We start from the raw sequence: 57,671 nt of genomic DNA on the forward strand, positions 1-57,671 counted from the left end.
TTTCAAATAGAATTAGCTCCGTCTCTTCAGCCAACTGTTGGTCTTTTGTTGAATTTAACACCTGATCATATTGATCGCCATGGTAGCTTTGAACGCTATGTGCAGGTCAAAGAACGCGTTGTTTCTAGAGCTTCTCGTGCTCTTATTTCAATTGATAGTTTGGTTTGCTGTGCTTTATATCAAAAGCTTTTTGATGAAGGTTATCCAATTGATCCAGTGTCTAAAGAGCATGTTGTTAAAAATGGTTTTTATGTAGAAGGAACAAAACTTTTTGCTATTTATCATGGGCAACATCATATGCTTGCAGATTTGGCAAATATAGCTTCATTACGTGGAAGTCATAATGCAGAAAATGCTCTTATGGCTTTAGCGACTTTGCAGATATTAAAAATTACTACCTTAGATATAGAAGAGCATTTAGCAAGCTATTTAGGGCTTGCGCATCGAATGCAACAGGTGTGTAAAATTGGATCTATTTTGTTTATTAATGATAGTAAGGCTACCAATGCAGAGGCATCTGTTCCTGCACTGACTACTTTTAATAATATTTTTTGGATTGTTGGAGGGCAGGCAAAAGAAGGTGGGATTGATGCTCTTAAAGGATTTTTTTATAAAATTCGTAAAGCATATTTAATTGGTAGTGCAGCGGAAAATTTTGCGCGCATTATCGGTTCTGCTTTTCCTTTTTCGATGAGTTTGACTTTAGAAAATGCAGTCCGCGAAGCGGCTAGTGATGCAGCCCGTGATAGTGATGCAGCCCGTGATATGGAGAAAGAAGCTGTGGTTCTGTTTTCTCCAGCTTGTGCAAGTTATGATCAATTTAAGAATTATGAGGTACGTGGAGAGACTTTTGTTTCTCTTGTTATGCAGTTAAAGAAGCAAGAATTGTAAAAAGTTATTTTATGTTAACCGTCGAGAATCTTTTTGAGTGTAATTTAGATTAAATTGCTCATCAAAGATATTAGGAAAATCACATTATTTCTTTTAGATGTGATTATAAAAGGTAAAGTGAAGATGATGATAACTCGTGCAGATCGAGGCCCAATCTCTAATTGGTGGTGGACAATTGATCGCTCTATCTTTACTGCTTGTTTGATTCTTATGGGAATTGGTATCATGCTATCTTTTGCAGCTAGCCCCTCTGTTGCAAAAAAAATTGGAATTTCTGATAGTTTTTATTTTGTTCGTTGGCATATTATTTTTAGTATTCCTGCATTTGTGATTATGATTACTATTTCTTTTTTTTCGCCTCGTAATATTCGCCGCTTATGTATTTTGTTATTGTTTGCAACGCTTGTACTTATGATTGCAACTTTATTATTTGGTCTTGAGTTAAAAGGGGCACGGCGTTGGATTTCTGTGTTTGGTATTTCTTTACAAGCATCGGAATTTATGAAACCGGCTTTTGTTATTATATCTGCTTGGCTTTTTGCGGAACAGCTACAGCGTAAAAGCGTTCTTATCTGTATATTGGTTATTGCACTATATGTGATTTGTTGTACGCTTCTTATTTTGCAACCAGATATTGGTCAAACACTTTTAATAAGTGCAACATGGGGTGGCTTATTTTTTATTGCAGGTATGCCTCTTATTGTCGTCTTCTTATTTCTTATTTTGGGCATTTTAGGAGGCTTTTTAGCTTATTTTTTTGTTCATCATGTCCGTGAACGTATCAATGGTTTTTTAACAGGGGAAGGTAATACATTTCAGGTTGATGTAGGGCGTGAAGCTATTTTAAATGGTGGATGGTTTGGTAGAGGTCCTGGTGAGGGTACAGTGAAACGTATTATTCCTGATAGCCATACAGATTTTGTATTTTCTGTTGCAGCTGAAGAATATGGTATTATTTTGTGTTTATTGATTACAGCACTTTTTGGTTTTATTGTTATACGTTCTCTTTATATAGCGTTGAACACTCGTGATATCTTCACACGTTTTGGTATTGCTGGTATAGCAATGATAATTGGTTTTCAATCAGCAATTAATATGGCGGTTAATCTTCACCTAATGCCTCCAAAGGGTATGACGCTACCCTTTATTTCTTATGGTGGCTCATCTATGGTAGCAATTGCAATTTCGATAGGTATTTTACTGAGTTTGACACGTCGTTGGCCAGAAGCGCGTATTTCAACTGTTTTATCAACTTTTGTTTCGGATACTGCTGATGACACATAAAAAAGTTATTGTTTTATCTGCTGGTGGTACAGGTGGGCATCTTTTCCCTGCAGAAGCGCTTGCTGTTGAACTGAGAGAGCGTGGATACGATGTTCATTTGATGACAGATAAAAGAGCTAAGCGTTTTGTCCGCCATTTTGATGAGAAACATATTCATGTTATTTCATCGGCAACCTTTGTAAGACGTCATCCTTTTGCACTTATAAAAACATTTTGGTATTTGCTAAAGGGAATGTTTCAATCATGGATGCTTTTTTATAAATTGCAACCTGTTCTTGTCGGTGGGTTTGGTGGTTATCCTACCTTTCCACCACTTTTAGTTGCTACCTTAATAGGATATAAGACATTTATTCATGAGCAAAATGCTGTTATGGGACGTGCTAATAGATTATTGGCGTCTAGAGTCAATGCTATTGCCGGTGGTTTATTATCAGCTAACAGTGTTTATGCTCATAAAACATTCATAACAGGTAATCCTGTTCGTAAGGCTATTCTTCAAGCTGCAAAGATTCCTTATTGTCCTTCTATAGGTGAACAACCATTTCATTTTTTGGTTTTTGGTGGAAGCCAAGGGGCAGCTTTTTTTTCACAAGTTGTTCCTGGAGCAGTTACCTTACTTGATCAAAGTATACGGAAACGTTTACGCATTGTTCAGCAGGTTTATGATGAAACCATAGATCTCATGAAAATTTATCATGATATGGGAGTGCAGGCAGAAGTTGCACGTTTTTTTGATAATATGGCTGAACATATCGCTCAATCCCATTTTATTATGTCACGTGCTGGTGCTTCGACAGTTTGTGAAATAGCTGTGATTGGTCGGCCAGCTTTATTTATTCCATATCCTTACGCTCTAGATCACGATCAAGCAGAGAATGCTGCTAAACTTTCTGAAATAGGAGGAGCACAGATTATAGTAGAGAAAAATTTAGATACGCAAAGACTTGCTTCTCTCTTGACAAAAGTTTGTTGTGAGCCACACTTATTGGAAAAACAAGCACTGTCTGCAAAAAAAGTTGGGCAACCTTATGCAACCGTTATTTTGGCAAATATGGTTGAAGCATTGATTTTAGAACGATCATTATTAGATATTAAAAAGGAGTTATTTGATGAAAATGCCGCTTAATATTGGCCTTATCCACTTTGTAGGAATTGGAGGTATAGGTATGAGCGGAATTGCTGAAGTTCTTCATAATCTTGGTTATAAAGTTCAAGGATCTGATCAAACTTATAACGCAAATGTTGAACGCTTACAGAATAAGGGAATTAATATTTGTATAGGACATCGTGCTGAAAATTTGGGAGCAGCGGAAGTTGTTATTATTTCTACTGCTATTAAGAAAACAAATCCTGAATATATTGCTGCCCAAAAAAGGCATTTACCAGTTGTTAAGCGAGCAGAAATGCTTGCTGAGTTAATGCGTTTTCGTCGGACAATTGCTATTGGTGGTACGCACGGAAAAACAACAACTACGTCAATGGTAGCTGCACTTCTTGATGCAGGTCATTTTGATCCGATAGTCATTAATGGCGGTATTATAAATGCTTACGGGACTAATGCACGTATGGGAGATGGGGATTGGATGGTGGTTGAGGCTGATGAAAGTGATGGGACGTTTTTAAAATTGCCAGCTGATATAGCAGTTGTTACCAATATCGATGTTGAGCATTTAGACCATTATGGCAATTTTAATGCTATACGTGAAGCTTTTCGGCAGTTTGTAGAAAATGTGCCTTTTTATGGTTTTGCCGTTATGTGTATTGACCACCCAGAAGTTCAGACATTAGCTAGTCGTATTCATGATCGTTGGGTGATTACGTATGGCGCAAATCCACAAGCAGATATTCGTTTTCTTAATCTTTCAATGGAGGGTCAAAAAGCGTGTTTCGATATTCTTATTCGATCACGAAAAACAGGTGAAAAAACTGAAATCAACAATTTGATTTTACCGATGTCGGGGAAGCATAATGTTTCTAATGCTACTGCAGCAATTGCTATTGCACATGAACTCGGCATTTCACCTGAAGCTATAAAGAAAGGATTAGCAGAGTTTGGTGGTGTTAAACGGCGTTTTACGAAAACAGGGAATTGGAACGGAGTTGAGATATTTGATGATTATGGGCATCATCCAGTTGAAATAAAAGCAGTTTTGCATGCAGCACGTGAGAGCGCAAAAGGAAATATCATTGCGATTATGCAACCACATCGTTATACGCGCTTGTATCATCTATTTGATGATTTTTCTACTTGTTTTAATGATGCGGATACAGTGATGATTACACCGGTTTATGCAGCTGGTGAAGAGCCAATAGCTGGTTTTGGTTCTAAAGAATTAGTTGAGCATATTCAGATGGCTGGCCACCGTGATGTGCATCTGATTAATAGTTTAGAAGATACTATTTCTATTGTATCTAGGTTAGCTAAATCTGGTGATTATGTGGTTTTTCTGGGTGCTGGTAGCATCACACAATGGGCTTACGCACTGCCCGATCAATTAATGGTACTTGATAACAATGACAAATTTTCGGCCGATTGATGGTGAAGGGCTGTTAAAAAAATTACAGCCGGCGTTACGTGGTATACGAGGCAAATTAATGCCTAATGTCAATATGCGTAAGGTAACATGGTTTCGCACCGGTGGACTCGCTGAGATTTTTTATCAACCTTCTGATGAAGCAGATTTAGTTTTATTTTTTCAGTCTTTGCCTGAAACCATTCCTGTAACGATTGTGGGGATTGGTTCTAATCTTCTGGTCCGTGATGGAGGTATCCCTGGTATTGTTGTTCGTCTTTCCGCAAAAGGTTTTGGGCAGTTGAAGCAAGTGTCATCAAAACGCTTTTTGGTTGGCGCTGCGGTAGCGGGTAAACATTTGGCTGCAGCAGCTTTAGAAGCGGAACTTTCTGGTTTTCATTTTTATCATGGTATTCCTGGTGGTTGTGGAGGAGCATTAAAAATGAATGCTGGAGCTAATGGTATTGAAACTGCTGAGCGTGTTGTTGAAGTTTATGCGCTTGATCGTAAAGGACAACGCCATATATTGAGTGTGAACGATATACATTATTCTTATCGTTGTTGCGATGTTCCTGATGATTTTGTTTTTGTTGCTGCCTTATTGGAAGGGGAGCAAGGGAATAGACATCATATCCGCGCAGCTATGGAGGAAGTTGCTTTGCATCGGCAGAAGGTACAACCTATTCGTGAAAAAACAGGTGGATCCACTTTTCGTAATCCTGTAGGTACATCTGCATGGCGTGTTATTGATGAGGCTGGGTGCCGTGGTTTAAAAATTGGGGGTGCTCAAATGAGTGAGATGCACTGTAATTTTATGATTAATATTGATCAAGCAACAGGTTATGATCTTGAAAAATTAGGAGAAACAGTACGTGCTCGTGTTTTTGCTCATTCAGGACATTTATTACAGTGGGAAATACAGCGTATTGGCCAATTTGAACAAGATCGTATAGTCTCTCTTTTTGATCAGAATAATTGATTTTTTTATAACTAAAAAAATTGAGTCATTTCAAAGAGATAAGAAAAAAATCTATTAAAAATCAATAAATTAACAGAGAAGCTCTTGCATCAAGCCCTTGAGTCTGATTCATTAGAGAGGACGCTAGGTTATTGATTCGCAAAGATAAATCTAGCTTTTTCCTATATATAGTATTTTTATTTTTATATATTCTGTATTTAGTATATGAAGAAGGATAAGTCGTTATGAGAGGTAAGCATATAGCTGTATTGATGGGAGGACTTTCATCAGAACGGTCTGTAAGTTTATCTTCTGGTTCTGCTTGCGCTGATATTCTTGAAGCTCATGGTTATTCTGTAACTCGTGTAGATGTTGATAGTCGTATTGCTTCTGTTCTTGAGAAATTACAACCACATATAGTTTTTAATGCATTACATGGTTCGTTTGGTGAAGATGGACGTATTCAAGGCATTCTTGAATATTTGAAAATTCCTTATACGCATTCTGGAGTGATGGCGTCAGCATTAGCAATGGATAAAGGGCGGGCAAAAATTATTGCTGCTAGTGCTGGTGTTCCTGTTGCTCCTTCTTATGTAATGGATCGTTGTGCAATTGGATCACAACATCCTTTGGAACCACCTTATGTAATTAAACCTGTGCATGAAGGATCGAGCATTGGTGTTATTATTGTGAATGGCGATGAAGCATTTCCACCTCATAATATAGTAAGCTCTGAGCGGATGGATAAAGATGAGGTAATCGTTGAAAAGTATATTCCTGGTCGGGAGCTTACTTGCGCTGTTTTGGGTGATGAAGTTTTAGATGTCTGTGAGATTATACCTGATCAACATTTCCAGTTTTATGATTATGATTCAAAATACAAGTCCGGAGGTTCTATTCACATTTGTCCTGCACAACTTTCATTAAATATTTACCAAAAAGTGCAAAGAATGTCTTTAGCAGCGCATCAAGCGATAGGTTGTCGAGGTGTTAGTCGTTCTGATTTTCGTTTTAATGAAGAAACGGAAGAGCTGATTTGGCTCGAAATTAATACGCAGCCTGGTATGACATCAACCTCTCTTGTGCCAGATATTGCAAAAGCAAGTGGTCGTACTTATAGCGACATTGTTAAATGGATAGTGGAGGACGCGTCATGTATGCGTTAAATGTTGGCGAAATGGGAATTTTAAAGGCGCTATCAACGCCAATTTTCCCACGTTTTTATCGTTGCTTTCTCCGATTTATATTGCAATTTGTATTTTCTGATATTCATGTGCCGCGTTATTTTGGCTCTTTTGCTGTTTTTTCTTTTTTCTTGCTTTCCTTATTTTATGGCATTGTTTCTAGCGGTCATGTGAATAGAATTATAAGGCTTGTGACATTAAATTTTGGTTTTGTGATTACTCATGTTGATATGAGTGGCAATAAAAATATGACAAAACAATATGTTTTGAAGCTTTTAGGGCTTGATGTTCATCCATCAATTATTAGCTTTGATGTTGATAAAGCACGTTCTACTTTAGAACAACAAATTTGGATTCAATCGGTTGATATTCGGAAAATTTATCCTAACCGGATATGTATTTCAATGGTAGAGCGTGAGCCATACGCAATTTGGCAACATGATGGTGTAATGGATGTGATTGATGATACAGGGCGTATTATTTTACCATTTCAGGCGGGTTTAATTCAGAATTTACCACTTGTTGTTGGTCAGGGAGCGCAAAAAGCAGCGAAGTTATTTATTCAGTCGTTGTTACCATATTCGCAATTCCGTGATCGTATTCGTGCTTATGTGCGTGTGGGTGATCGACGTTGGGATATTTTTTTAGAAAATGGGGTGCGTATTATGTTGCCTGAGCAAGGCGCTGTTGAAAGGCTTGTTGCTCTTTTAAAGACAAATACGGCAAAAGATCTTTTTTCTCGCGATGCTTTAAGCATTGATTTACGTCTTTCTGATCGAATAACGATTGCTTTGTCAGATGAAGTGTTAGCACAGCATCGTGCGACGGTAATGGAAGAAGAACGTATTTTAAAGGTATTAAAAGAAAGGAATATATGATGTTTTTGAAATCACATCATGGGAGGGGGCGCAAGACGCGTTTTCTAACAGTTCTTGATGTGGGTTCAAGTAAGGTTGTTTGTCTTATTGCTTGTTTACGTCCTTTGAAATATCCGCAACATTTACACGGTCGTACACATTTTATGGAGGTTTTGGGTTTTGGTGTACAGCGCTCGTGTGGAATTAAATCTGGTGTTGTTATGGATATGCTTGCAGCGGAACAATCAATACGTTTAGCTGTTAATGCTGCAGAGAAAATGGCTGGTTTGGTGGTAGATTCAGTTATTGTAAATTTTTCCTCAAACCGATTAAAAAGTACTTTTGTTAACGGTACAGTACATCTGGGCGGGCGTGAAGTTACTGCGCGTGATATGCGTATGGCCTTGGCAAATGTTTCGCGTAAAGCTTTTGAGGCTGAACGGCATATTATGCATTCCGTTCCGATATCTTATATATTGGATGGAGATAAAGGAATCTCTGATCCCGTTGGAATGATGGGTGAATTGTTTGGGGTGGATGTGCATGTGGTGACAGCAGAAACAGCATCTTTACGTAATTTGGAAGCTTGTATTAATCGTGCTCATTTAAGTGTTGAAGCAATGGTCGCAACACCTTTTGCGAGTGGTCTTGCAGTTTTGATTAATGATGAGGCACGTTTAGGAGCTGCATGTATTGATTTTGGGGCTGGAACAACAACATTTTCAATATTTTCTGAAGGAAAATTTGTTCATGCAGATACACTTTCAATTGGTGGGCACCATATAACTCTTGATGTTGCACGGGGATTGTCTATGTCTATTGAAGAAGCAGAGCGTTTAAAAGTTATGTATGGTTCAACGCTTTCAGAAAGTATTGATGCTCATCATATGATTAATGTCGCTGAAATTGGAAATGAGCGAACTCAATATCCATGTGCAGTTCTTAGTCGTATTATTCGGGCGCGTGTTGAAGAAATATTAGAAATGCTTCGTGATTGTTTGAGTTGTTCTGGGTTTGGTCATATTGTTGGTAAGCGGGTTATTTTAACTGGAGGAGCAAGTCAGTTAATTGGGTTGCCAGAGATGGCGCGTAATATATTAGGAAGAAATGTTCGTATAGGGCGGCCTTTAGGTGTTTCTAGGCTTCCTGCTTCTGCAAAAGGAGCGGCGTTTTCGTCAGCTGTTGGATTGTTAATCTATCCGCAATTAGCGGGTTTCGAAGAAAAAACAATTCATACAACAGTGAGACAATTATCAACTGGCACAGGTGGGTATTTTCAACGTGTCGGTCAGTGGTTGCGTGAGAGTTTTTAGTAGGTCTATTTGGGTATTAATTTTCATCGCTTTGGCTTGCGGTGTTTTATGAGAAGGAAAAAAAACATGACAATTAATCTGCACCGGCCAGATATCGCGGAATTGAAGCCACGTATTACCGTTTTTGGTGTTGGAGGTGGTGGCGGAAATGCCGTGAATAATATGATAAATGCTGGTCTTCAGGGAGTTGACTTTGTTGTTGCTAATACAGATGCACAGGCTTTGGCTATGTCAAAAGCTGAACGTGTGATCCAGCTAGGTGCAGCAGTAACAGAAGGTTTAGGTGCTGGTGCTTTACCAGAAGTTGGTCAAGCTGCTGCAGATGAATGTATCGATGAAATTATCGATCATCTTGCAGATTCTCATATGGTTTTTATTACAGCAGGTATGGGTGGAGGCACGGGAACCGGAGCCGCACCTGTTGTTGCTAATGCGGCACGTGAAAAAGGTATTTTGACTGTTGGTGTTGTGACGAAGCCTTTCCAATTTGAAGGTGCACGTCGAATGAAGACAGCAGAAGCTGGCATAGAAGAATTACAAAAATCGGTTGATACATTAATCGTTATTCCGAATCAAAATCTTTTTCGTATTGCGAACGAAAAAACAACATTTTCTGATGCTTTTGCTATGGCCGACCAAGTTCTTTATTCTGGTGTTGCTTCTATTACAGATTTGATGATTAAAGAAGGATTGATTAACCTTGATTTTGCAGATGTTCGTTCTGTTATGCATGAAATGGGTCGTGCAATGATGGGAACTGGAGAGGCATCTGGTGATGGACGTGCTTTGGCTGCTGCTGAAGCTGCTATTGCAAATCCGTTGTTAGATGACACTTCTATGCGTGGAGCCCGTGGCCTTTTGATTTCCATTACGGGTGGTCGTGATATGACCTTGTTTGAAGTGGATGAGGCGGCTAATCGTATTAGAGAAGAAGTTGATGCTGATGCAAATGTTATCTTTGGTGCTATTGATGATGAGTCACTTGAGGGTGTTATTCGTGTATCGGTGGTTGCTACTGGTATTGATCGTGAGATTAATGATATAATACAACCTTCACATCCTAAATTTCATCGGCCTGTAGCTTCAATGCGTAAAAATGATACTGGAGTAACGCAGACTGCTTCTCAGTCATCATCATCTTTGCGTTCTGAATCAATGGTAGAAGTTATAGAAGCGCTAGAAGTAGAAATGAAACAGCCAATTGAAGAGCCATTTTGTCCAAAAAGTCAATTTTTTGTGCAGACTACAGATACAACATATACTCCACGAACTGTAAACACTGCTCCTTATGGGCAAAATATACATGCAAAGACATCAAGTTCACTACGTATGCAGGCTGGTTGTGTTTCTCAACAGCCTATGGCTAGAGCAGTGGGAATGGAAGCAACAGCACATGTTCTTGATGACAAGGTTGGAGTTGCAGAACAGAAGAAAAAACAAGTGCAAACACAATCTTGTTCAACGCCGGTGCGTATGCCTGAGTTAAAAGATTTTCCGTCTTCTATTCGGAGTCAAAGTACAAATTTTTCTAGTGTCGATCAAGGACCACGTAATCTTTGGCAGCGTTTGAAACAAAGTTTGACGTATCGTGAAGAAATTGAACCAGAAGCTCGGTTAGAGCCTGCTGTCAATTCTTCTTCGCATAAAGATTTTCATATTTCTAGTGCCAATCCTCAGGATCTTTCTCAAGATACTTCTGTTTATATGCCTCGTTACTCTACCGAGTCGCAGCAACCTGCATCGCAGGATCAAAACATTTGTATCAGTGAAGAGGACGAGTTGGAAATACCAGCGTTTTTGCGTCGTCAAGCAAATTAATGTATAGAAAATTGAAAAATGTATAGAAAATTGAAATAAGAGAACTCTATATTTCTATCCATCATACAATGGAAGCTTTATTATAGTAAAATTTATGGAGTTTTTATAGAAAATAATAAATCCATTCATTAAATGGGTTTATTATTTATTGTAGAGATAATTTTTGATAGTCTTATGAAGATTCCAAAAAATTATTAAGAATATTAATGAAGTGGTATTATTAATTGGGACAGAAATATCAATCGACTCTTAAAGATACATTAATATTTGAAGGGCGTGGTGTTCATAGTGGACATTTATCTGTTATGAAGATTGAGCCAGCTGATATTGAATGTGGTATTGTTTTTAAGCGTTATGGCATAGATGGAAAAGAGCAAATATTTCCAGCGCATGCATCGCAAGTTGGAGCAACTGAATTATCAACAGTGCTTGGACATGGAGATATAAGAGTTGAGACAATTGAACATTTGATGGCCGCAATTGCTGCGTATAATCTGGATAATCTCATCATTGAGGTGTCAAGTAATGAAGTTCCTATTTTGGATGGTGCTTCATGGCATTATTGTCAAGGTTTTGAAAAGATAGGTATTGTTCAGCAAACAGCGTTGCGATCTTATTTTGTTATAAAAAAAACAGTGCGTGTTGAAACAGCAAATGGTATGGCTGAGTTTTTGCCATTTGATGGGTGTCGTTTTGATGTTACAATTTCTTTTCCTACTCCTGTTATTGGCAAACAACATTTGAGCTTTGATCTTACTGCACAAGGGTTTAAAAATGATTTGTCTTGTGCGCGCACTTTTGGTTTTGTGAAGGATGTGGAAAAATTATGGACTTCTGGAAAAGGAATAGGCTCTTCTTTAGAAAACTCTCTTATTATTGGTCTTGATGATCAAATTATTAATCCAGCTGGCGCTTATTTTGAAAATGAGTTTGTTCGACACAAAATGCTTGATGCTATTGGTGATACTGCTTTACTTGGTGCGCCTTTTATTGGATTATTCCGTTCTTATTGTAGTGGGCATGCTCTTAATTCAAAATTAGTTAAGGCTGTTTTACAGGACGAATCGTGTTACGAAAAAAGCAATATGTAAGTAGGAAAAAAATAAAATTTACTTTATTTTATATAATTTAAAGGCGGATTATAGATTTAAAGTATATAGATTTTGTTAGTCGTTTTGAAAACGATATGATACAAAATTTAATGAGTATTTTTCTGTAAAATGATATTTTCTGGAGGCTGAGAGATTATGAAAAAACCTGATAAGTATATTGGGAATATAGCGCATAGAAAATTGACCATTGTACGCAAAGTTTTGATTGGGGTTCTTTTAGGAGGAACTTGCTTTTTAGCAGGTTGTTTAGGTAAAGGAAAAAATATCCTTGATCCATCTATGCATGTTTTAAAAATAGATCCACCAGATGTTTTATATAATCAAGCACTTGCTAATCTTGATGTGGGGCGGCTTAGTGAAGCAGCAAAAAAGTTTGCTATTATTGAAAAACAATATGCTTATACTGATTGGGGTCGTAAATCGTTAATAATGGGTGCTTTTACAAATTATCGGTTAGCTAAGTATGATGATGCAATTTCTATGGCACAGCATTATATTTCTCTTTATCCGCTAGCGGATGATTCTGCCTATGCTTACTATATTATTGGTCTCTCTTCTTTCCGTCGGATTCCTGATGTTACACGTGATCAGCAGGATACGAAGCGTGCTATTGCTGCTATGCAGGTTTTGATAGAGCGCTATCCAGAATCAGAGTATGTCAGCGATGCTAAGGCTAAGATACGTTTTGGCCGAGAGCAATTAGCTGGTAAGGAAATGCAGATTGGTCGTTATTATGAAGAAGGTCAGCGATATTTAGCAGCAAGTAGAAGATTTCGTACTGTGATTGAAGAATATCCAGATACAAATCAGATTGAAGAAGCACTTTTCCGATTGACAGAAGTTAATTTTGCTCTTGGTTTAACTGTGGAAGCGCAGACAGCCGCAGCGATTTTGGGGCGAAATTATCCAGAAAGTAAATGGTATAAATTTTCTTATGATTTACTGCAAAAGAATAGTATATCGCCTAAAGAGCACAAATCTTCTTGGATTTCTCGTGCTTTGAGTGGCAATAAGAGCAAGGTGAATTAATTTCATATGTTGGTCCAGCTTTCGATTCATAATATTGTTTTAATCGAAAGACTTGATATTCATTTTACAGAAGGTTTGTCTGTTTTAACTGGGGAGACTGGAACGGGGAAATCTATTTTGCTTGACTCTCTGTCGTTGGCTCTTGGTGGACGTGGAGATTCTTCCCTTGTGCGTCATGGTATGACACAGGGGCAAGTAACGGCTGTTTTTAATGTTCCTGTTTCGCATCCTGTGCGGCGGCTGATATGTGAAAATGGTTTTGATTGTGAAGGTGATATCATTCTACGGCGTGTACAATCGAGTGATGGTCGTAGTCGTGGTTTTCTGAATGATCAAGTGATTAGCATTACATTGATGCGCGATATTGGCCGTATGTTGGTCGAAATTCATGGACAACATGATGATCGTGCATTTGTTGATATTAGTACACATCGTCAATTATTAGATGCTTTTGGTGGTCTTGAAAGTGAAGTAGAAAATTTGCGCGAGTGCTATCGCATATGGCATGCGTTAAAAGAACGTGTGCAACAACAACATGTTAAAGTTGAAAGTGCGGTACGTGAAGTTGATTATCTTCGTGCAAGTGTAGAAGAACTTGATAAGTTTGATTTTAAAGTTGATGAAGAAGATGCTTTGTCTCTTCGTCGGGCTGATATGCTCAAATTAGAAAAGATAGCAACAGATATTAGAGAGGCTGATGATCTCTTAGGAGGTTCAAAATCACCAATCCTTGTTCTTGCTAATTTGGTAAGACGTTTGGAGCGGAAAATTCCTGAAGCGCAGGATTTGATTATACCTATAGTGAAATCTATTGACGATGCATTGCGTGCACTCACAACAGCGCAAGATTGTATTGAAGCTGCAATGCAAGCATTGGATTTTGATACTAACGAGTTAGAACGAATAGAAGAACGTCTTTTTGCACTTCGAGGTTTTTCTCGCAAATATCATGTTTCTGGAGATGAACTTGCTCAGTTGCGCGATAAGATGTGTGCTGAACTGGCTGATTTTGATTCTGCTCAAGCAACACTCGTTCATTTAGAGACTGAAGCTCAAAAAGCGCAAAAAGAGTACGATATATTGGCACAAGCGCTTTCGATAAAACGTCAAGAAGTAGCGCGTCGTTTATCTTCAAGCGTTATGGATGAGCTACCAGCGTTGAAATTGGAGAAAGCAGAATTTATCGTTGAAATACAGAGTGATGCTGAAAAATATAGTCCAGATGGTATTGATCGTGTTGAATATTGGGTGCGTACAAACCCTGGAACACGAGCAGGGCCGATATTAAGTGTGGCTTCTGGTGGTGAATTGTCTCGTTTTTTATTAGCATTGAAGGTTGTATTAGCTGATCGTGGATCAGCACCAACATTAATCTTTGATGAAATTGATACAGGTGTTGGTGGAGCTGTTGCTGCTGCAATTGGACAACGATTGCTGCGTTTATCAAAAAATATTCAAGTTTTTGCTGTCACGCATGCACCGCAGGTAGCATCTAAGGCCCATAATCATTTTTTGATTTCAAAGGTTGAAAGCGGCAATACAGGATGCTTTGTTACGAGTGTTAATAAAATAGAAACTCACGAACGTGCAGAAGAAATTGCACGCATGTTAGCAGGAGAACAAGTTACTGAAGAAGCACGTGCAGCAGCCCAAAAGCTTTTAGCGCAGACATAATTAAGAAGTAATGAAAATACTAACAAACAGATGTTCATTTAGATTCTTTTTATAATAATCATTGGGATTTGTGTATAATCATCATTCAAGATTTGGAATAGAATTTATGGACAAAAATGTGATTAAAAACTTAACCGCTCTTGAAGCAGCAAGTGAGTTGGAATGGTTGGCAAAAGAAATTGCACGTCATGATGTGTTGTATCATCGTGATGACCAGCCTGAAATTTCTGATGCAGAATATGATGCTCTTTGTCGTCGTAATGAGGAAATTGAAGCTCTTTTTCCTGAATTAATTCGTGCGGACTCTCCTTCATCTAAAATTGGTGCACCGATTTCTGAAAAATTTGAAAAATCTATTCATGCACAGCCAATGCTGTCTTTGGATAATGCATTTAATTTTGAAGATGTTAGTGAATTTATTGAACGTATTCGTCGTTTTTTACGATTGCCAGAAACACAGACAATAGAAATGACAGCCGAACCAAAAATTGACGGTTTATCTTTATCTTTACGCTATGAGGCAGGAAAACTTGTACGTGCTATAACGCGTGGAAATGGATCCATAGGTGAAAATGTCACTACAAATGCGCGAACAATTGCTGATATTCCAGAGATTTTACAGGGTAATTTTCCTGATATTATTGAGGTTCGTGGTGAAGTTTATATGGGACAGAAAGATTTTCAGTTACTCAATATTAACCAACAGAAAGAAGGGAAGTTAGTTTTCGCAAATCCTAGAAATGCAGCAGCTGGTTCCTTACGTCAGCTTGATTCACGGATAACCGCTAGCAGAAATCTTAAATTTTTTGCTTATGCTTGGGGTGAAGTAAGTGAAATGCCTGCTGAAAGCCAAATAGGAATGATGAAAAAGCTTAAAGAATATGGCTTTATTATTAATCCATTAACAAAGGTTTTTGAAAAAGTAGAAGATCTTATTTCATATTACCATTCTATCGAAGAATGTCGTCAATCACTAGATTATGATATTGATGGGATTGTTTATAAAGTTAATGATTTAATGCTCCAAACGCGTTTAGGGTTTGTTGCTCGTTCACCACGTTGGGCAATTGCACATAAATTTCCAGCAGAAAAAGCTATAGCATTTTTAGAAGATATTGATATTCAGGTAGGTCGAACTGGGGCATTAACCCCTGTTGCTCGTCTTACACCTATTACTGTAGGTGGGGTTGTCATTACTAATGCAAGTTTGCACAATGAAGATTATATTAAAGGAATCGGTCATAAGGGTGAGCTAATTCGTGAAGGACGTGATATCCGTGTGGGCGATACTGTGATTATACAACGTGCTGGCGATGTGATTCCCCAAATTGTCGATGTCCTTGTTGAAAAGCGTTCAAAAGATACTCCTGCTTTTATTTTTCCTCACGTATGTCCTGTTTGTGGGAGTCATGCTGTTCGTGAAGAAGGTGAAACAGTCCGCCGATGTACGGGTGGACTTATTTGCTCCGCGCAAGCAATTGAGCGAATTTGTCATTTTGTTTCGCGTAATGCCTTTGATATTGAAGGATTTGGTAGAAAACAAGTGGAATTTTTTTTTCATGCTCAAGATAAAACGCTTTGTATTCGTTCGCCGGTAGATATTTTCACTTTACAACGACGTCAAGAGAATTCTTTGAGACGTTTGGAAAATATGGAAGGTTTTGGAGTTGTTTCAGTTCGTAAACTTTATAATGCTATTAATGCTCGTCGTGAAATTTCTTTAAGTCGTTTTTTGTTTGCGTTAGGCATTCGTCACATTGGTGAGGTTAAGGCACAACGTCTTGCTCGTGCTTACCAAAATTACATTGCTTTTGAAACTGCAGCGATGACGGCTATTATGCCGCCTGATAAAAACAGTGAAGGTAATGAGATTTGGAAGGAATTAACCAATATTGAGGGAATTGGATCTCGTGTTGGTGAAGCGATTATTGATTTTTATCAGGAGGTGCATAACCGTGATGTTTTATCGGCCTTACTTAAGGAAGTAACTCCTCTTCATGAAGCGCCTATTGCAATAGATTATTCACCAATAGTAGGGAAAATTATTGTTTTTACGGGAACTTTGGAGCATATGTCAAGGGACGAAGCAAAGTCCTTGGCAGAACGGTTAGGTGCTAAGACATCGAATTCTATTTCTAAAAAGACTGATCTTCTTGTTGCAGGTTTCGGAGCAGGATCGAAACTAGTTAAAGCACAGCAATTAGGTATTGAGGTTCTGGATGAAAAAAACTGGCTCAAGTTAATTGATGGGCATTATATTGAGAATTTTCATCTCAAACAGTGATTCCCATAATGTTATTATCATTTCTTATAATAAATTATAGAAAGCAAGTTAGTAAATTTTCTATTATTTAATTTATAATTATACCTTGGATGTATGTTTTATGCTATAAGAAACTGATTTTATATCGAAATTTATAATAAAATACAAAACATAAGTTTTTTGCAGATCTGCAGAAGAAAAAGTATAAAAATTCTATTGGTATTGCAAATACACTATTTCTAACAGAAATTGTACTGTGATGTTTTTTACTTAACTTGGTGTCATTGTTTTTTGTCGATATGTGCTATTGTCAATGTGTTTAATTCAGTTTCATAAATTTATTCAGAAATGCTTTTTTGTATTCAGTGTAAAGCTTAGCTTTATTTATTGAATAGTTTTCATTTAGTAAAGCTTAATAGAAAAAGCCAGTACCTAAAAATTTATTTTTATACTAATAACTTGAAGTGTATTTATCTATTTAATATAGATGCGCAATACGTTTAGCTTTTGTTAGTATCACTGGGTAGTTTTATGTCAATTATATTTTCGGATTTGTTGTTCAAACTTGTGGTAGTGTTGGGCGTTTTTTTAGGCAATTCTTCTAGTGTTGTTGGTTCACTGGCCGTTGTTAATAAGTGTCAGCAAACTAGCAGTGGTGGAGATAGTAGCTCAAACAACAATATGACTATAACATTAGATAAGAATACTTACATTGTAAAAGTTTGTAAAGAAGCTCAAAGTAAAGTTAATGGACAGGTAACTGATGATCAAGTATATCAAATAACTGATAAAACATATCAAATGGGGAGTAATTCTGAACAGAGTGAAGAAAAGAGCAGCAGTGTTGAAAGCAAAGGAGAAATTGGTATATATACGACTAGTAACGTTAATGTAAGTGGCGTGAACATTCTAGGTCCAAAAGTTAGTAATGACAGTAATGAAAATGATTATATTGGTATACTGATCGGAGAATGGGGGCTTGTTGTCGCTGATAGATTGGTCTTAAAAGACCTAAAGACAGGTATTTCTGTTTCAAAAACATGGGGGTTTTTTGTCGGTGATGGATTGGTCTTAAAAGACCTAAAGGCAGGTATTTCTGTTTCAAAAAATAGTTGGGTAAATGTGGACAATACATTGATAAGTAATAATCAGATTGCTGTTGAAGCTAATGGTTTAAATGCTATGGCTGAGGTATTCAATACAGAGATTACAGTGCTTGAAAAGGGCAAAGGTCTTTTCACTAAAAAAGGCGGCTGGATTCAAATGGAGGGTATAGATAAATCGGATGCAAGTATTAATTTTATCGAAGGTTACGCAGTTTATATGGATACAGGAGAGGTTTCTTTAGAGAAAGTTAACGTTATTAGTGAAGGTATCCAAAATATTAATACTTCTCGTAATAGGTTTGTATCTAGTGCTGATATGGTTGCTGTTTATATGTATCCACAGAGTACTTTTAAGATGAAGGAAGGAAAGATTGATCTCAAAGGTGGGAGTGGATTTTTATTTGACTTTTCGGTAAGAAGTTCACAAGAAACACAGGCGGTAGAAGGACCTGCATTTATCAATAGTGATATAGAAAAGATAAATGTAGAGCTTGAAAATGTAGACATTAAAATAGATGGTGATAAACATTATGGCATGTATGGAGTACTTTCTGTTAGTAATAGCCAGGACGGGGATCCCGAAAGATTCGCAACTATTTCTTTGAAAAAAACAAATTTTATTGTTCCTAATAGTACCGCTATTTATAATGATGTTAAGGCGGAGCTTATTTTTAATTTATCAGATACAAAACTTTCCGGTGGTCTTTTGCTAGAAGGTACTAGCGGGATTATAAACATTAAAGCTAATAACTCACAGCTCGAAGGGGGTGCTTTAATTTCTGGTTCAGCTGAAGCGCATTTGAAATTAGAGAATAACTCGACGTGGACTTTAACAAAAAGAAAATCACGGGGTGATCGAGGGAATGAGGGAACTGATAATAATAAATCATTTATTTCTACTGTGACACTTAAGAATAGTAAAATTATTTTTGAAAAGCCAAGCGATAATGTTTATCAAACACTCTCTATTGGCACAGGGAATAGTCTTGTTTATACAGCAGAGGGTAATGCGGAGCTTTATCTTAATAGTTATTTAGATCAAAGTAACTCGGATACAGATCGGCTTTTAATCGATGGTGATGTATCTGGTGTTACTGTAGTTTCTGTTTCTACAACAGTAGGAGATCTAGGAGATAAAACGGGTTCAGGTAATACCCAGGGTGTTTCGCTTATTCAAGTTTCAGGTACAGCGCAAGAAGATTCCTTCAAACTGAAGGATGATTATATTACAGCAGATAATTTACCTTATCAGTATGTTCTTTCTGCGTATGGTCCAAGTTCCCAATTAGGGCAAGCGGATCCAGGACAAAAGTTGGTTGGGCAGAATGGAAAAGAAGGTGAGCACTCTAGTAGTAATTTTTGGGATTATCGGCTGCAAAGTAAATATATTACTCCATCAGAACCGGAACCAGTGCAACCAGCACCATCGCCGGAACCACCAGTGCCCTCAGAACCTGAGGATCCGATAAAACCAGATTTACCTGTAAAAAGAGTACCGGCAGTTGTGCCACAACTCCCAAGTTATTTGCTTTTACCTCATGCTTTATTTCATACAGGTTTGGTCGATGTAAGTAATCAACATGAACTGTTGGAAATCATGCAAAGTGCTTTTCATGAAGCGGCTAAAAAGAGAAAGACAAACTTTTTCATCCGTGGTTATGGCAGTAACCATAGTTATACTTCCAATTTGTCTGTTTTTGAATATGGTTATGGAGCTGATCTTGACTATAATAATGCGACAGCAGGAATTGTATTCAATACATTAGAGAGTAAAGATAGTGCTTCGTCCTTTGGAGTTATGGGCGGTTATGGTCAGCTCTCTCTTCATCCTCGTGCAGTTAAACACAGTCAAAAGAGTGTTTTTGATAAATGGTCAGGCAAGCTTTATGTGAATTTGGATCATGATACAGGCTTTTATGCGAATGGCTTTCTCTCGTATGATTTTTTTAAGGGCGATGTTGTCACTCTTTCTCGTGGAAAAACAGCAGAATTAAAAGGGAGACTTTTGAATGCTGCTTTATCGGGTGGTCAGGCCATTATCACAGGCTATCATGGTTTTATTCTTGAGCCACAGCTTCAAGTTATTTACCAGTCTCTCCTGTTTGATGAAGCGCGTGATATTGATCGGTTTGATATTGATTTAGGAAAGCATGATCAATTGATAGGGCGGATAGGTGGTCGTTTAATAAAAGCTTTTGCTTCTTCCGAAAAGGGACATGTTGTTTCTTTTTATAGCAACCTTCATGTTGCGCATAGTTATGAAAAGAAGCGGATAGTGCATTTTAAAGATGCGTTTCAGTTAGGTGCATTCGGTTCTACAGTTGAAACAGGTGCGGGTGTTCATGCCCAATTGTCTAATGCTATAGCACTTCATGGTGATTTGTTATACCAACATAAATTAACCAAAGCTGGCTTTTCTGGAATTAGTGTTTCGGGTAGCTTGCGTTATCAATTTTAAAAGCAAGGATTGGTTTTATATTTATCAGTTTTGCTCAAGTCCTAGAAAATTTGGTTGATAAAGCTTTAGCTCTGATTTCTAGGAATGAGAGTATTTTATTTTGCACTCTATTTATAGAATGAAAATGAGTTTTTTGAAGATTTCTTTAGATTAGATATTTAATTTAAAGGTGTCTTTACTCTCAAAGAGGCATTGTAGCTTTTTTCAGCCATTTTTTATCTTCTTTATCAAGGTAGGGTGCATTAACTTGATAAACACGGGCATGATAGTCGTTAAGCCATTGTTTCTCTTGTGTCGTTAAAAGCTCTATCAGAATTAATTGTCGATCAATAGGACAATATGTGAGCGTTTCAAATGATAGCATATCTATATCGCCATTAGTAATTTTTTGTGCTGGTTTGACAATCATCAAATTTTCAATACGAATACCAAAAGCTTTTTCACGGTAATATCCAGGTTCGTTAGAGATAATCATACCGGGAATAAGTTCTTGGCTTCCATAGCGTGAGAGATTTTGTGGTCCTTCATGAACAGAGAGGTAAGAACCAACTCCATGGCCAGTGCCATGTGCATAATCAAAACCAGCTTTCCATAAAGCATTACGTGCTAAAACATCAATATCTTGTCCGCGTGTCCCTTTCGGAAATCTTGCACTTGAAAGAGCAATCATGCCTTTGAGAACAAGGGTAAAACAGCGCTTTTCTTCTTCTCCAATGTTTCCAATCGCTACCGTACGAGTCACATCTGTTGTGCCCTCTCGATATTGTCCACCTGAATCAACAAGATAAAGTTCACCTGCATTCAGTCGTTTATTTGTCTGAGTGGTTACACGATAATGAATAATTGCACCATTTTTACCTGCTGCTGAAATCGTGTCAAAGGAAAGATCTTCGAGTTTCATTCCCATTTCTTGTGTTGTTATAATACGAAATTTTTCTAATTTTTTAGCAGCTGAAATTTCATCAATTGTACCTGGTATTTGTCTATCGAGCCAGGACAAAAAACGAGTAAGAGCTATACCATCACATAAATGTGCTCTGCGTGAACCATTGAGCTCTGTAGTATTTTTAATGGCACGTGGTAAGATAACAGGATCCCTTAGTCTAACGAAAGACCCCCCTGTATCTTCAATAACAGTACGTAACTTTTCGCACGTTAAAAATGGATCTAAAGCAAAAACAGTACCTTGTTGAACATGATCTTTGATATTTGAAATAAGTTCTTCTGGTTCATATAGTTTTGCATAACTTTTTAGGTATTGTCTTTGCTTACTACCAACTTTTTTACTATCAATAAATAAGATTGGTTTTTCTGTAATTGAAATGATAGCAAAACAAAGGGAAAAGGGAGAATTAGAAACATCTTTGCCACGTATATTGAATGTCCATGCAATAGAAGACGGATCTGTAAAAATAAAAGCATTTGCACCAGATTGCTTTATGTTTTTGCGAATTTGTGATAGCTTTTCATTGGTGCTGCACCCTGTATATTTGAGAGGATGAATTGATAAAGGAGTTTGTGGATATTTGGGTTGATCATTCCAAATAAGATCAATGAGGTTGGTTTCACTTTCTATAAGTTTCCCACCTATTTTCAATTCTAATGCTTGCCTCAATATAGCTGTAGCATTAATAGTATGAAGCCATGGATCAAAACCAATTGAAAGTTTTTGTTTATTTTTCTCGAGCCATTGTGCTGGTGAGCAGATTGCTAAATCTTCATAATTAAAGATACAGGAATCTGTTTGTTGACGGACTTGAAGTTTATAACGCCCATCTGTAAATATAATAGCCTGATCTTTTAAAATCAATGCTATACCAGCTGATCCAGTGAAACCAGTAAGCCAACCAAGACGTTGAGCATGTTTAGGAACATATTCTCCTTGATGTTCATCTGTATGCGGTACTAAAAAGCCATCTAGTCCAAAGTGATCAATTTTTTTACGAAGAGCCGCAACGCGTTTTGCAGCATAAGTGGGATTTGTGCTTATTTCAAAAGATTGATACATAAAGATGTTCTTTTCTTTTATTTCAGATGCAAAGTAATCCACCCTTGTTGGGAATATGTTTCAATATGTTTTAAACCTTGTTTTACGTAAGCTTTTAAAACATCATCATGCTGCTCTTCAATAATTCCAGATAGTATAATAGATCCACCTTTTCGCAATGCTTGCACCATATTATGTGCAAGCTCGATTAAAGGGTTTGCAAGAATATTAGCAACAATAAGATCAAAGGGAGCGCGTGATGCGACTTTATTATCGCTAAAACCTGTAATTGTAATAGCTGTAACATAGTCTGTAACACCATTAAATCTGATATTTTGTTGTGCAACTTTAATAGCTATTGGATCTATATCAGCTGCAAGCACAACAATAGGTTTAAGCATCGCGATACCAATAGCTAATATTCCACTACCTGTACCGATATCAAGGGCATTTTTCGGGTTTTCATTTTGTATTACTTTGGTAATCATTTCTAAGCAGCCAAATGTCGTTCCGTGATGACCTGTACCAAAAGCTTGATTAGCTTCAATTTCGATAGGCAAAACATTAGGTGGAATGTTTTGTCGTTCATGGCTACCGTGAATAAAAAAAGGACCAGCACATACCGGTTTCAATTCTGCAAGACTTTTTTTTACCCAATCAATATTAGGCAAGATTTCTATATTAATTTTATGTGGATCTATTGCAAGAATGCTTGAAAAACGTTGAGAAGCACTTTTCTGATTTTTTTGATCAACATAGAGTGAAATCTCATAAATAGCATTTTTGTCGTCTATTTCTGTAAGAGCAAGAGGATAACCTTCCTCTTCAAAGGCTACTTCCATACGAGCGTAAAATTTCTCTGCTTCATTTTTAAGAGCTGTCCAATATAGACGAATTTGTTGTGACATACTATTTTTTATTAGTGGAACTTGAAACGAGCTTTTTAAGCCGTGTAATAGCAATATCGTCTTTTAATTTATTCTCGTTTTCTTCAACATTATATGGAATAATTCCGGCTAGTTTACCACCTTTTTTTAGCAAAAAAATGGCAGCTGTGTGGTTATAGGTATAGTTGCTGTCATCTGTTCCGATTACTTTTTCAGAAACAATATTAAAAGAGGCAACCATCTTATGAACTGCGTTAGGATCTCCACTTATACCAATAATTTTATCAGTAAAATTGCTTAAATATTCATGAAGCACCTCTGGTGTATCGCGTTCAGGATCAACCGTGACAAACCATACACCCAATCTATCTGCATCTGGACCAATTTCCATAAGCCACCGATTAAGATCCATAAGTGTAGTAGGGCAACTATCAGGGCACATAGTATAACCAAAAAAGATTACTGCAGGTTTATCTCGTATGTCGGCTTCAGTGACGATTTTACCATTAGAAGCAATGAGCGTAAAATTCTCACCTAAAGGCTTATTTCTAAACGCATCATAGGTGAAAACACCAGCAAGAAATATAACAGTTAGCCCTAGTATCCGTATTATATTTTTCATAAATTAACTCTTTCATATACAAAAATTATAGCAATTATAACTTAATTTTGCAATCACTGTTTTGGATAAAAAGTGTGTATGTTGATGAGTACCCAAAAATATATAAACAAAGAGATATTTTATCTAGATAAAATATTGCATACTATCGTTTCGTATATTTTATTGCAAAAGCAATATGTGAAAAATGAATAGGTATTCGAAAGAATTTTTTGTATTTAAGTGTAAAGTTTAACTTTATTTATATTTATTCAATAAATGTTAATAGATAAGTTCAATATGTGAAAAACTTATGTTATGATAATAACTTGAAATGTGTTTATTTATTTAATATAATCCATAATGTATTCAGTTTATTTTGAAAAGTTATTGGTATTTTAATGTTGCGCGTTTCTTTCTTTCTTTCTTTCTTTCTTTCTTTCTTTCTTTCTTTCTTTCTCATACTTAATACTCTTTTAGTTAGTCCTTCTAATGTTTCTTTTGCTAATGAGACTGGTTCTGTTAAGAAGTGTCAGAAAAGTAACGCTGCGAACGGTAAAGCTTCTTCAAGTTCGAACAAGACCACTATGAAATTGGGTAGCCGTACTTTCATTGTGAAAGAGTGTAAAGAAAGTGCAGATGGACAGATAAATGACAAAAAATATCAACTGGCAAATAGTTCTAAACGGAATAATAGGAATAATAAGAAACAGACAAACAGTGAAGTTTCTAAAACCGATGGAGTAATTGGTATATATTCGAGTTCGAGTGATGAAGGGGATAGAGAAGATTCAATTGAAGAAGTTTCGACTAGTGATGTTAATGTAAATAACGTGCAAATTCTAGGCCCCATACACAGTGATGATGATATTTATATTGGTATACTGCTCGGGGAATGGGGAACAATTGTTGCTAATGAATTGACCTTAAAAGACCTAACGATAGGTATTTCTGTTGTAGAAAATAGTTCGGTAAACGCAGATAAGACATTGATAAGTAATAATAAGATTGCTGTTAAAGCTAAGGGTTCAAGTTCTATAGTTGAGCTATTGGATACAAATATTTTAGTATTAAAAGGGGATAAAGGTCTTTTCACTACAAAAGGTGGCTATATTGATATGCAGGGTATAGATAAATCGGATGCAGGCATTAATTTTACTCTAAGTTCCGCAGTTTATATGAATACAGGAGAGGTTTCTTTAGAGAAAGTTAATATTATTAATGATACTATTAATGATAATACTTCTGTCCAGACGAACGAGAATGTAGATTATAGTCGTAGTGCTGCCGTTTATATGCATCCACAGAGTGCTTTTGAGATGAAGGAAGGGAAAGTTCATCTCAAAAGTGGGAATGGATTTGTATTTGACTTTTCACCATATAAGGGTACAAAAGATTATGAGACAGCAGATGAAGATGGTGATGAAGATGAGAGTGACGATGAAGAAGATGATGAGGAGGAGGAGAAGAAAGAGAATGTAAATCTTGAAAATGTAGACGTTAAAATAGAGGGTGATAAATATTATGGCATGTATGGAGTACTTTCTGTTAGTAATAGCCAGGACGGGGAGCCCGAAAGATTCGCAACTATTTCTTTGAAAAAAACAAATTTTATTGTTCCTAATAGTACCGCTATTTATAATGGTGTTAAGGCGGAGCTTATTTTTAATTTATCAGATACAAAACTTTCCGGTGGTCTTTTGCTAGAAGGTACTAGCGGGATTATAAACATTAAAGCTAATAACTCACAGCTCGAAGGGGGTGCTTTAATTTCTGGTTCAGCTGAAGCGCGTTTGAAATTAGAGAATAACTCGATGTGGACTTTAACAAAAAGAAAATCACGGGGTGATCGAGGGAATGAGGGAACTGATAATAATAAATCATTTATTTCTACTGTGACACTTAAGAATAGTAAAATTATTTTTGAAAAGCCAAGCGATAATATTTATCAAACACTCTCTATTGGCACAGGGAATAGTCTTGTTTATACAGCAGAAGGGAATGCGCAGCTTTATCTTAATAGTTATTTAGATCAAAGTAACTCAGCTACGGATCGACTTTTAATCGATGGTGATGTATCTGGTGTTACTGTAGTTTCTGTTTCTACAACAGTAGGAGATCTAGGAGATAAAACGGGTTCAGGTAATACCCAGGGTGTTTCGCTTATTCAAGTTTCAGGTACAGCGCAAGAAGATTCCTTCAAACTGAAGGATGATTATATTACAGCAGATAATTTACCTTATCAGTATGTTCTTTCTGCGTATGGTCCAAGTTCCCAATTAGGGCAAGCGGATCCAGGACAAAAGTTGGTTGGGCAGAATGGAAAAGAAGGTGAGCACTCTAGTAGTAATTTTTGGGATTATCGGCTGCAAAGTAAATATATTACTCCACCAGAATCAGAAGTACCGGAACCACCAGATTTACCTGCAAAAAGAGTACCGGCAGTTGTGCCACAACTCCCAAGTTATTTGCTTTTACCTCATGCTTTATTTCATACAGGTTTGGTCGATGTAAGTAATCAGCATGAACTGTTGGAAATCATGCAAAGTGCTTTTCATGAAGCGGATAAAAAGAGAAAGACAAACTTTTTCATCCGTGGTTATGGCAGTAACCATAGTTATACTTCCAATTTGTCTGTTTTTGAATATGGTTATGGAGCTGATCTTGACTATAATAATGCGACAGCAGGAATTGTATTCAATACATTAGAGAGTAAAGATAGTGCTTCGTCCTTTGGAGTTATGGGCGGTTATGGTCAGCTCTCTCTTCATCCTCGTGCAGTTAAACACAGTCAAAAGAGTGTTTTTGATAAATGGTCAGGCAAGCTTTATGCGAATTTGGATCATGATACAGGCTTTTATGCGAATGGCTTTCTCTCGTATGATTTTTTTAAGGGCGATGTTGTCACTCTTTCTCGTGGAAAAACAGCAGAATTAAAAGGGAGACTTTTGAATGCTGCTTTATCGGGTGGTCAGGCCATTATCACAGGCTATCATGGTTTTATTCTTGAGCCACAGCTTCAAGTTATTTACCAGTCTCTCCTGTTTGATGAAGCGCGTGATATTGATCGGTTTGATATTGATTTAGGAAAGCATGATCAATTGATAGGGCGGATAGGTGGTCGTTTAATAAAAGCTTTTGCTTCTTCCGAAAAGGGACATGTTGTTTCTTTTTATAGCAACCTTCATGTTGCGCATAGTTATGAAAAGAAGCGGATAGTGCATTTTAAAGATGCGTTTCAGTTAGGTGCATTCGGTTCTACAGTTGAAACAGGTGCGGGTGTTCATGCCCAATTGTCTAATGCTATAGCACTTCATGGTGATTTGTTATACCAACATAAATTAACCAAAGCTGGCTTTTCTGGAATTAGTGTTTCGGGTAGCTTGCGTTATCAATTTTAAAAGCAAGGATTGGTTTTATATTTATCAGTTTTGCTCAAGTCCTAGAAAATTTGGTTGATAAAGCTTTAGCTCTGATTTCTAGGAATGAGAGTATTTTATTTTGCACTCTATTTATAGAATGAAAATGAGTTTTTTGAAGATTTCTTTAGATTAGATATTTAATTTAAAGGTGTCTTTACTCTCAAAGAGGCATTGTAGCTTTTTTCAGCCATTTTTTATCTTCTTTATCAAGGTAGGGTGCATTAACTTGATAAACACGGGCATGATAGTCGTTAAGCCATTGTTTCTCTTGTGTCGTTAAAAGCTCTATCAGAATTAATTGTCGATCAATAGGACAATATGTGAGCGTTTCAAATGATAGCATATCTATATCGCCATTAGTAATTTTTTGTGCTGGTTTGACAATCATCAAATTTTCAATACGAATACCAAAAGCTTTTTCACGGTAATATCCAGGTTCGTTAGAGATAATCATACCGGGAATAAGTTCTTGGCTTCCATAGCGTGAGAGATTTTGTGGTCCTTCATGAACAGAGAGGTAAGAACCAACTCCATGGCCAGTGCCATGTGCATAATCAAAACCAGCTTTCCATAAAGCATTACGTGCTAAAACATCAATATCTTGTCCGCGTGTCCCTTTCGGAAATCTTGCACTTGAAAGAGCAATCATGCCTTTGAGAACAAGGGTAAAACAGCGCTTTTCTTCTTCTCCAATGTTTCCAATCGCTACCGTACGAGTCACATCTGTTGTGCCCTCTCGATATTGTCCACCTGAATCAACAAGATAAAGTTCACCTGCATTCAGTCGTTTATTTGTCTGAGTGGTTACACGATAATGAATAATTGCACCATTTTTACCTGCTGCTGAAATCGTGTCAAAGGAAAGATCTTCGAGTTTCATTCCCATTTCTTGTGTTGTTATAATACGAAATTTTTCTAATTTTTTAGCAGCTGAAATTTCATCAATTGTACCTGGTATTTGTCTATCGAGCCAGGACAAAAAACGAGTAAGAGCTATACCATCACATAAATGTGCTCTGCGTGAACCATTGAGCTCTGTAGTATTTTTAATGGCACGTGGTAAGATAACAGGATCCCTTAGTCTAACGAAAGACCCCCCTGTATCTTCAATAACAGTACGTAACTTTTCGCACGTTAAAGTAGCCAAAGAAAATTACTGCAGTTTTGTTTCGGATGTAGACTTCAGTGACTACTTTGCCATTAGAAGCAGTGAGCGAAAATTCTCACCTAAAGGCTTATTTTAAAACGCGTTATAGGTGAAAACACTAACAAGAAATATAAATAATTTGTGCTGCGTAAAGAGCATTTTGACACTTTTGGCAAAAAATTGTAGAAAAGCGGGATGTATAAGAGTAAAATTTTTAGTTTAGAGATTAAATTAAGAGAGTTTCTTGATGTCTAAAAAATATGAATCTGTAGATGGAAGCACAATAGTTGACAATAAAAAGTTGAATCATACTGAAGCTGTTAAACGTTCTAAACATATCAGTTCAAATGATTTTGATGATTTGATTGGAAAGACTGAGAGTTTGTCAGATGAAGGGAAACTTCGGGTTGCTACTGCTAACGCTCAAGTATCTGAAGAAAATCAGATTAAATCCTATGATAAACTCAAGAAGTATGAACTTACAGACGAGGAGGTATCATACGGTTTTATTCAACTTTATCGCATTAGAGCCCTTAGGGATTTTGGAGATATAAAGGCAGGTGATCTAGGGGGATTTATTGAAGATGAATGCAATCTATCTCATGAAGGCAATTGTTGGGTTGGTGACTTTGCTCAAGTTTACCACAAAGCTCACGTTTCTGGTAATGCCAAGATTTATAATAATTCCACAGTTTGTGATTATGCTACCGTTTCTGGTGATGCCAAGATTTATAATAATTCCACAGTTTGTGATTATGCTACCGTTTCTGGTGATGCCATAATTTCTGGTAATGCTATAGTTTATAGTTATGCCAAGGTTTCTGGTAAGGCCAAGGTTTCTGGTGAGGCTATCATTTCTGGTGCATCTGAGGTTTATGATGCTGCTAAGGTTTATGGTAATGCCGTAACTTATGGTAATGCCGAGGTTTATGGTAATGCCGAGGTTTATGGTAATGCCGTAACTTGTGGTGACTCTGAGGTTTATGATAATGCTAAGGTTTATGATAATGCTTTAGTTGAAGATTGTAAAGTTTTTGGTAATGCTAGGATTTTTGATAATGCTATGGTTATGAGTCAAGCTGAGATTTGTGATAGTGCAATGGTTTATGGGGATGCTGAGATTTGTGGTTCTAAGATTTCGCATAATGCCAAAGTTTATGAAAAAGCTTGGATTTTATATTATGCTAAGATTTTCGAAAACGCTAGGATTCATGGTAAGGCCTTCATTAGTGATAATGTTCAAGTTTCTGGTAATGCTGAGATTTATGGTGATGCTCATGTTTGTGATAATGCCGTGATTTTTGGTAATGCTGCAGTTTATGATGGAGCTATAGTTAAAAATAACGCTAAGGTTTATGATAGTGCTAAAGTGTACGGAAACGCGAGGATTTGTGAGGATACGCAAGTTTATGGAAATGCTAAGGTTTATGATGATACTGTGATTATGGGTAATATTGAGATTTTTGGTAACGCTATGATTTTTGGTAATGCTAAGATTTATCATTGTGCTCAGATTTTTGGTAATGCTAAAGTTTTTGAAGCTGCGAAGGTTTATGGTGCTGCTAAAATTTTTGAAGACGCTAAGATTTCTGGTCGTTCGATAGTTAGTGGTAATGCATATGTTTGTGGTAAAGCTCAGATTATGGACAATTCTGTAATTTACGAAAATGTAAAAATTTATGATAATGCCAAAGTTGGTTATAAAATACAAGTTCGCGGGAATGTTGAAATATGTGGTGATGTTGAGATTTTTGGTGACATAGAAATTTGTAACAATGATCAAATTAACAAAAAGAAAATTCGCAACAATATTAAAATTCGTAAACCTAAATCTAGATGGCGTTCTCTAAGCTTGTAGTAATATTAAAACTGTTAAAAATGTTATAGTTTACAATAGAGTTGTAATTTAAGGTGTTGTTCATTGTACAAATAGAAGTCACACTTTTGTAAGATAGCATGAAATTTTATGGTTTTTTATGCTAAAAATCAGTAAAAAATTAAGTCGAAAATTTTTTCTTAGCATAGAACAGAGATTATCTGTTTAAACAATGAGCAGAGGATGCATGGTATTGTTCTGTTCTAATCAAAGTAACGGATTATCTTTATAAATCAACGATTTATAACTAAAATACAATTAAGTGATTGAAAGTTGAGCTTCTATTTGGAAAGATAACTTATATTACATCGCACTAAGCTTTTATTACAAAATTATCAAGAACACGTTTTTCTCCGGTTTTATCGAAGAAGATAGTTAATTTGCTGCCATCTATTGCTTTAATTTGACCATAACCAAATTTTATATGAAAAATCCGATCATTTATAGAGAAAGCTGAGGATTTATTAGAGACTGATTTTGCAATGATAGTTCCTTCAATGTTTTTTTGTTGGCGGAGTTGTTTAATTCCAAAGTTTAAATCGATATCACCATAACAAATTTTTTCAACATGAGCAGCCGATTGTTTTCTCCAATTATTATGCGTTGTTTTTGTTTGATTTTTTTGAGCACGCTGCCAGCCTGGTGTTGAATAATTATTACGAAAAGGATTTTGCTTTTTAAAGTGTGTTTGGTTATAATTACCATAAGATGTTTCAATTTCTGTTATTTTTATATGCTCTTCTGGTAATTCATTGAGGAAACGAGAAGGGATTGTAGATTGCCAAAGTCCATGAATTCTTCGATTGGATACACACCATATATGTAAGTGTTTTTTTGCTCTTGTTATTCCTACATAAGCAAGGCGACGTTCTTCTTCTAATCCTGAATGACCACCTTCATCTAATGAGCGTTGGTGCGGAAAAAGACCTTCTTCCCAACCAGGAAGAAAGACAGTTTCAAATTCAAGACCTTTAGCAGAATGAAGAGTCATGATATTAACTGCATTCATGTTTTCATTGCTTTCAGAATCCATTACTAGTGAAACATGCTCTAAAAAACTACGAAGATTTTCAAATTGTTCCATAGAACGGATCATTTCTTTAAGATTTTCTAGTCGTGTTGGTGCTTCTGGTGAACGATCTTCTTGCCACATTGCGGTATAGCCTGAATCATCAAGAATTGTTTCGGCAAGCTCTGTATGTGGTGTGTGTTGTAACATGCTTTGCCAGCGGTAGAAGTTTTCTACAACATCTCGTAAAGCATTGCGTATTTTAGGCTTTAGCTCATCTGTTGTAATTATTTCAGCTGCGGCGACAAAGAGGGGAATAGAGCGCGCACGTGCACTATTATAAAGATGACGAAGTGTTGCATTTCCTAGGCCGCGTTTGGGTATATTGATAATACGCTCAAAAGCTAGATCATCAGCTGGTTGAACAACAACACGTAAGTAAGCCAAGGCATCACGTATTTCCATTCGTTCATAAAAGCGCGGACCACCAATAACGCGGTAATTGAGACCAAGTGTGACAAAGCGATCTTCAAATTCACGCATTTGGAATGATGCTCGCACCAATATAGCTATATGATTTAAGGAATGACCCGCCCGTTGTGCTTGTTCAATTTCTTCTCCAATAGCACGAGCTTCTTCTGCTGAATCCCATGCGGCATGAATTTTTACTTTTTCATCGTCGCTATTTATTTGATCAGAAAAAAGCGTTTTTCCAAGTCTATTTTGATTATGAGAAATAAGATGAGAAGCAGTTTTTAAAATATGTGATGTAGAGCGATAATTGCGTTCTAAACGGATAATTTTTGCAGGAGAGAAATCTTGTTCAAAGCGCAATATATTATCAACTTTTGCTCCACGCCACCCGTAGATAGATTGATCATCATCTCCTACACAACAAAGATTAATCTGTTTTTCATGGCGTTGAGCCAAAAGACGGAGCCAGAGATATTGTGCTATATTTGTATCTTGATATTCATCTACAAGAATATAGCGAAATTTATTATGATATTCGCGAAGAATGTCTGGGTTATTTTGAAAGATGGAAATAGAGTGCAGCAAAAGATCGCCAAAATCACAGGCATTAAGATTTTTAAGTCGATCCTGATAATTACGATAAAGTTTTCGTCCTATTCCATTTCCAAAAGAATAAGCATCACCCTCTGAAATAGAATTAGGCAAAAGTCCTTGGTTTTTCCAAGAATCAATCATCATTGCTAGGTTACGTGCTGGCCAACGTTTATCATCCAATCCTTCAGCTTGAATGAGTTGTTTTAAAAGACGAATAACATCGTCACGATCAAGAATGGTAAAATTGCTTTTTAAGCCAACAAGTTCTGCATGACGACGTAGAATCTTTGCTCCAGTCGAATGAAATGTTCCAAGCCAAGGCATATTTTCGACAGTTTCACCAACAAGCTCACCGATACGTGTTTTCATTTCATGTGCAGCTTTATTGGTAAAAGTAACAGCTAATATTTGTTTAGGGTGTGCAAGTCCGAGATGCAAAATATGAGAAATGCGAGTAGTAAGAACACGGGTTTTTCCAGTACCTGCACCCGCAAGAACTAAAACGGGTCCTTCTGTATTGATGACAGCTTGTTTTTGTTCTGGATTCAGCTTTTCTAAATAGTTAGGCTTATATTGCGTGTTTTTTCTTTCTGATATATGCGTCATTAACCTAGAATTATTTTCAGGCTTATGAGGAGATACGTCATTTTTAAGAGACGTTATATGATCGGAAAAGTCATTCATTATAACTTTATCTAGTATTTTTTTGATTTGAACGCCAGATAAAAATTATTTTCTTAAAAAAACACGACACATTTATTTAAATAAAAATATAGAGATCACAGGAGGAGATAAAGACATAGTGCTATGATAAGAAGCTACCAAAGATATATATACGAAATGAAGTTACAAGCTTATTTTCAATTATAATGGATACATAAAAAGTCACAACATAAAGAAAAATAAGGCTTTATCTTAGTATAAGTTTACATTGAAATTATAGAAAAATCATATTTTGCGAGGAAATCAAAAAAGATTTCTTGGAGAAAAAAGCTTTTGATTAATGAATAGTATCATTCTTCTCTGTTTTCATTAATCGCTAGAGAGATGATTTTGATCAAGAAATTTTTGGGCTTTTAGACTTTCTTTTTTATCAAAAAGTTTTTCAAGCTTTGTTCGTCCAAAACGGTAGCGATTTTCTTCTGCATGAATAGCTAGTTTTGTACGTTTTTTCTGTTTTCGAAATTGACGAAGATTAATTATTGTAGCCATAGAGTCATTCATTTATTTTTTTCGGAAGGAGTCCAAAGAAACAATATCAGCACTTTGCTTAGAATCATTATTTGATGGCTCTTTTTCCGTTTTAAGATTTGATATTTTTGTAGATATATTTTCCTTTTTTTGTTTATCTGAAGGAGTAAAAGGAGAACACGAAGCAGTTTCTGGATTTTGGTTCTCTCCTGAAATAAGGCTAGGGGGAAGATCAAATGCTGTTTCAAAAGCTGCTATAGGATCATAGAAGACTTGGATAGAATTAAAAGGAATGACCAGTTTTTCAGTAATTTCTCCAAAGGAAAGTGTTACTTCAAAAGCAGTTTCTGATACACTGAGATCTCTAAATTGGTGCTGCAGTACGATGGTCATTTGATCAGGATAGCGTTTTTGAAGTCTAGGAGAAATTTTGATTCCTGGTGCGTTTGTTAAGAAAGTGATAAAAAAATGATGATTACCTGGAAGTCCTGCTTTGGCTACTTCCAATAAAACTTTTCGGATGACTCCGCGAAGTGCATCCTGAACGAGAATGTCGTAACGGATCTGATCTTGAACCATCGAAGTTTATTCCTCCTAAATTTATGCAGTGATTAAATATGAATAATACAGTGCAATAACATGTTTTTTTAAGCTAGCAACATTTTACTTACTATGCACCTAATTAATCAAGAAAAACACGAATTTATTTTAAATACTTTCTGACAGCTCAAAAATAAATAGGTCTAAAAGTGAAGGCTTCTGTTGCCAGGTGCCTTCGAACCCCGCTTAGACCTGCGACGGTTTAAGACTTAGTTTGAAGCTTTCGCATCGCTTAAGCAGCGATGAGACGTGCTTCCGCATAGTTGTCATTTGCAACTACTCATTTAGTCCGATAACGGTGGTACAATGCCGAGTAAAAGAGCAATCTTTACACCCTTGTCGATCCTGTTTCGCCCCCATAAAAATATAATCTTTATTTTATTATATTTTGGTGGAGGCGCCGGGTACCGCCCCCGGGTCCAATTGGTTTATTTCATTGTCCATTTATTACCATAGCTGAAAAGACAGCTTTTTAAATATAAACGAATAACAGTTTTTAGAAAAGGGGGATTGTTAATATTTTAAATCCTCTAATTATTGAGATAAAAATATAATGTGGTTGTGTATAGTTACTGATTATGAGAGGGACTGCAAAATGGTGAATGATCTAGAAAATATTAAATTATATGATGTAAATCCTGATGAAGCTGTAATAGAACGACTTAGACGTCGTTTAACTTTGGTAATGAGACATCAAGATGCATCGTTAGTTTCTACATCAGATCAAAAAGAGTTAGAGCGTGTTGTAAAATGGGCGCAAGATGTATTGGATGTTGATAAGGAAAATGCACAAAAAGCTGTCGCAAAAGTTGCTGAAATGATGTCAGGAAACCGCAAAAAAAATCGTGTTACTTTTTATTATTTGCTTGCCAAGCAAGTTAATGCGCTTGATAAAATTTAAATATTTGAAACTAAATTTTGTATCATAATTTTCAAAAAAGTCTAAATTTCTTTAGACTTTTTTATTTACTATAAGAATATTTAGTGAATATCATCACCTTGGAGATATCCACTTTTTCGAGCGTCAGGCATTAAAAGAACTGCTATGAATGCAACAGTCATCATGCCAGTTACATAAAGATAAAAGATAAATTCATATCCAATATCTTTTAATAAAAGCGCTACAGATTCGGCTGATCCACCAAATAAGGCATTGGCAATAGCATAAGATAAACCAACACCCATTGCTCGTATTGAAGATGGGAACATTTCTGCTTTAACGATACCAGAAATGGATGTATAAAAACTGATAATGCATAACATTCCAATAAGGATTGATAATGCAACCCATGAATTGTTAGTATTGCCAATCATATAAAGTCCAGGAATTGTGAAGATGACAGATAAGACACTCCAAATAATAAGTGAAGTTTTTGTTCCAATTTTATCAGCTAAAGCACCAAATGCTGGTTGAAGTAACATAAAAACAAAAAGTGCAATAGTCATTATAGTTGTAGCTGTATGCTTATCAAAGCCAGTAGTTGTAATGAGATATTTTTGCATATAAGTTGTATAGGTATAAAATGTTAGTGATCCTCCTGCTGTGAAACCAATCACTAGAAAAAAGGCTTTCCGATGGTTACGCCAAAGTTCTCTAATACTACCAGCTTTTTCTTTAGAACGATTCTCTTTAGTTGTTGTTTCATGAAGTGAACGACGGAGATAGATTGCAACAATGGCTCCTAATCCACCAATAGCAAAAGGAATACGCCAACCCCATGCTTTTAGTTGTTCCTCTGTAAGATAAAGGGCTAAAATAAATATAACAAGGCTGGCAAGAAGTTGACCACCAATCAGTGTAGTATACTGAAAAGAGCTAAAAAATCCTCGTCGGTTTTTAAGAGCAATTTCGCTCATATAAGTTGCTGTTGTTCCGTACTCACCGCCAACAGAAAGTCCTTGAAGCATTCGGAGTAAAAGTAAAAGAACTGCTGCTGAGGCTCCAATAGTTTCATAGGTAGGAAGTATAGCAATTAGGAATGAACCGCTACACATCATAAAAACAGAAATAAGCATTGATCGTTTACGTCCATAACGATCAGCAATGAATCCAAAGAGCCATCCACCGATTGGGCGCATAAGAAAACCAATAGAAAAAACTATAGCAGCTTTAAAAAGCTGGAGTATAACGTTGCCGTCTGAAGGGAAAAATTGCGATGCAAAATAAATTGAAGTAAATGAATAAACATAAAAGTCATACCACTCTACTAAATTACCTGAGGCACTAGATATGATAGACCGAATACGTTTTTTCGCATCATATAGTGCTAAAGTTTCTTCATTCTCCATGGAGACCGTCCCTCTTTAATTAAGTTACTTACAATTTGCTTTTTACAATTTGAATCATTAAAATTCAATCGTATAATGGTAATTTCTTGTAAACAGATCATTTTAAGGCGCATTACATTGTATTTTTGTGAGTTTTAAAGTTTCTGTTTTAACAGTATGCAGAATCGGGCATAAACATTAATATGAAAGCATATCTTGATCTCTTATTTCATGTTTTAAACAATGGTATTGATCGTTTCGATCGAACTGGTGTTGGGACAAGGTCGGTTTTTGGATATCAAATGCGATTTAATTTACAGGATGGGTTTCCACTGTTGACAACAAAAAAACTGCATTTGCGTTCAATTATCTACGAGCTTTTATGGTTTCTTAAAGGTGATACAAATATTACATGGTTAAAAGAGCACGGCGTATCTATTTGGGATGAATGGGCTGACAAAAAGGGGGATCTTGGTCCTATTTACGGTTATCAGTGGCGCTCTTGGCCTACATCGGATGGGCGTCATATTGATCAAATAAAAAATCTTTTAGCTATGATTAAAAAGGATCCTTATTCACGTCGTTTAGTTGTATCTGCATGGAATCCTGCAGCGATAGAGGAAATGGCTTTACCTCCCTGTCATTGTTTGTTTCAATTTTATGTTGCTGCTGGTAGATTATCTTGTCAACTGTATCAGCGTTCAGCAGATATTTTTTTGGGTGTTCCATTTAATATTGCCTCTTATGCATTGTTGACAATGATGATTGCTCAAATAAACCATTTACAAGTAGGAGATTTCATTCATACTATTGGTGATGCTCATCTTTATTTAAATCATTTTGAACAGGCAAAACAGCAATTATCTCGTACACCGAAAGCGTTACCAACGATGCTTATTAATCCAGAAGTAAAAAATCTTTTCTCTTTTAAGTTTAAGGACTTTGAGTTGCTTAATTATGAAGCTTTTCCACATATCAAAGCACCGGTGGCAGTATGACTTTTTCAATTTGTTTGATTGCAGCTGTTTCACAAAATAATGTTATAGGTTGTGCGGGTGCGATGCCTTGGCATTTATCAACAGATTTGCAACGTTTTAAAACTTTAACTTTAAATAAGCCTATTGTTATGGGAAGAAAAACTTGGGATTCTCTTGGACGCCCTTTACCGGGTCGTACGAATATTGTTATTACTCGCAATCGTATGTTAATGCCTAAAGGTGCTGTTATTGCTCATTCTTTATCTCAGGCTTGTCATATTGCAGAACAGGTTGCTTTTCAAAGTGGTGCAGATGCATTTTTTATTATTGGGGGTGGTGAAATTTTTCAACAAGGATTACAAATAGCTGATAAAATATTTCTTACTGAGATCCTAGCTTTTATTGAGGGCGATAGTTTTTTTCCTGTTTTTGATAAAGAGAAGTGGACTATGATTAAAACACAATATATTCCAGAAGGTGAGAAAGATGATTATCCAACACGTTTTGTGATTTATGAACGGAAATGATCGTTTGAGATATTGAAAGCATTTATTATTTACATTGTAAGAAAATAATAAGCGCTTTAAACTGAAATCAGAGATCAAGTTTTGTAAATTATTAAGATTTGATTAATAACATTAATCTAAATGAGGTGATAATGCCCTGGACAAATCAAAATGGTAGTGGCCCATGGAGTGGCGATAGAAATAAATCCGATGGAGATAAAAAATTATCGCCTAAGAAACCTTTTGGTTCTGGTGGTAGTAATGGCCCTAATATTGATGATATTTTTCGTAAGGGGCAGGATCAGATCAAACAGTTTGGTGGCGGTGGTGTTTTTATTATATTATTTCTGCTTGTTTTATTTTTTTGGTGTTTTCAATCTATGTATATCGTTCAACAAAATGAACAAGCTGTGGAATTGCGTTTTGGCGTTCCTAAAGAAGGCATTATCAGTGATGGTCTACATTTTCATTTTTGGCCAATTGAAACTTATATGAAAGTTCCTTTAACAGAAAAAACTATTGCTATTGGTGGTCAGTCTAGTCAATTGCAACAAAGTGAAGGTTTGATGCTTTCAAGTGATCAAAATATTGTTAATGTTAATTTTTCTGTTTATTATCGCATTTCAAATCCCAGTCAGTTTTTGTTTAATGTGAATGACCAAGAAGGTACAGTTCGTCAAGTTGCTGAAAGTGCAATGCGTGAGGTGATTGGTTCGCGGCCAGTTGATGATGTTTTGCGTGATAAAAAAGAAGAAGTTGCTGATGATGTCAAAAAAATTATCCAATTGACTGCAGATAAATATCAACTTGGTGTTGAAATAAATCGTGTGTCAATTAGTGAAGCTGCGCCTCCTACTAAAGTTGCTGCTGCTTTTAATTCTGTTCAACAGGCAGAGCAGGAACGAGGACGAATGATTGAAGAGGGTAATCGTGTACATTTTACTAAGATGGGTTTAGCTAATGGTGAAGCTGCACGCACACGGGAAGTTGCAAAAGGTGAAAAAGCGCAGATGATTGAAGAAGCAATAGGACGTTCTGAACGTTTTCAAGCTATAGCGCGTGAAGCTGCGATTGCACCAGAGGCTGCTCGCTATCGTCTTTATATGGAGACGATGGGACGTATTTTTTCTTCTCCAAGAAAGATAGTTTTGGATCAAACAGCTTCTCCGACGGTATCTTATTTACCTTTAAACGAATTGCTCGGCAGTTCATCAAATAAAACAATAACAAAGTCAAAGCGTTCTGTAAGACTATCGGATTCTAACGCTTCTGAGGGATACTAATTATGCAGCAATCTCGTTTCTTTTTTATTTTAGGAACTGTCATATTTGTTTTTATAGCCTTATGGATGTCTGTTTTTATTGTTTATCCTCGTCAACAGATAGCTATTAAGCGCTTTGGACAAATTGTTAATGTAGAACCTAAACCTGGTATTTATTTTAAGGTTCCTTTTTTTGATCATACTGTTATTATTGATAATCGATTGTTGCGTTATGATTTACCTACACAATCTGTTCAGGTTCGTGGTGGTGCATATTATGAAGTGGATGCGTTTTTTATTTACCGGATTACGAATCCGAAACTATTTTTACAACGTATTGCATCTGGTCGTCCACAGATTGCTGCGCGTGAAAATCTTGCACCGCGTTTTATTGATGCTTTGCGTGCTGTTTATGGTAAGCGAGAATTTAAAGCGGCTTTATCGGATGAACGTGGAGCGATGATGGCTGAAGTACAGCGCCAATTTTCTGTAGATGCAGGATCTTTAGGGATTACTATTGTTGATGTGCGGATTCGTAAAACTGATTTAACTGATGCTGTTTCAGAGGATGTGTATCGACAAATGGCAGCTGAACGTGAAGCTGCGGCAGAAGATATTCGTGCTCGTGGTCAGCAAGAACGGGATCGAATTATTGCAGAAGCTAATCGTAAATATGAAGAAATCGTAGCAGCAGCGAAACGTGATGCTGAAATTACCCGTGGTGAAGGGCAGGCTGAGAGTATTCGTCTTTTATTGAATGCACGAAGAGTTAATCCATCATTTTACGATTTTTGGTTAGCAATGGAACAGTACAGGAATTTAGAGAACACTTCGATGGTAATTTCGCCACAAGAGGACTTCTTTTTTTATTTCCGTAATCCACCACAAGCAAATAAAATATTTGCACCTGTAGAGGTCTTGGATAATAAGATGGTGATTGATAAATAGTAACGTTATCATAAGATTTATCATTTTATGAAAAACTTGATCCGTGGATTCTTTCTTTGATGATGAAAGTGGTATGATATTGTAGAATGCATGTTAATTTCATATAAATGTGTATTATAGGTAAAAATATGTTTCTTAAGTGTTTTTCTACGGTAGCTACTACTATTTCTGTAGTTTTGTGTTTATCGGGATCAATAAGTTGGTCTAATGTTGTTTTGCAACAAGATGCACCATTATCAGTGCCTGATTTAGTTACAACGCTTTTAGATACTGTAGTGAATATTTCTACAGTGCAAACAGTTGATGGAACTGAGCAGGATGAAGATACTTCTTTGCCAATCGTTCCAAAAGATTCATTATTACAAGAATATTTTGATGATTTTTTTACACCTGGAGATGATAAGAAAGATAGCCAATTTCAAAAAGTGCGTTCTCTAGGGTCAGGTTTTGTAATTGATGCACAAAAAGGGCTCATTGTTACAAATTATCATGTTATCGCTGATGCTGATTATATTGAGGTTAATTTTGTTGATGGTACAAAGTTAAAGGCAAAATTGCTTGGGAAAGATAGCAAAACAGATTTGGCTTTGCTTCAGGTCGATCCAAAAGGAAAAAAATTAACAGCTGTACGTTTTGGTAGATCAGAAAACGCACGTATTGGTGATTGGGTTATGGCTATAGGCAATCCTCTTGGTTTTGGTAGTAGTGTGACGGTTGGAATTATTTCTGCACGTAATCGTGATCTTAATGCTGGTCCTTATGATAATTTTATTCAAACAGATGCAGCGATTAATCGAGGTAATTCTGGAGGCCCATTATTTGATAGAAGTGGTCAGGTGATTGGCATTAATACAGCAATTGCTTCTGGATCGATAGGTATTGGTTTTGCCATACCTTCTGATATGGCTCTTTCTGTTATAAATCAGTTACGTAATTTTGGAGAAGTAAAACGTGGCTGGTTAGCTATCCGAATTCAACCGATTACAGATGATATTGCAAAAAATTTAAAACTCGATAAGGCTATTGGAGCATTAGTTGTAGGCAAAATAGAAAATGCGGAAGTTGATAATAGTCAGCTGCATATTGGTGATATTATTCTTTGCTTTGGAAAGACAAAAATTAAAAATATGCATGATTTACCGCGTTTAATAGCAGAAGGCTCAGAAGGGCAAGTAGTCAACGTTACAGTTTTGCGTAATGGACAAGAGAAAACAGTAAAAGTTAAACTTGGTCGTTTGGTTGAAACAGATTTGGATGAAAATATAATAGAAAAGTTTGATGATAAAGAAAATGATAATGTACCCAAAAAGATGATAATGCAACATATGGGAATGACGTTATCAGAATTGACAGCTGATTTGCGGCAACGTTACTCAATTTCAGATAAGCTTAATGGATTAATTATAACATCCGTTGCACAAAATAGTGTAGCTGATAAAAAACGTCTTCGTGTTGGTGAGGTAGTTGTTGATATTAATCAAAGCACGATCACAACAATTGAAGATGCCAAAAAACGTCTTCGTAAATTACGTGAAACTGGGCGTAAAAATGCTTTATTTGTTGTTGCTCGTCCAGATGGAGAATTGCGGGTTGTATTAATCCAAATGGATTAATGCTGTAGTATTTTTGTCTGTTATTGCTCATTAACAGAAACATTTGCAGAAAAAGATGAAGGCATTGCTTTTCATGACACAAAGGACAATCACATTGATAGCGGGTCCAACTGCAAGCGGTAAGTCAAAACTTGCGTTAAAAATAGCTCAAGAAAAAAATGCTGTCATTATTAACGCTGATTCAATGCAAATTTATAACACTTTGAATATTTTGACAGCACGACCAACAGAAGATGATATTATAATTTCTCCTCATTACCTTTATGGTTATGTAAGTCCTTCTGTTAGTTATTCTGTAGGACAATGGTTGCGTGATGTAGAAAAGCTTTTAAATGTAATGACATCGAAGTCACTTATTTTTGTTGGTGGAACAGGTCTTTATTTTCGTGCTCTTTTGGAAGGAATTTCAGAAATTCCGGATATTCCAGATGTCTGTCAACAAAAGTGGCGTCGTCGACTTCAAGAAGAGGGGGTTGAGAATCTATATCGTCAGTTATTACAAGTTGATGCTGAGCTCTCTAAGCGTATTTGTGCGCAAGATGGTCAACGCATTATACGCGCTTTGGAAGTTTATGATGTGACAGGTAAAGCACTTAGTTGGTGGCAAAAACAAGAAACAACATCTTTGATTGCAAAGGATTGTTCAGAAAAGATTCTTCTTATTCCACCGCGTCAACAGCTCTATGAAAACATCAATAAGAGATTGGATCGTATGGTTGAACAAGGAGTTTTAGAAGAGGTTCTTATTATAAAGCAACTTATGCTTTCTCCTTTATTACCAGCGATGAAAGCGATTGGTTTACCTGAATTTATAGCTTATTTAGATGGACATTTAAGTTTTGAGAATGCTATTGAGACAGCAAAGACAAAAACTAGGAGATATGCAAAAAGGCAAATGACTTGGTTTCGTAACCAATTAAATGAAGAATGGAAAATTATCGCTGCATAAAAATATTAAAAGTTTGAAGATAGCTTAAAGAGAAGAGGGTATTTTAGATGAAATTTCTTTTGAAGATAATCATATGAAGAAAGAAAATCGTGACAATTAAGATTTAAAATATTTTATTTTAGTTGCTTTATTTAGAAATGATTTCAATATGCATACAGGTGTAACAATAATAGATTTTAGCTTAGCAAATATTATACGTATAAAATTTTTTTACTTACAGTAATGTCAATTTTTAGAGTGCTTGCACTTTTTGTACGAATCTCATTTTATAGGTTATGCAGTTTTCATCAGAACAGGATAATGCATTAAAGGCTGTAGCCGCGTGGTTGAAAAATGGGAAATCACCTATTTTTCGGCTTTTTGGTTATGCAGGAACTGGAAAAACAACACTTGCTCGTTATTTTGCTGAAACAGTTGACGGTCCTGTTCAATTTACTGCCTTTACAGGTAAGGCAGCCGAAGTTTTACGTTCTAAGGGGGCTAGTAATGCTCGCACTATTCATTCATTAATTTATTGCCCTCGCGGTGAAGAAGAAGTGTCTGATGAAGTAACAGGTAAAACATCCCTTACACCAACATTCGCATTGAATCGACAAAGTCCAGTTGCACAAGCTAAACTTGTTATTGTTGATGAATGCTCAATGGTTGATGAGCAATTAGCGCGTGATTTAATGAGTTTTCGAACACCAATTCTGGTTCTTGGTGATCCTGGTCAGTTACCTCCCATATCGGGAGGAGGTTTTTTTTCTGAAAGCACGCCAGATTTTCTGTTATCAGAAATTCATAGACAAGCACGTGATAATCCGATTATTCGTTTAGCTATGGATGTGCGTGAGGGACGTGATATTTCTTATGGAGATTATGGTTTAGCACGTGTTGTTACTCGTAAAGAGGTTAACCAACAATTAGTACTGGAAGCTGATCAACTTTTAGTAGGTATTAATCGAACGCGTTATCTTTATAATAAACGTTTACGTGAATTAAAGGGATTTACAACGGATTATCCACAGGCTGGAGATAAACTTGTATGCTTACGAAATGATCCTACTAAAGGTTTATTGAATGGTTCTTTATGGAAAGTTATGACTTCACAGAAAGAAACTGTTAAACCAGGTATAAATCTTATTATTAAGCCGGAAGATAGTGAACGTGGGGTAGCAAAAGTTAAGCTTTTAAAAGCAATCTTTGAGAATCCTGATAATCAGATTTCATGGCAATTAAAAAAACGATATGATGATTTTGATTATGGATATGCTTTGACAGTCCATAAAGCTCAGGGATCTCAATGGGATAATGTGGTTTTGTTTGATGAAAGTTTTGCATTTCGTGATATGTACGCACGATGGCTTTATACAGGAATTACACGGGCAGCAGAGCGCTTAACAATTGTTCGATAGCACAAGACATTTTATTGTTTGATATTATGTTTAGATATGTTTCTTCTTAACATCAGAGTATTATAGAAGTGGGATAGTGTGTGGTAATAAAACTTTCAGTTAATCTTAATGCTGTTGCTGTTTTGCGCAATAGGCGTAATCTTCCATGGCCAAGCATTGAAAACATTGGATATATAGCGCTTTCTGCTGGCGCAGCAGGCTTGACGGTCCATCCACGTCCGGATGAAAGACATATCCGTTTTGTTGATTTACCAAAAATACGTTTTTTAATGAATAATGCTTTTCCTAATGCTGAATTTAATATTGAAGGTTATCCAAGTGATACATTTTTAGATTTAGCAGAAAAATATGCTGATCAAATTACTCTTGTTCCTGACACTCCAGATCAGTCCACTTCCGATCACGGTTGGGATTTTGCTAGCAGTGCAGAATTTTTAGCGCCTGTTATTCAACGCTTAAAAGCAAAAAATATTCGTGTGTCATTATTTGCTAATACAATTTTAGACGATCTCGATATTGCTAAAGCTATTGGCGCTGATTATGTAGAATTTTATACTGGACCTTATGGTGGTGCGTTTGATGATGAAGAAAAACAAACACAGGAGTTAGATAAATTAGCTTTGGCAGCACAAAAAGCAAGAGAATTACAATTACATATTAATGCAGGCCATGATCTAACAATTGCTAATCTTCCTGCCCTTGTTAATCGGATTCCTTGGATTAATGAAGTTTCTATTGGACACGGACTTATTGCTGATGCATTAGAATATGGAATGCATGAAACTGTTCAGCGTTTCATTCGGTTATTGGCATAAGTATCTATTCAAGGCAATGTAACGATCGATTGTATTTAGTATCTAAATACTCTTATGTCATTATTGAAAAGTATTATTTGTTGTGTAACAATTTGAATTCTTACTTAGTTATAAAATTACTGCTTGCTGCTTTAATTAAGATCTGACAGATAACGCTTTTTCTAAAAGTAGGTTAGTTGCAGTTCGAATATATCTATTTTGAATTAAAAACCTCCTAATTTCTAATAATTAAAAGCATAGGTAATGCTTTGTTTAATTATCTCAAGCATTTAAAAACATTTTGTATTTATATTATATTTTTAGAAATCAATATGTTATTAATAAATAATATTGATTAATGCCTGATGGCTTTATTATAGAACTATAGAAAGCTATAAATTCAGCAATATTTTAATTATTTTCTATAATTGTGTTATTTGTGCTGCAGATTTGTTGAAAGAAATATGTAACATTATATGTCTATAGTTTTATTTTCGGAGTTTTGTATGAAATATTTAACAGCGTCTGTTTTTACATTGTTCTCAATTTCTATAGTTCAGGCAACAGACTTTGTGATTCCTTATCAATCATATACTGCTTCACCTGTTGTTTTGTCGTCTACTTTTTCGTGGACAGGTTTTTATTTTGGTGGGAAAATTGGTGTTTTTTCAGGTCAGAGTACGTCGAGTTTTATAGACTCAAATAATGTAAAGCATAACATTATATTTCAAAATCAATCATCACCTAAGCTCTCAGGTGTTGTAGGTGGTCTTTATACAGGTTTAAATATTAATATTAACAATGGTTTTGTTTTGGGCTTTGATACCGATATAAATTGGTCTGGCGCAAAGGATACAAAAGTTATTGATTATTGCTTCTTTAAAAGCTGATAATAATAAGAAGAGTCAGATAGATTTTGATATAAACAAAGCTTACAACAAAAATGGCTTAGTGCTATACGCGGGCGTATTGGGTTTAGTTTTGATCGTGTTATGCCTTATATTGCTGGTGGTATTTCTGTGACACAGCTTCAGAGTACTTATTTAAAGTTTTTTGTGTCATCGAAAAATAATTCATTGACAAGAAGTTCATTAGAAAAGACGCCCCCTGTATTATCAACTTCCAATTCAAAGATAATAAATGGTTATACCATTGGTGGTGGTTTAGATTTTGCAATAACTGATAATTTTATTTTACGTGCAGAATACAATTATTCAGATTTCGGTAAAAAGGAATTTGTAAATAATAATATGAACGTTAGCTATAAAAGCAATGCCTTTTATTTTGGTGTAGCTTGTAAATTTTGAATTTTAGATTAGCTCATTGAACAGTTCTATCAACGATGACGTTTTTGTTTCTGTACATTTTGTCGTTGTTACTTTTCAGCATATGAGGCTTTAATACGAAATGTCTTTAGTTTGAGTGCAAAACTCAATTATTTGATATGGAGGTTTGTGTTATGTTGCAGTCATCAAGTCCAATTACTCAGGCTAATGACTCCTTAATCGCTGAAGGAAATGAGACATTAGAAGATCTTATTATTCGTTTGGAGAATGATATCTTTAATGGAAAGTGGATAGAAGAAATTTATTCAGATATCGATTTTAAAATGATGCCTGCTTTAATAAAGCAGGCAAACAATAAATACCCAGAGATGAATCTTAGGCTTGTTACGACATTTAAAGATTTGGCGGCATCTGTGCAAAAAACAATCGGTGATGGGATTCAATCTTCGAGGTTTATAGTGAATGTACTGACTGATGTTATGCCCCATTTTGTAGTAATTGATCATAAAACTATCGACAATAAACTTTCCTTTATATTATTTGAGTGCACAAGATGTAATAATAAGGTTTCTTTGGTACTAATATCAAATGTAAAAAAAGCCATTGAAGGTTTCCAATTGCCTGATTTTTATTGTTCTATTGTAGAAATGAACATTCAGCGAAGTATGTCTGAATGTGGAATTTTTAGTTTAGCTCTCGCTAAAAAACTTTATCTTCGATCTGATAAATTAGAAAAACTGCATAGAGATAATATTAAAGGTGATCGGTGGGATAGAGATGTTTATTTATCTCATGATTTATTAGATACATATCTTCCAATCGACTTTTATAAACACGTACAAGGTTTGAAGCGTCTTGAGGAATATGTGAAAAAAAATCCAGGATCTGAAAAAGAAATCGTTAACAAAAAAAATGAAACCATTTTTGAGAGATTTGAAAGACATACAATGGTAAAAAGGGGTAAAAATATGTCTGCATCAGCACACAAAAAAAGGATTACTGAATATAAATCATTAATGAGATGATAAAATTTCTTAGATATTATTAGCTAATATGAATGAAGAAAAAGTTGTGGATTAAGACCTATTAATTTTGGAAAATTCACTTAGTTTTATACGTTTTGTTTGTAAATTAGGAAAATATTTACTACAATCAAGTGTTTAGTATTAGTACAGTATAGAGTGCAAAGTATAAAGATATATCTTTTTATACAAGCGAATTAAAAAGCAAATCAGAGTGTATGAAAATATTAACTGATGATTTTATAATTCTTAACACTTCAATATAAAAAATTACAATTGTGTTACGAATTAGTGAATATAGATCATGAGCTTTTATTGTAAATGGACAAGGTGTATTTTCTTATCTTAAAAGATTTAAAATTTGATGAAGATATATGAGAGGGTATTGCATAGATCTAAATTATCAAGGTGTTTTTATGAAGAAAAGTGAAATGATGATAAAGTTGGAGGATATTAACATCCCTTCTTTTAAAAATTATGTCTATCCTGACAGTGAAGTGTTGAAGAATAAATATGGAATCATGGAGCTTCAAAAGTTCGAGGAGAGAATGACGCATGATGCATTAAAAGAAACTGTTAAGGTGCTAGAAGAACCCGCTCCAGAGCGGTTTGATTCTTCTTATCTAAAGTATTTGCATAAACGTTTATTTCAGCATGCATTGGAATGGGCTGGGTGCACCCGTGATGTTCCATTTACATTTTCAGATGGTACAAGGGCTGTGATGCCCTCCATGGCAAAGGCTGATTCCAATTTTGGTTTTGCATTTGGTTCACAGATTAAGGAAGGTTTAGATTTCATCGATCAAAAACTCGCTGAGAAGAATTATTTGAGAGGCTTATCGCGTGAAGAATTTGTTCATAATGCAGCAAAAATATTTGGCTCTATCAATTATATTCATCCTTTTAGGGAAGGTAATGGACGCGTACAAAGATTGTTTTTTGTAAAGCTAGCCAGATCTGTAGGCTATAAACTTGACTTTTCCGCTACAACAACAAAGCGCATGACATATGTGAGTGTTGAGTTTACAAAAAACGCATATATAGAGCCTTTGCAACATTTGTTTGAAGATATTTCCAATCCAGAAAAGGTCGGTATTTTAAAGCAATTCATAAGCAATGCGAAAGAATATAATATCTTTGATTCGAATGAAAAGTTGATTACAGTAGCGAGAGAAGGTAAAACCTATAAGGGGATTGGTAAATTCCTTGCTTCAGATTTTATTGTAATAGAAGCGGGAGATACTTGTATCCTCTCCAATAAAGATTCCCTTACACCAGAACAATTAAGGACATTCAAACTTGGTAGTGATTTCATTTTTACAGCTTTAGATACTGAAGACCTTAAAGAAATTTTTATCCCAGCAGAAAAATTAGCTGCTTTGAGCGAAGATGAAATGATTGGAAAAATTTTAGAACATAGTTCTGTTCGAGAGCAACGAGATAAAATCCAGCATTGTGCAAGATTTATTTATGGACGTTCGGATCAATTGAACGAGATAATAAACATGATTGATATGGATCCGAATTTAGGGGAGGTGTTTTCTGAACAGATTATGGCATGTTATGATAACAAAAAGTATTTCATAAGTAAAAAAACTAAAGCTACTGATCAAAGTTTTTGTAAACTGAGTAATGAAATTAAAAATTATGCAAATATTGTAAAAGATTCTAGAAATCAAATCTTAAAGGAGTATAAAGAAAGACAAAAACGTTGTGGACAGGTAGTAAAAATGCCCAGCAAGGAAGTGCAATGCATTCTTGATATGCCAGAAGATATGCGGGAAGAAGTTCTGAAATCATGGAATCTTTTATTTCTTAATAAAAGTATCTCTGATTTTATCATTAAAGTTAATCACCGTCTTTCACCATGTGAATGTAAGGCAATCAATGATAAGAACTATGAAGAACTTGCTAAAAATATTAGCATATCAGAAAGTAAAGCAAAGGCAATTATAAAAACTATTGGGGAAGTCAAAGAAATACAAAAGAAAATACAAGTACTTAGAGCGAATGCTTTAAAGGCGACAGCTATGGCTTGTTAAAATGTGTTTTTCCATTTCATTTATAGGAGTTTTTTAAGACCTTTCAAGTTGGGGGGGGGCTAAGCGTTAGGTGTTATCTCATTCAGATGTGAAGAGAAGTGCTATGATTAGTCTTTTATTGTTGAATTCAAAGAAAGAGTGTTGGACAGCTTGAAAGATTCAGATAGCGCTCTTGATTTTATTTAAACAGAAAAATTTAGAAGTGTGGAGGGGAATGTTAATCTGCAATTTTACATGATTAGAATCCATTTAATGATGTTATGGTGGCATTAAAAGATAGTTTGAAAGTAGTCTTTAAATTATGTTAAGGGAAAATTTATACAAAATGGCACTGATGACGAGAAAACTACTTAAACTAGTTTAGGAAGATCTTTCTTTAACATACATTGTTGATTATTCTATAAAGATTTTTAAAAGCTCATTTGAACAAATTAATTATTAGCTTGGAAAATAGAACTTTATCAGTACACGAGCTGAAGAAGAATTTAAAAATTACAATGAGATTAGGATAGACTCTATAATCTAAAGTTTTTGAAGTATTATATAATTTTTTTACAACAGTAAGTTGTTTTAATATTCCTGATCAAGATTTTTGTAAAAATGAGATGTAGCGATTCCTAATTTTTTAGGAATTGATTTCTTAAACCGTGCAGTAATGATATCTTTAGCTGTATCAATACTAATAATTCTTTAAGATTTTTAGATGAAATGAAGAGGGTGAGCTAGTTTATTTATTTTGAGAAATTATACTATTGCCTTTCTCTTCAGATCAGTTCCAAGATAACTAACTAAAATAAATTAATAATAATTTGATTTTATATAATCTTTATTTATTCATTGATGAGTGGTTTGTATTTAAGTTTATTTATAAGCGTTTGCTTCTTCATAAATCTACATTTATTTATATAGCTATACCTGGTATTATAATCTAAAACCTTATAAATATTATGATGTTGATAGTTTTTAAGCTCTCTCTTGTGCCGTCTTTATGTTCCTAAAATTTATAAAACGCTTATCTATTTCCAATACTTTACAACAAATGTTTCATGTTATTTCTATGGAATTTTTGCATTGTATTTTGTTTTCTAAGAGTTAACTGTACAATGCATTTTTCTTTTCTTACTTGTATTAAGAAACTATGAAATCGCTTTTCATAATTTAAATATGATTAGCATTTTTGAGTAAGATTTTGAAAATTATTCTTTTATTAGTATGGTAACGCTCTGCCAGATTTCTAAAAACATTGATTTTTGAATAAGGATCAGCATTTGAAATGCTAGCAACAAACACACAAGGCTTTCTTGGTAAGACATCAGTATGAAGAGTTTGAAGATAGGCTTTATTTACGAACACAATCTGTTTATTATAGTGATAAACAAGTTAATAATTGTTCTGTTGAAGATATCAAAGGCCTATTGAGATATTGAATAAGCAAATAAAATCTGTTTAAGAGTACAGGTATTCTCATATTTTCTATTTTATATGTCACGATATTATGAATGGCTGGTTTTATGAATAAAATTACGGACTTTTTAAAAACCTTAGTGGTTATAGCTCGTATGAGGGATTTTATGCGTTCTTGTTTTTCAAACAGTATAGGATAATAATTGTTTGTTTTGTTTGCAATATAAAAGCTTTGCGCTGCTGCTTGAAATAGCTGACGCAAGAAAAATCTTTTAGCTGAAAAGAAGAAATTCATACAGGCTTGAAAACACGATATATGGCCTGGCTGAATGTGATTTTAATTTTGGTAGGTGAGCCTGAAGGAGAGTACAAAGACGCTCTAGCATGTGGCTTAATTTTCAATACAGATATAATGGTAGGACTTTCTTTAGTAAAAGCTAAGCGATTGTTCTGAAAATTCAGATTTTCCTTTAGAAAGCAGCTTAGTTTTTACAAAACAATTTCATTGCCTCATTTTTTAGAATGAAAAAGAGATTAAAGCATAACATTGTAAAGTCATAAATGAGGTTCATTATCTAGTGATAATTCTCAATATGGAAATTAATATATGCCCAAACTAAAAGATTTACTAAACATAATTTGTTGTTCAAAAAAAAATAAAAGCGATGTTGTGTGTCAGAAAAAAGAAAATACTAGATTTAGAAAAAAGTATAATTTTATATTTTGGAATGCTGAACCATTAAAAAGTACTATTATGCGTCTAGAAAACGACATGATGCATGGTAGTTGGTATGACATGCTTTATGGAGAGCTTGATTTAGAAATGATGCCCTCTCTGATAAAGAAAGCAAATGAAAAATATCTACTAATGAACCTTAAATTCTCTGCAACACCTGAGGATGTTCCTATATTAATAAAAAACACAATAGATAATAAGATTCAACTTTCTAGATTGATAGTTAGCTTAGGAGATAACGAAATCCATTTTGCAGTTCTCGATCATCGAATGATCAATGAGAGGATGTCTTTGATATTATTTGAGCCTGTATCATTCAAGCATATGAAGCCGGCGGTACTAGCAATGAGAGTAAAAATGGCCATTGAAGAAAGTCAATTACCTAATTGTCATTTTTCTATAGTAGAAATGGATATTCAACGGAGTGCTTCTGAATGTGGGATTTTTAGTTTGGCTCTAGCTAAAAAGCTTTATTGTGAAATGGATAAATTAGAAAAACTACACAAAGATAATATTAACAATGTCTTGTGTAAATCAGATTTTTTTGTATCTTATGATGAGCTAGACAAGTATCTTCCAGCCACTTTTTACAAACATACGCAGAGCGTAAACCGCCTTAATGAATATATAGAATCAAATCCGAAAGCTAAACGGACAATTATTAACAAGAAGGGCGAAGTTATTTTGGAGAGGTTTGATAAGAATTCAGTCGTGGTAGATAATAAACGGGTATCTTGTTCGCTACATAAAAAAAGAGTTTATGAATATAAATCTTTGATAAGGTAAATATAAATCTTGGATCAAATCGTCAATCTCAAAAAATATATAAATTCAGGATTAGGCTTTTGTGGGGTGTTTATATCTGCCGTGTTAAAGAGTAGTTTTTATTACTTAATAAAGTATACACAATGTATATAGGTGCTAAGAAGCAAGCGTTTAAGGAACGCTGAATTATTAGCATGGGTTGTGGAAACTATTTCTTTTCTGCAAAAAATTAAAGAGTTTAGCCGTTGCATGCTTGAGTATATAATGATGTTATAAAATTTACATTAATGATGTTAATCGGTTTTTTGGGAGCTTTTAGTATTGCGTTCTGCATAAAACAGAGGAGTTAATAGAAAAGATCGAGTCAATTTCCATTAACTTAAAGGAATGTTAGGAACAAAAGAATCTTTTGAAAATAACTATTTATTGTTCGTAGAATTTATGGCACTTTTAAATTACAACAATAAATCTAGAAGCATTAAAAATGCTCGTTCATTTGAAAGAAAAGATTATTGAATGTATTTGTGATATAAGTATATGAAATTCATTTAATAAAGTTAAATACAAGGAAGTTTTTATTAAATTGTGAAAAAATAAAAATACTTCTCATATAGATTCTCTATATTTAAAAAAGTGAGAAGATTGTAACACATTGTATTATCAATTTAAGGACAAACGAAATTTAAAAGATATCATCTTTCAATACACAAAAGTATTTTGTGTGATTACTTATGACAATATCACTAAAATTAGATTTTGTATAATCAATATACTAAAGTAGGATTTGATTAAAATATTCTTTGCAATAAAAAGATCACCGTATAAAGCTAGTGATGTTATCCTCGAAACCAATAGGACCTCATTTTTAGAAATGAATACTATTGTTCAAAGCTATTTCTGATATAAAAGATGTTCTACAGTACGTGATAAATATAAACTGAATCACTATACTTGAATTGATTTACAACTTTGCAGAATTATAATTCTGTTTAATAGTGTTATGACAGCTTCACAAAGGGAGCTCTGTTGTTTAATCAATTTATTGAAAAATGGTGCAGACAGCGTGCACCATTTTTGCACTAATTTTTTCTTCCCTTAGAACTCTCTACAATATCACCTGATAGCGCGGTTTATCTTTTTTTCTATTTAATAACTATTTGTTTTTATTTAATTTTATTTATTAAATTGCCTTTTGTATATAATCTTGGTACCAGATGAAAGTGCTCCAAGCGCAATTCAAAAGATGGTTCAAAAGGTGGTTCGGAGAATAAGAACGCGTGATAGATTATCTGTCTTATCTGTAAAAAATCTATCTAAAGGCAAATATGCTGACGGAGCTGGTTTATGGCTTATCAAAACTGAACCAGATCAAGGACGATGGGTTTTTAGGTTTGATCTCAATAAAAGACGACAAAAGACGACGAGAAATGGGATTAGGTTCCTGTCGCAATGTATCTTTAAAAGAGGCACGGCTCAAGGCTTCAGCTTGTCGTGATCTTTTAAATCAAGGAATTGACCCAATTCGCCAAAAACAAAAAGAATATTTGCGTCGGGCAGGGGGTGGTATTTCTTTACGAGAAATTGCCTCTAGCGCTTTTGAAGCGAAAAAAAAACGAATTGAAAAATGAAGGAAAAGTAGCAAGGTGGTTAACACCTCTTGAGTTACATATTTTTCCTAAACTTGGTGATATGCCAATTACTGAATTGACGCAAGTTGATATAAAAGGATGCATTTCTCCCATTTGGAAGACAAAAAACGAAACAGCAAATAAGCTCTATCCCGCTTGAATATAGCTATAAAACATGCGGCGGCACTTGGTATAGATGTGGATATGCAATTGATACCAAAAGCAAAAGCTTTGTTAGGAAAGTTTATTCAAAATACCCAAAATATTCCAGCAATGCCGTGGAAAGAAGTGCCTAAATTTTTTCAATCTTTAAATGATGAGATTGTATCAAATCTAGCTTTAAAACTTCTTATTTTGACGGGTGTTCGTTCTATGCCAATTAGGCATATTCGGTCAGAAGAGATTTATGGATCAATATGGATTATCCCAAAAAAAAATATGAAGGGGATTGTTGGAAAGGTTTCTGATTTTCGTGTGCCGCTTACAGCTGAAGCGCTTGCTGTTATTGAAAAAGCAAAAAAAATAGAAAAAAATGGTTTTTTATTTGCTGGGAGTTCTGGAAAGCCTATATCTGATGTAACACTTTCTAAATTCATGAAAGACAAAGGTTTTGAGCTTCGCCAATGTCAGAAATATAACAGACCTTTCTCTTCAAGAAGGACAGACTGTTTTACATCTCCTACAGAAAAAAAGAGAACAACAATCCCCTCAAGAACAACAGCCTGCTGAATTCGTCTATGACTATGATGAAACTTATAGTCAAGACAGTGTTCATCACCAAGAACAAAGAGCGGTGTGAGATGGAACAAAGAACTGCAGAATGGTTTCAGGCACGTTTAGGAAAAGTCACCGCCTCAAATGTTTACAACATTCTTAGTCGAACCGCTAGAAATTTGCCCACAAGCAAATATGAGGAATACAAAATCAAACTCATGACAGAATGCTTAGTCGGTGAAATCAGCCATTCTTATACAACATCTGCTATGCAACGGGGCATTGAACATGAAGGGGATGCCCTCAAAGAATATAGCTTTGTTTATGATAGAGAGGTTACTCCATGTGGTTTCATCCCACATCCTACAATCGAAATGGCTGGTGCAAGCCCTGATGGTCTCATTGGTGAGAATGGGCTCATAGAGATTAAATGTCCCCAGTCTGTAAACCACCTTCGTTTCTGGATGACAGAAAAAATCAAACCAGAATATTTAGCACAAATGCAATTTCAAATGGCTTGTACAGAACGTCAGTGGTGTGACTTTGTGAGCTATGATCCCGGGTTTTCAGGACAATCTGCTCACTTACGTCTCAAGGTTCAGCGGATCCATCGGAATGATGAACAGATAGAATCCATCAATCAAGCAGTGGAAACATTTTTAGAAGAAATCGAACAAGACATCAAAAAGATTACAGCTCAAGCGGCTTAAAGTTATGGGGACGCTCCAGCCATCCCCCTCCAGCGTCCCCGCCCATTTAATTATTCTCAACACTTAGATAATAAGGAAAATTTTAAATGAATGAAGAAAAATTAACTGCCTCAATAGAAAAAGTAAGCTTATTCGAACAAGCTTTACTGTCGATGCGTTTGCAACGGCTTGTCAATATACAAGATCTCTCAATTTATCTTGGAATGTCAATGACATACATTAGAGAGTTTGTAAAAATTGGAGCTTTTCCTAAGCCTATACAAGAAGGACGATATTTAAAATGGAATCTTGTTGAAATTGATCGTTATATTGAAGCAAAAAAAACGGAGAGAGATTCAGTAGAATTATGAAGAGGTTCCAAATTACAAACCGCGTTAATCAGTATGCATTTGAAGAAGGAAAAGACTACATTTTGATTTAACAAGATCTGCTATGAAAGCGGCTTAGTTTAGAAAGTTGATTCTATCTCCTAATTTTTTATGACGGGGAGGGGGAAAGTGCTAAAAAGATGCTTCAAAAAAAGCAGCAATGATTCGTATTTAGTATTATCTCAGTACCATCTGAGAGTGTTATTATAGCGTTTTAAAAGGTGGTTTAATTTTTTCTGATTTCTAATAAACTACTGAAAAATAAGTGAAAATTCACATGTCGTGGTGCGGACGGCGGGACTTGAACCCGCAAGGCCTTAGGCCGGCAGATTTTAAGTCTGCTATGTTTACCGATTTCATCACGTCCGCGGACAATTTCTCATAAGCTATATCTTCTATTGAATCAAGGATTAATAATAAAAGCTGAGATATTCGACTTTTAATAGAATTCTTGACAGAAAACTTATAACTTTTATGACAGAAAATCTGTAGGATGTTCGTGATAAAAGAGAACAATTTGTGCTATGAGTGAACTTGTTTATAATATAACTAAAGCTATGATATTTTACATAATTTTTTGAAAATGTTGTTTCAGTAAAATGATTTTTTTAGTCAAGAATATGATGCAAATGTTTATTGAAAATATAAAGATTTAATAATTAAACTCCGGTCATATAAAATTGTGGTACTTTTTGATTTTGATAATTCTTGATAGATCGCAAACGATAGTTTGATGCTAAGCTGGTTTATAATAAAACTCTAATGAGAAAAACAAACTAGATTTGATGATTTTATCTGTATGAAAAAGTGGTCTGATTAGTGATGTAAATAATTTATTTTTTAATATGGCTGGTAAGCAGAGTTTCTTTTTATTAGATTATGGAAGTTGATTTCTTTATTTAAGTAGTGAAAAGCATATAAAATTAGAAAATATAATATATTTGTAGATGAGACTATTATAGCTGAAACGAGCATAATTAGATTGTGGGATATTAGAACGGTTTTTACGTATTCTCTTATTATAACTCCTAAAAATCGAATTTTTTTGACGATGATTGAAATGTTGAATTTTGAAGATATTGTTTTTGAAATAGTTGTTGTTGATTGATGCTCTCAAAAGTCTTTTTTTATAAAGAGAAAAAAAATTTTTAATTGTTTCTAATGGTAATGATTTTAAATATTTTCTAGGTATTAAAGAACGATTTCACATTTTCAGGGGTAGAGCAATATTTTATTTTAGTTTTTGGTGACCTTTTATAAAGGACATAGTTTTGGGCTCGAATTGTTATTTTGATGATGAGACTATACATTTTTGGTATCTCAGAAATGAGTTATAAATTTTTATATTATTTTTATTTTAAAACAAATTAGTTTCAGTGACTTATAAAGATAAATTAAAGAATTTTATTAGAAATGTTCCGATATTGCAGACGGTTATAGAGTTGCTTGGTTTTGTCATTTGAAGTTTTTTTAAACGAAGGAATATAGAAAATGAAGTCCATTTTTTGTTTTATGCTGAGTGTATCTTTATTATTGGCTATTGGGACATATAATGTAGCGGCTGAGCTAACAATAGTGCAAAAAAATGCGCTTTCAAATTTAGTTGTTGATATTAATAAAGCCATGAAAAATAAAAATTTTTCTATTGTTGCTGCTCATATGTCTGATAGGCTTTATAGAGAAATAGCACGCCGGCTAAATGCAACAGAGGATAGTTTACGTAATAATTTTCTTGAGCAACTTCATATGCAGTTCGCAAATTTGTCTACTGATGCTTATCATTTAGATGAAAAAGAAATAGACTATCAGCAAATTAATAATGATATTTTTTATGCTTTGATTCCAACTGTTATTGAGACAAAGGATCGTATCATAAAATATAAAACCTTAGCGATTTTTGATAATGGTAAATGGTTTTTAGTTTATGGGGGACAGAAGACTATACAAAATACAGTTTTTTTGGAGATTTATCCTGATTTTAAGGGAATAAATATGCCAAAGGAAACAGTAATAGAAAAATAAATAATTTTGCAAGGTA

Annotated in this window: 43 protein-coding genes, 1 tRNA gene, 1 other RNA gene and 1 pseudogene (1 of these 46 only partly in view); 36 read left to right on the forward strand and 10 right to left on the reverse strand. The window is 35.2% G+C overall.

Translation table 11 applies throughout. The features are described from left to right. From murD to Bho11B_RS03055, 14 genes are all read left to right on the forward strand, one after another. Window positions 1-891: the 3' portion of a UDP-N-acetylmuramoyl-L-alanine--D-glutamate ligase gene (gene murD, locus Bho11B_RS02990; protein ID WP_078673631.1), read on the forward strand. 534 nt of this gene lie to the left of the window's left edge; the window shows 891 of its 1,425 coding nt (coding positions 535-1,425); its start codon lies off the left edge, out of view; its stop codon occupies window positions 889-891. Between the two features lie 126 nt (window positions 892-1,017). Then, on the forward strand, window positions 1,018-2,175 hold the full coding sequence (locus tag Bho11B_RS02995; protein ID WP_078674088.1) for an FtsW/RodA/SpoVE family cell cycle protein: 1,158 nt from the start codon (window positions 1,018-1,020) through the stop codon (window positions 2,173-2,175). Further along, window positions 2,165-3,301 (forward strand): undecaprenyldiphospho-muramoylpentapeptide beta-N-acetylglucosaminyltransferase, encoded by a 1,137-nt coding sequence (gene murG / locus Bho11B_RS03000; RefSeq protein WP_035006187.1) that lies wholly within the window; start codon window positions 2,165-2,167, stop codon window positions 3,299-3,301. The genes Bho11B_RS02995 and murG overlap by 11 nt, the downstream gene beginning before the upstream one ends. Next, the gene (gene murC / locus Bho11B_RS03005) at window positions 3,285-4,712 is read left to right on the forward strand and encodes a UDP-N-acetylmuramate--L-alanine ligase (protein ID WP_078673632.1); all 1,428 of its coding nucleotides are present in this window, start codon (window positions 3,285-3,287) and stop codon (window positions 4,710-4,712) included. The genes murG and murC overlap by 17 nt, the downstream gene beginning before the upstream one ends. Next, the gene (gene murB, locus Bho11B_RS03010; RefSeq protein ID WP_035006184.1) at window positions 4,690-5,667 is read left to right on the forward strand and encodes a UDP-N-acetylmuramate dehydrogenase; all 978 of its coding nucleotides are present in this window, start codon (window positions 4,690-4,692) and stop codon (window positions 5,665-5,667) included. Before murC ends, murB begins: the two co-directional genes overlap by 23 nt. Window positions 5,668-5,891: 224 nt before the next feature. Continuing rightward, window positions 5,892-6,812 carry a D-alanine--D-alanine ligase gene (locus Bho11B_RS03015; protein WP_035006183.1) on the forward strand — a complete coding sequence of 307 codons (921 nt, stop codon included), beginning with the start codon at window positions 5,892-5,894 and terminating at the stop codon, window positions 6,810-6,812. Then, entirely contained in the window at window positions 6,779-7,708 is a 930-nt protein-coding gene (locus Bho11B_RS03020; protein ID WP_371455334.1) for a cell division protein FtsQ/DivIB, read from the forward strand. Before Bho11B_RS03015 ends, Bho11B_RS03020 begins: the two co-directional genes overlap by 34 nt. Then, entirely contained in the window at window positions 7,705-9,000 is a 1,296-nt protein-coding gene (ftsA, locus tag Bho11B_RS03025) for a cell division protein FtsA (protein ID WP_078673634.1), read from the forward strand. Before Bho11B_RS03020 ends, ftsA begins: the two co-directional genes overlap by 4 nt. A 66-nt stretch (window positions 9,001-9,066) precedes the next feature. Then, the gene (gene ftsZ, locus Bho11B_RS03030; protein ID WP_035006178.1) at window positions 9,067-10,818 is read left to right on the forward strand and encodes a cell division protein FtsZ; all 1,752 of its coding nucleotides are present in this window, start codon (window positions 9,067-9,069) and stop codon (window positions 10,816-10,818) included. 224 nt (window positions 10,819-11,042) lie between these two features. Then, window positions 11,043-11,909, forward strand: a complete 867-nt coding sequence (gene lpxC, locus Bho11B_RS03035; protein ID WP_078673635.1) for a UDP-3-O-acyl-N-acetylglucosamine deacetylase — start codon at window positions 11,043-11,045, stop codon at window positions 11,907-11,909. 156 nt (window positions 11,910-12,065) lie between these two features. Beyond that, a complete protein-coding gene (locus tag Bho11B_RS03040; protein ID WP_078673636.1) occupies window positions 12,066-12,959 on the forward strand; it encodes an outer membrane protein assembly factor BamD in 894 nt (297 codons plus the stop codon). 6 nt (window positions 12,960-12,965) lie between these two features. Next, window positions 12,966-14,633, forward strand: coding sequence for a DNA repair protein RecN (gene recN, locus Bho11B_RS03045; protein WP_078673637.1), 1,668 nt, complete (start codon window positions 12,966-12,968; stop codon window positions 14,631-14,633). A gap of 106 nt (window positions 14,634-14,739) precedes the next feature. Further along, window positions 14,740-16,917, forward strand: coding sequence for an NAD-dependent DNA ligase LigA (gene ligA / locus Bho11B_RS03050; RefSeq protein ID WP_078673638.1), 2,178 nt, complete (start codon window positions 14,740-14,742; stop codon window positions 16,915-16,917). Window positions 16,918-17,427: 510 nt separating this feature from the next. After that, complete coding sequence (locus Bho11B_RS03055) at window positions 17,428-20,460, forward strand: autotransporter outer membrane beta-barrel domain-containing protein (protein ID WP_078674143.1); 3,033 nt, start codon at window positions 17,428-17,430, stop codon at window positions 20,458-20,460. Window positions 20,461-20,641: 181 nt separating this feature from the next. On the opposite strand, the gene Bho11B_RS03060 is transcribed toward Bho11B_RS03055, so the two are convergent. From Bho11B_RS03060 to Bho11B_RS03070, 3 genes are read right to left on the reverse strand one after another with little or no spacing between them, the layout of a single operon-like run. Continuing rightward, window positions 20,642-22,468 (reverse strand): aminopeptidase P family protein, encoded by a 1,827-nt coding sequence (locus Bho11B_RS03060; RefSeq protein ID WP_078673640.1) that lies wholly within the window; start codon window positions 22,466-22,468, stop codon window positions 20,642-20,644. 17 nt (window positions 22,469-22,485) lie between these two features. After that, window positions 22,486-23,355: a 50S ribosomal protein L11 methyltransferase gene (locus Bho11B_RS03065; protein WP_035006169.1), complete on the reverse strand. Its 870-nt coding sequence runs from the start codon at window positions 23,353-23,355 to the stop codon at window positions 22,486-22,488. Window position 23,356: 1 nt separating this feature from the next. Beyond that, window positions 23,357-23,956, reverse strand: a complete 600-nt coding sequence (locus tag Bho11B_RS03070; protein ID WP_035006167.1) for an SCO family protein — start codon at window positions 23,954-23,956, stop codon at window positions 23,357-23,359. Between the two features lie 377 nt (window positions 23,957-24,333). Here Bho11B_RS03070 and Bho11B_RS03075 point away from each other — a divergent pair, with 377 nt between their 5' ends. Next, window positions 24,334-27,333 carry an autotransporter outer membrane beta-barrel domain-containing protein gene (locus tag Bho11B_RS03075; protein ID WP_245289534.1) on the forward strand — a complete coding sequence of 1,000 codons (3,000 nt, stop codon included), beginning with the start codon at window positions 24,334-24,336 and terminating at the stop codon, window positions 27,331-27,333. A 181-nt stretch (window positions 27,334-27,514) separates the two neighbouring features. Here the strand turns inward: Bho11B_RS03075 and Bho11B_RS03080 are convergent. After that, window positions 27,515-28,492 (reverse strand): annotated as a pseudogene (locus Bho11B_RS03080) (M24B family metallopeptidase); the annotation flags it as partial. A 256-nt stretch (window positions 28,493-28,748) separates the two neighbouring features. Here Bho11B_RS03080 and Bho11B_RS07070 point away from each other — a divergent pair. Continuing rightward, a complete protein-coding gene (locus tag Bho11B_RS07070) occupies window positions 28,749-30,359 on the forward strand; it encodes a hypothetical protein (RefSeq protein ID WP_194284742.1) in 1,611 nt (536 codons plus the stop codon). A gap of 331 nt (window positions 30,360-30,690) precedes the next feature. Here Bho11B_RS07070 and Bho11B_RS03090 read toward each other — a convergent pair whose 3' ends face one another. The 4 genes from Bho11B_RS03090 to ssrA all read right to left on the reverse strand — a co-directional run bounded on the left by Bho11B_RS03090 (window position 30,691) and on the right by ssrA (window position 34,753). Then, window positions 30,691-33,138 (reverse strand): ATP-dependent helicase, encoded by a 2,448-nt coding sequence (locus Bho11B_RS03090; RefSeq protein ID WP_078673641.1) that lies wholly within the window; start codon window positions 33,136-33,138, stop codon window positions 30,691-30,693. 348 nt (window positions 33,139-33,486) lie between these two features. After that, window positions 33,487-33,666, reverse strand: a complete 180-nt coding sequence (locus tag Bho11B_RS03095) for a DUF4169 family protein (RefSeq protein ID WP_078673642.1) — start codon at window positions 33,664-33,666, stop codon at window positions 33,487-33,489. A 12-nt stretch (window positions 33,667-33,678) separates the two neighbouring features. Continuing rightward, the gene (locus tag Bho11B_RS03100) at window positions 33,679-34,224 is read right to left on the reverse strand and encodes an SspB family protein (protein WP_035006160.1); all 546 of its coding nucleotides are present in this window, start codon (window positions 34,222-34,224) and stop codon (window positions 33,679-33,681) included. 169 nt (window positions 34,225-34,393) lie between these two features. Further along, window positions 34,394-34,753, reverse strand: a transfer-messenger RNA (tmRNA) gene (gene ssrA, locus Bho11B_RS03105). Window positions 34,754-34,840: 87 nt separating this feature from the next. Between ssrA and Bho11B_RS03110 the strand changes: the two genes are divergently transcribed. After that, window positions 34,841-35,146: a DUF2853 family protein gene (locus tag Bho11B_RS03110; protein ID WP_035006158.1), complete on the forward strand. Its 306-nt coding sequence runs from the start codon at window positions 34,841-34,843 to the stop codon at window positions 35,144-35,146. 80 nt (window positions 35,147-35,226) lie between these two features. Here Bho11B_RS03110 and Bho11B_RS03115 read toward each other — a convergent pair whose 3' ends face one another. Next, on the reverse strand, window positions 35,227-36,534 hold the full coding sequence (locus Bho11B_RS03115) for an MFS family transporter (RefSeq protein ID WP_035006156.1): 1,308 nt from the start codon (window positions 36,532-36,534) through the stop codon (window positions 35,227-35,229). Between the two features lie 182 nt (window positions 36,535-36,716). Between Bho11B_RS03115 and Bho11B_RS03120 the strand changes: the two genes are divergently transcribed. From Bho11B_RS03120 to Bho11B_RS03195, 18 genes are all read left to right on the forward strand, one after another. Beyond that, a complete protein-coding gene (locus Bho11B_RS03120) occupies window positions 36,717-37,511 on the forward strand; it encodes a thymidylate synthase (RefSeq protein ID WP_035006155.1) in 795 nt (264 codons plus the stop codon). Next, entirely contained in the window at window positions 37,508-38,017 is a 510-nt protein-coding gene (locus Bho11B_RS03125) for a dihydrofolate reductase (protein ID WP_078673643.1), read from the forward strand. The genes Bho11B_RS03120 and Bho11B_RS03125 overlap by 4 nt, the downstream gene beginning before the upstream one ends. 131 nt (window positions 38,018-38,148) lie before the next feature. Further along, window positions 38,149-39,279 (forward strand): FtsH protease activity modulator HflK, encoded by a 1,131-nt coding sequence (hflK, locus tag Bho11B_RS03130; protein ID WP_078673644.1) that lies wholly within the window; start codon window positions 38,149-38,151, stop codon window positions 39,277-39,279. A 2-nt stretch (window positions 39,280-39,281) separates the two neighbouring features. Then, window positions 39,282-40,205 (forward strand): protease modulator HflC, encoded by a 924-nt coding sequence (gene hflC, locus Bho11B_RS03135; protein WP_035006150.1) that lies wholly within the window; start codon window positions 39,282-39,284, stop codon window positions 40,203-40,205. Window positions 40,206-40,333: 128 nt separating this feature from the next. After that, entirely contained in the window at window positions 40,334-41,818 is a 1,485-nt protein-coding gene (locus Bho11B_RS03140; RefSeq protein WP_035006148.1) for a Do family serine endopeptidase, read from the forward strand. Window positions 41,819-41,891: 73 nt separating this feature from the next. Then, entirely contained in the window at window positions 41,892-42,767 is an 876-nt protein-coding gene (gene miaA / locus Bho11B_RS03145) for a tRNA (adenosine(37)-N6)-dimethylallyltransferase MiaA (RefSeq protein WP_078673645.1), read from the forward strand. A 275-nt stretch (window positions 42,768-43,042) separates the two neighbouring features. Next, window positions 43,043-44,164, forward strand: coding sequence for an ATP-dependent RecD-like DNA helicase (locus Bho11B_RS03150; RefSeq protein WP_035006145.1), 1,122 nt, complete (start codon window positions 43,043-43,045; stop codon window positions 44,162-44,164). A gap of 80 nt (window positions 44,165-44,244) precedes the next feature. Beyond that, complete coding sequence (locus Bho11B_RS03155) at window positions 44,245-44,979, forward strand: pyridoxine 5'-phosphate synthase (RefSeq protein WP_078673646.1); 735 nt, start codon at window positions 44,245-44,247, stop codon at window positions 44,977-44,979. Between the two features lie 485 nt (window positions 44,980-45,464). Further along, window positions 45,465-45,848 carry a hypothetical protein gene (locus Bho11B_RS03160; RefSeq protein ID WP_078673647.1) on the forward strand — a complete coding sequence of 128 codons (384 nt, stop codon included), beginning with the start codon at window positions 45,465-45,467 and terminating at the stop codon, window positions 45,846-45,848. A gap of 102 nt (window positions 45,849-45,950) precedes the next feature. Next, complete coding sequence (locus tag Bho11B_RS03165; RefSeq protein ID WP_245289114.1) at window positions 45,951-46,265, forward strand: outer membrane protein; 315 nt, start codon at window positions 45,951-45,953, stop codon at window positions 46,263-46,265. 152 nt (window positions 46,266-46,417) lie between these two features. Next, complete coding sequence (locus tag Bho11B_RS03170) at window positions 46,418-47,269, forward strand: YopJ/AvrA family T3SS effector serine/threonine acetyltransferase (RefSeq protein WP_078673649.1); 852 nt, start codon at window positions 46,418-46,420, stop codon at window positions 47,267-47,269. A 413-nt stretch (window positions 47,270-47,682) separates the two neighbouring features. Then, on the forward strand, window positions 47,683-49,308 hold the full coding sequence (locus tag Bho11B_RS03175; protein WP_172802080.1) for a BID domain-containing T4SS effector: 1,626 nt from the start codon (window positions 47,683-47,685) through the stop codon (window positions 49,306-49,308). 2,011 nt (window positions 49,309-51,319) lie between these two features. Next, window positions 51,320-52,234: a YopJ/AvrA family T3SS effector serine/threonine acetyltransferase gene (locus Bho11B_RS03180; RefSeq protein WP_078674144.1), complete on the forward strand. Its 915-nt coding sequence runs from the start codon at window positions 51,320-51,322 to the stop codon at window positions 52,232-52,234. Window positions 52,235-53,538: 1,304 nt separating this feature from the next. Further along, complete coding sequence (locus Bho11B_RS07225; RefSeq protein WP_236829067.1) at window positions 53,539-53,841, forward strand: Arm DNA-binding domain-containing protein; 303 nt, start codon at window positions 53,539-53,541, stop codon at window positions 53,839-53,841. Further along, window positions 53,774-54,001, forward strand: a complete 228-nt coding sequence (locus tag Bho11B_RS07360) for a hypothetical protein (protein WP_371441549.1) — start codon at window positions 53,774-53,776, stop codon at window positions 53,999-54,001. Before Bho11B_RS07225 ends, Bho11B_RS07360 begins: the two co-directional genes overlap by 68 nt. Further along, on the forward strand, window positions 53,998-54,570 hold the full coding sequence (locus Bho11B_RS07230; protein ID WP_236829069.1) for a hypothetical protein: 573 nt from the start codon (window positions 53,998-54,000) through the stop codon (window positions 54,568-54,570). The genes Bho11B_RS07360 and Bho11B_RS07230 overlap by 4 nt, the downstream gene beginning before the upstream one ends. Before the next feature lie 71 nt (window positions 54,571-54,641). After that, complete coding sequence (locus Bho11B_RS03190) at window positions 54,642-55,265, forward strand: lambda exonuclease family protein (RefSeq protein ID WP_078673652.1); 624 nt, start codon at window positions 54,642-54,644, stop codon at window positions 55,263-55,265. 86 nt (window positions 55,266-55,351) lie between these two features. After that, the gene (locus Bho11B_RS03195) at window positions 55,352-55,615 is read left to right on the forward strand and encodes an AlpA family transcriptional regulator (RefSeq protein WP_078673653.1); all 264 of its coding nucleotides are present in this window, start codon (window positions 55,352-55,354) and stop codon (window positions 55,613-55,615) included. A gap of 301 nt (window positions 55,616-55,916) precedes the next feature. On the opposite strand, the gene Bho11B_RS03200 is transcribed toward Bho11B_RS03195, so the two are convergent. Then, window positions 55,917-56,002 (reverse strand) — tRNA-Leu (locus tag Bho11B_RS03200). 1,122 nt (window positions 56,003-57,124) lie between these two features. Here Bho11B_RS03200 and Bho11B_RS03205 point away from each other — a divergent pair. Beyond that, window positions 57,125-57,655 carry a hypothetical protein gene (locus tag Bho11B_RS03205; protein ID WP_078673654.1) on the forward strand — a complete coding sequence of 177 codons (531 nt, stop codon included), beginning with the start codon at window positions 57,125-57,127 and terminating at the stop codon, window positions 57,653-57,655. Window positions 57,656-57,671: the final 16 nt, after the last annotated feature.

The organism is Bartonella sp. 11B (assembly GCF_002022625.1).
Taxonomy (GTDB): domain Bacteria; phylum Pseudomonadota; class Alphaproteobacteria; order Rhizobiales; family Rhizobiaceae; genus Bartonella; species Bartonella rochalimae.

Bases quoted from the DNA above. Each gene is read 5' to 3' on its own strand.
- Bho11B_RS03055 (WP_078674143.1), top strand. From the start codon at position 17,428: ATGTCAATTATATTTTCGGATTTGTTGTTCAAACTTGTGGTAGTGTTG.
- Bho11B_RS02995 (WP_078674088.1), top strand. From the start codon at position 1,018: ATGATAACTCGTGCAGATCGAGGCCCAATCTCTAATTGGTGGTGGACA.
- Bho11B_RS03110 (WP_035006158.1), top strand. From the start codon at position 34,841: ATGGTGAATGATCTAGAAAATATTAAATTATATGATGTAAATCCTGAT.
- recN (WP_078673637.1), top strand. From the start codon at position 12,966: ATGTTGGTCCAGCTTTCGATTCATAATATTGTTTTAATCGAAAGACTT.
- Bho11B_RS07225 (WP_236829067.1), top strand. From the start codon at position 53,539: ATGCTGACGGAGCTGGTTTATGGCTTATCAAAACTGAACCAGATCAAG.
- Bho11B_RS03180 (WP_078674144.1), top strand. From the start codon at position 51,320: ATGCCCAAACTAAAAGATTTACTAAACATAATTTGTTGTTCAAAAAAA.
- Bho11B_RS03065 (WP_035006169.1), bottom strand. From the start codon at position 23,355: ATGTCACAACAAATTCGTCTATATTGGACAGCTCTTAAAAATGAAGCA.
- Bho11B_RS03205 (WP_078673654.1), top strand. From the start codon at position 57,125: ATGAAGTCCATTTTTTGTTTTATGCTGAGTGTATCTTTATTATTGGCT.
- hflC (WP_035006150.1), top strand. From the start codon at position 39,282: ATGCAGCAATCTCGTTTCTTTTTTATTTTAGGAACTGTCATATTTGTT.
- murG (WP_035006187.1), top strand. From the start codon at position 2,165: ATGACACATAAAAAAGTTATTGTTTTATCTGCTGGTGGTACAGGTGGG.
- hflK (WP_078673644.1), top strand. From the start codon at position 38,149: ATGCCCTGGACAAATCAAAATGGTAGTGGCCCATGGAGTGGCGATAGA.
- Bho11B_RS03115 (WP_035006156.1), bottom strand. From the start codon at position 36,534: ATGGAGAATGAAGAAACTTTAGCACTATATGATGCGAAAAAACGTATT.
- Bho11B_RS03190 (WP_078673652.1), top strand. From the start codon at position 54,642: ATGGAACAAAGAACTGCAGAATGGTTTCAGGCACGTTTAGGAAAAGTC.
- Bho11B_RS03070 (WP_035006167.1), bottom strand. From the start codon at position 23,956: ATGAAAAATATAATACGGATACTAGGGCTAACTGTTATATTTCTTGCT.
- Bho11B_RS03160 (WP_078673647.1), top strand. From the start codon at position 45,465: ATGAAATATTTAACAGCGTCTGTTTTTACATTGTTCTCAATTTCTATA.
- Bho11B_RS03125 (WP_078673643.1), top strand. From the start codon at position 37,508: ATGACTTTTTCAATTTGTTTGATTGCAGCTGTTTCACAAAATAATGTT.
- Bho11B_RS03020 (WP_371455334.1), top strand. From the start codon at position 6,779: ATGGATAGTGGAGGACGCGTCATGTATGCGTTAAATGTTGGCGAAATG.
- miaA (WP_078673645.1), top strand. From the start codon at position 41,892: ATGACACAAAGGACAATCACATTGATAGCGGGTCCAACTGCAAGCGGT.
- Bho11B_RS03060 (WP_078673640.1), bottom strand. From the start codon at position 22,468: ATGTATCAATCTTTTGAAATAAGCACAAATCCCACTTATGCTGCAAAA.
- Bho11B_RS03120 (WP_035006155.1), top strand. From the start codon at position 36,717: ATGAAAGCATATCTTGATCTCTTATTTCATGTTTTAAACAATGGTATT.
- ftsZ (WP_035006178.1), top strand. From the start codon at position 9,067: ATGACAATTAATCTGCACCGGCCAGATATCGCGGAATTGAAGCCACGT.
- ftsA (WP_078673634.1), top strand. From the start codon at position 7,705: ATGATGTTTTTGAAATCACATCATGGGAGGGGGCGCAAGACGCGTTTT.
- ligA (WP_078673638.1), top strand. From the start codon at position 14,740: ATGGACAAAAATGTGATTAAAAACTTAACCGCTCTTGAAGCAGCAAGT.
- Bho11B_RS03195 (WP_078673653.1), top strand. From the start codon at position 55,352: ATGAATGAAGAAAAATTAACTGCCTCAATAGAAAAAGTAAGCTTATTC.
- Bho11B_RS07070 (WP_194284742.1), top strand. From the start codon at position 28,749: ATGTCTAAAAAATATGAATCTGTAGATGGAAGCACAATAGTTGACAAT.
- Bho11B_RS03040 (WP_078673636.1), top strand. From the start codon at position 12,066: ATGAAAAAACCTGATAAGTATATTGGGAATATAGCGCATAGAAAATTG.
- Bho11B_RS03095 (WP_078673642.1), bottom strand. From the start codon at position 33,666: ATGGCTACAATAATTAATCTTCGTCAATTTCGAAAACAGAAAAAACGT.
- Bho11B_RS03165 (WP_245289114.1), top strand. From the start codon at position 45,951: ATGCCTTATATTGCTGGTGGTATTTCTGTGACACAGCTTCAGAGTACT.
- Bho11B_RS03150 (WP_035006145.1), top strand. From the start codon at position 43,043: ATGCAGTTTTCATCAGAACAGGATAATGCATTAAAGGCTGTAGCCGCG.
- Bho11B_RS03075 (WP_245289534.1), top strand. From the start codon at position 24,334: ATGTTGCGCGTTTCTTTCTTTCTTTCTTTCTTTCTTTCTTTCTTTCTT.
- murB (WP_035006184.1), top strand. From the start codon at position 4,690: ATGACAAATTTTCGGCCGATTGATGGTGAAGGGCTGTTAAAAAAATTA.
- Bho11B_RS03175 (WP_172802080.1), top strand. From the start codon at position 47,683: ATGAAGAAAAGTGAAATGATGATAAAGTTGGAGGATATTAACATCCCT.
- Bho11B_RS03170 (WP_078673649.1), top strand. From the start codon at position 46,418: ATGTTGCAGTCATCAAGTCCAATTACTCAGGCTAATGACTCCTTAATC.
- Bho11B_RS03090 (WP_078673641.1), bottom strand. From the start codon at position 33,138: ATGAATGACTTTTCCGATCATATAACGTCTCTTAAAAATGACGTATCT.
- Bho11B_RS03100 (WP_035006160.1), bottom strand. From the start codon at position 34,224: ATGGTTCAAGATCAGATCCGTTACGACATTCTCGTTCAGGATGCACTT.
- murC (WP_078673632.1), top strand. From the start codon at position 3,285: ATGAAAATGCCGCTTAATATTGGCCTTATCCACTTTGTAGGAATTGGA.
- Bho11B_RS03140 (WP_035006148.1), top strand. From the start codon at position 40,334: ATGTTTCTTAAGTGTTTTTCTACGGTAGCTACTACTATTTCTGTAGTT.
- Bho11B_RS03015 (WP_035006183.1), top strand. From the start codon at position 5,892: ATGAGAGGTAAGCATATAGCTGTATTGATGGGAGGACTTTCATCAGAA.